This is a genomic window from Deferribacter autotrophicus (assembly GCF_008362905.1).
GTDB lineage: Bacteria > Chrysiogenota > Deferribacteres > Deferribacterales > Deferribacteraceae > Deferribacter > Deferribacter autotrophicus.
This window is the reverse complement of record NZ_VFJB01000006.1, coordinates 173,014-230,684: the sequence shown is the minus strand read 5'-3', so window position 1 is coordinate 230,684 and position 57,671 is coordinate 173,014. Positions and strand designations below refer to the sequence as shown.

Genomic DNA, 57,671 nt, shown 5'->3' with positions numbered 1-57,671 from the left:
CACGAGAATGAGAACAATGTTTTTCCTCTGTTTTTACTACGTAATCTACTAATAATATACATAAAATTACTGCTCTTTCATAAAAAATGGGTGACGCCAGCACCACATGTTGTTATTGTGAGCGTTAGCAAAGAATTTAATTCTTACTTCCATCAGTTCTCCAGTAATGACTTTAATCTTTCTATTTCACTCATTATTTCATACATTTTTTCCTCTTTACATTTAGGACATTCAAAATGTCTTCCGGATATATACCCGTGTATCGGACATACTGAAAATGTCGGAGTTATCGTAAAATAAGGTAACCTGAACTGAGAAGCTATCTTTTTAACAAGCTGTTTCAAAGAATCAGGATCTTCCACAGACTCACCTAAAAAAAGATGAAATACCGTTCCACCGGTATAAAGTGTTTGTAATCTGTCCTGATGTTTTAAAGCTGTAAACATATCCAGTTTATAGTTCACGGGTAATTGTGTGGAATTTGTATAATAAGGTTTCTCCTTACCACTTGTCACAATATCTGGAAAATTGCTTTTATCAATTTTAGCAAGACGATAACTTGTACTTTCAGCTGGTGTTGCTTCTAGATTGTAAAGCATATCATCTTCCATTTGAAATTCCGAAATCTTTTCATTTATAAAATTTAATACCTTAATGGCAAACTCCACCCCTTCTTCATGAACAATATCCACACCAATAAAATTCTGCAAAGATTCATTCATCCCCACAATTCCAATGGTATTAAAATGATTTTTCCAGTACTGACCAAACCTTTCTTTGATTTCTGCAAGATAAAATTTTGCATAGGGGTAAAGCCCCTTTTCAGTTAAATTCTCTAAAGTTTTTCTCTTAATCTTCAAACTTTCTCTAGCTAGCTCAAGCAGCACGCTTAGTCTTTTGAAGTAATCATCCTCATTTGTAGCAAGATACCCAATTCTTGGAAGATTTATGGTCACAACCCCAATGGAGCCTGTTAGCGGGTTTGCACCGAACAATCCACCTCCTCTTTTTCTCAACTCTCTGTTATCAAGTCGAAGCCTACAACACATACTTCTAGCATCATCTGGACTCATATCGCTATTTACAAAATTTGCAAAATAAGGGATACCGTACTTCCCTGTCATTTTCATCAGTTCTGTAATGATTTCGCTATCCCAGTCAAAATCTTTTGTGATATTATAAGTAGGAATTGGAAAGGTAAAAATTCTCCCCTTAGCATCCCCTTCACACATCACCTCGATAAACGCTTTGTTGATCATATCCATCTCTTTTTGAAATTCGGCATATGTCTTATCTTTTAATTCTCCCCCCACTACCACTGCTTCATTCTCATATATTGATGGCACTTTTAAGTCAAAAGTCAGATTGGTAAAAGGGGTTTGAAATCCTACCCTTGTTGGAATATTAAGATTAAATACAAACTCCTGAATACACTGCTTCACGTCTTTGTAACTCAGCTTATCATAATATACAAATGGGGCTAGAAGCGTATCAAAATTTGCAAAGGCCTGGGCACCTGCAGCTTCCCCCTGCAAAGTGTAAAAAAAGTTTACAATTTGCCCAAGAGCACTTCTAAAATGCTTTGGAGGTGCGCTTTCAATCTTCCCTTCCACACCTTTAAATCCTTTCAACAACAAATCTCTCAAATCCCAACCACAGCAATAAACCGAAAGCATTCCTAGATCATGAATATGAAAATCACCATTTTCGTGAGCTACTTTTATCTCTTCCGGATAAATTTTATTGAGCCAATATTTTGCAGTAATTGTAGATGAGATGTAATTATTCAACCCCTGTAATGAATACGTCGTATTACTATTCTCTTTTACTCGCCAATCGGCATTTCCAATATACTCATCTATTAAATCAAAGGCATCATCCATTGCATTTTTTAATTCTCGCATATCCGATCTTTTCTTACGATATAAAATATAAGCTTTTGCCGTTTTGGCATGACCATTTTCAATTAGCACTTTTTCCACGATATCCTGGATTTCTTCCACAGTGGCCACGCCTATATTTCCATATTTTTCCTCCACAATCTTTGAAACTTCGATAGCTAGTCTGTTGGCTATATTTCTATCTTCACCACCAACCGCCTTTGCAGCCTTAAAAATGGCATTTGCAATCCTTTCATAGTCAAAAGGCACAATACGACCGTCACGCTTTACAACTTTTTCTATCACATTAACCTCCAGATTAAATTTTAAGGGGGTAAAAATCAGGACTTAAGAGAAACGAGAGAAAACACTCATCCTACCCTCCGTAGGTTTTTTAGCAGGCCGGTCTCCTGGCTCGCCTTCATCCTACTCGCCCGCCTTCCCATCCGACCACAGCCGGACAGTGGCTTAATGGGCTTTCGTCAGGCTCACAGTTGCGGGGGCAGCGCCGGATTCTCACCGGACTTCCCGTAACCTGCAGTTATATAATAACACAAAATTTGAAATTTTGGAAGTGATATGATTTCTGGTGTCACCTCATTTTTGTAAAAAACCTCATTTATATAAATTTAGGAAAAACATTTTTCTGGTTCAAATGCCCATAAAACTGCCACAGACGGCGGTTTTAGAGGCATTTGCCTCACAGCAAAACTGGATGTTTTGTGAGAATAAAAAAAATGTATTTCCTCAATTTCTTGCAGATTAACTAATTGATAACCCAAAAAATAATTCTCCTGCTCATAAAAAATCAGGATGATTCCAGTTAGTTCATATATTTATTTTTCAGTACTCATTATGTAATAATGAAAATTATGAAGTTGGTATTTTTTAGAAATAGGGGGGATTCCCCCCTTACTTAAATTTTATTTTATATGACTTATAGGAAATTCCGGATATGCCTTTATTCCATGCTCATATAAATCAAGTCCTAGAAATTCTTCTTCTTCTGATACTCTAAATTTGTTTATTTTATCTATCACTTTAAAAAGTATAAAGCTTATTACAAAACCCCATATAAAAGCCACCACAACCCCTATAATTTGAGATAGAAATACCGGCTCCCATGCTCTTTGTTCAAAGTTATAATTAAACAGTCCGGCTGCGATTGTCCCCCAAGCTCCGCAGACGCCATGTACAGATATAGCACCCACAGGATCATCAACCTTGATTTTTTCAAAAAAGAGTACTGAATATACAACAACAACCCCTGAAACAACCCCTATCAAAATGGCAGCAAATGGAGTCACATTGGCACAACCAGCTGTTATCCCAACAAGTCCAGACAAAACACCGTTTAAAGCCATACCTGCATCAAATTTTTTATACCTGTTATACGTAACCACCAGCGCTGTAATGGAGCTAGCTGCAGGTGCTAGTGTTGTATTAAGAGCAATTAATGGTAAAGCGGCATCAGCAGCAGTTTCACTACCCACATTAAAGCCATACCATCCAAACCAAAGGATAAAAACTCCAATAGTAGCAAGTGGTATATTGTGCCCTGGAATAGCTCTGATTTTACCATCTGCTGAATATTTTCCAACTCTTGGTCCTAAAACAATGGCTCCTGCAAGGGCTGCCCAACCACCTATCGAGTGAACTACAGTGGAACCAGCAAAATCTATAAATCCTAATTTCTCAAGCCACCCATTACCATGGAATAGACTACCCCATGCCCAGCTACCAAAAATAGGATAAACTATCGCCGACATAAGAAAACTAAAAATAAGATATGCTTTAAAATTCGCTCTTTCTGCAATTGCTCCAGAAACTATCGTTGCAGCTGTAGCACAAAACATTGCTTGAAACAAAAAGAATGCTAGTGTCCAGTTATCGCCAGGACCCCAGTTTAGCAGGAAAAAACCTTCTGTACCAATCAAGCCACCATAACTTTTACCAAACATTAAAGCAAATCCAACGGCAAAAAATCCTAAAACTCCCATAGAAAAATCCATTAGGTTTTTCATAATAATATTCACAGCATTTTTAGCTCTGGTAAAACCTGTTTCTACCATCGCAAATCCAAGCTGCATAAAGAATACAAGAAATGCAGCAATTAAAGTCCACAACCAGTCAAGATTTGTCTGTACTTGCTTTGCATCTATAGCATCATCTGCACCAAACAAAATGCTATAAGATAGTATAAAAATTATTGAGAAAAATATTCTTTTCATAATTACCTCCTATAAACACCTTTCATTAATCTCACCGGTTCTAATTCTCACACACTTTGAAACATCCATAACAAATATCTTTCCATCACCAATTTTCCCTGTATGAGCTGACTGCATTATCTGTTCAACAACCTGTTCTTCCATATCGTCAGTCACCACCACTTCCACTACTACCTTTGGCACAAACTCCACCTCGTATTCTGCTCCTCTGTAAAGCTCAAAATGCCCCTTCTGTCTCCCAAAACCTTTGACCTCATAAATTGTCATCCCTTTAACACCAAGATTAACAAGTGCTTCTTTAACGTCATCAAGTTTAAATGGCTTAATAACAGCTTTAACAAGTTTCATACGCCACCTCCTTAAAAATCAACAAGCAACACACATGCCAACATTTATGGTTTTTCCAAACCACTTTAATATCAAATAGTTATCAAATTATATTATTAAGATTAGTGATTTATGTTATTATCATATTCAATAACATGTCTATTTTTTAATCTATTGATGGTGCTTTTTTATACATTGCTATAACCATTATTTACAGAAAGCCTGATTGAAAACAGAAATGTTGAAAATGTTATTGGAAAAACTTTTAATTTTTCAAATTGTTATCTTTATCTTTTCGCCAAAAATTTTTTCTAAAACTTCAAAAATAAAGCGTCTATCAAACCCACCGATTATACGATCTCTTTTAAATTCCACTTTTAAATAATCACCAAAATATCTCACTCTTATATCAGGAAACTTCTCTCTTAATTTATCTTCTGCAAGTTCAATCCTTCTCATATCCTCCACTGTGGCATTCTTCATTTTAATTCTCGTAGCAATACATGATTGAGTATGAAATGAGAGTGTATTCAAAACAGAATTTTTAATAACTTCAGAAACATATTCTTTTCCAAGCTCATTTTCCAACAACGGGGATTTAATATTAAACATCTCTATTGCTTTCATTCCAGGTCTATAATCAGCTAAATCATCAGTGTTTGATCCGTCAAAAATAACATCAATCCCGAATTCCTTTTTTATTTTGACCAGTTCTCCCAAGATATTTTTTTTACAATAAAAACATTTATCCCTATCATCTGTAAAAAGCTCATTGGCAAGTTTTGCATAAAAAGGTTTCCATGCCACATTCAGCAGATCGGCTACTTTATAGGCAAAATTTATCTCATAAACAAACATATTAAAATTAACACAAGTTGCCGCTAGAACATTCTCTTTTCCTAAGTAATCTGTAGCCAATTTTAAAACCGCAGAACTATCGGCACCACCACTTAAGGCAACAATAGCAGTTTTAAAATTTTTAAAATATTCCTTTAGCTTATTATTCATTATCAATTACAATACAATAAATTCCGGTTTCTTCGCAAGCCTCTATTTTCTCTTCAAAACCACCGGCCTTTCCACTCTTTTTCGTAATAAGAAGATCTATTTTAAGCTCTTTAATCAGTGCCACATTAAAATCCTTTGAAAACGGTCCCTGCATGGCAATAATTTTATCATAATCAAATCCATATTTTCTCACTTCGTAGATGGAATTTTCAAAAGGTAAAACACGCACATAAGCTTTATCTTTTAAAAATGCAAAATCTTTCATCATTTTACTTCCAATTGTAAATAAAATTCTCCTAAAATCCTTTTCTTTTAAAAAAGTTATCACTTCTTTAATATTACTAAAAAATATAGCTTTTTCATAATCAACATTAATATCATCATCTCTAACATACGACAGATACTCTATATTCAACTTCTTTGACACATTCAAAGCTGTTTCTGTTATCACTTTTGCGTAAGGATGCGTGGTATCAATAATTTTAGTAATTTTATTTTCTTTGATAAACTTTTCTAAACTTGCCTCATCAAATTTTATTAACAATACCTTATCTTTACCATATTTTTTTGAAAACTGCTCATATCCATATTCGGTTGCCACAGTTATAATGAAATTATCACTTTCTAATGAATTTAAAAACCTATGAGTATCAGAAGTCCCACCTAAAATCAGTAATTTATCAAACATGATAGCATACCTTTATCAAAGCGTTGAATGCAGCAGCGGCAATACCGCTACCACCCTTTGTCCCGAAATTTGTAATGCAAGGAATAGGAGATTCTGCAAGCATTTTTTTAGATTCTGCAGCTTTTACAAACCCCACAGGCATACCGACCACAAATACAGCTTTATCATCTCTATCTTTGCTCATCTCAATTACTTTCAACAAAGCGGTAGGAGCATTGCCGATTACAAAAATTATATTCTCAAACCTATCAAAGGCATATTCCATTGAAATCTCAGCCCGAGTTTTATTAAGCTCCTTAGCTCTCCTAATAACTTCGTCATCAGAAATAAAGCAATAAGTTTTCAGTCCGCTAACTCTTAGATACTTTTCCGTAATACCTGATTTTACCATATTCACATCACAAATCACAGAAGGCTTTTTTCCCAGAATATTTTTAAAATCTGTTAACCACTCTTTTGAAAAATATATCAATTTTGCAAACTCAAAGTCTCCAGAAGCATGTATAACTCTTTTTACTACCACTTTCTCTTCTTCACTAAAATTTGAAAGATCCACATTCTGTTCTATAATATCAAAACTCTCCTTCTCAATCATTTCCCCTTTTTTCATCCTTTTCTCCTGTACAAAATAGCTGTGGATAAATATCCAGCATTTTCAGGAACCTCATCAGTTAAAAGATCAAAAACCCTTTCACCATCCAAAGTACATCGCTCCACAAGATAAGCTTTTTCCACCATTTTATTTTCTCGTACAAACTCTATTAAAAATTTCAATCTCTTATGCACCTTCATAACAATCACTGTATCAAAAAGACTCACAACTTTTTCCAGCATCCTGCCATCTCTCTCCATCTCAACAACGCAAAAAGACTCCCCTTTAATCACTATATTCTCATCTATCCTGTTTGCCGCTGCAATAAAAGAAGGAATGCCTGCTATTTTTTCAACTTTAATCTCTTTTTCTTTCAGCTTTTCATAAAGATAATTAAAAGTACTGTAAATGGATAAATCACCGATTGTCACATAACATACTTTTTTGCCCTCATTCAAAAACTGCTCTATCTTTTCAGCCAATTCAGAATATCTTCTATCAAGGAGCTCTTTATCATTATTCATCGGAAAGAAATACATAAAAATCTTTTCATCACTTACGTATTGCTTCACAATCTCCTTTGCAACACTTCTACCCGTTTTATCCGATTGTGGCACCACCACCAAATCGCATGATTTTAAAACATTTACCCCTTTGACACTGATGTATTCGGAATCCCCAGGCCCCAATCCTAGGGCATAAATCCTTCTTTGCATTTGTTACACACCTCACCTTTTCGCCTCATTTCTTTTAAAAACCGGTTGGAATAACCTACTACTTCTCCAATAAGCATTATGGAGGGATAGCTTATTTTGAACCCACCCTTTAAAACATCACCCACTGTGGAAATTAAAATCTTCTCATCGGGATATTCAAGTTTCTCACCTATGGCAACAGGGGTAGTTTCTTTCAATCCGTTTTCAACAAGTTTTTTCAATATAGTCAAAAAGTTTTTTACCCCCATATATACCACAATACTCATGTTTAAATCCACCAACGCCTTCCAGTTGTAAGCCTGCTCAAGCTCCCCCTCTTTTTTATGTCCTGTGATAAAAATCACTCCAGATGAAACATCTCTTGCAGTAAGAGCAGTCTCAATTTTTGCTACCAGATGAGAAACAGTAGTTACTCCAGGAATGATCTCAATAGCAGCCTCACACCCCCTTGCCACATCAATCTCTTCAAGGCTTCTTGAATATATGGACGCATCACCACTTTTTATACGTAAAACGGTTTTATCTTCCATCAGATACTTTTCAATCAAACTATTAATCTGACATTGACTACAGCTCGGTTTATATGGAGTTTTACCCACAAAAATCTTTTTACAATTCAAATCTTGCAGAATCTTCTCATCCACAAGTCTATCATATAAAATAACATCAGCTTCTTTTAGCTTCTCTAACCCCTTTACCGTAATTAAATCTTTGCCTACTCCCGCTCCTACAATTACCAATTTTCTCATTCATTACTCCATCTATAAAAAATTTCGTTTAACTGCAAAATGGCATCTATAGTGTGGCTGTTCCCCCTAGAAAAAAGGAGCTCATCCACTTCCACAAATTTGGATTTCAAACTTTTAAACTCCAACCTTTTTTCAGGTGCCACAGCCTTTTTATTCATAGGTCCAACTTGATATATGTATATATCTGGATTTAAAGCCAACACCTTCTCTAAAGAATACCTCACAAGTTTTCTATTAATTTTTACAAGATTGATACCACCTGCTTTCCTGATCACATCCGAGACAATATTCTTTTCACCTGCCACCATATATGGCACATACATAACTTCATAAACAACCTTCGGTATTTTTCTTAACTTTTTAACCTTCTTCAATTTCACTTTAAGGTCATCAACTAGCCGTACCCCTTTTTGGGGTACATCCATCATCTTTGAAATCTCCAGAATTTTTTCAAAAATCTCTTCCACGGTTCTTGGATCATATCTATAAAATTTTGCATCTACTTTTGATTTGAGCAGCTTTGGAAAATATTTTTCATTGGAATAGACTATCAAATCAGGATTTAATGATGCAATAATCTCAATATTAGGTTTTATATGAGATCCAACTTTCCTCGCTTTTTTAAACTCTTTTATATGTCTCGTAACTCCGACTATACTGTCATCCAATCCGAGTTTTGAAAAGATATCAACAGCAGCCGGAGACAAAATGACAACTCTATCATAGGCAAAACTGTATTTACACAGCCAGAAAATAACCGTTAATATTATTAAAATCGACTTCAAAAATCTCACTCAAGACCTCCCTGGTTACTTCATCCATCTTCAAAGATTTGGCTATTTCACCTTTTTTCAAAAACACCACTCTATCGCAAACGCCCCTCACCTGATTTATGTCATGGACAGAACAAATTACTGTCTTATCCAATTCATCAAGTAATCCCCTGATAGTTTTAATAAACTTGACATCAATCATTGAAAAAGGCTCATCGAGAACAACCACATCACTATCCTGATTAAAAACCCTTGCCAGCATTACTCTTCTCTTTTCCCCACCCGAAAGTTCTCTAAACTTTCTATTTCTCAAATCTTTCAATTCTAGCTTTTCTAACCATTGCTCCGTCAATTCATAATCTTTTTTGCCGTAATTCCCCCCTGTTTTCGGATATCTCCCAAATAAAACCGTCTCAAATACACTAAATCCGAAAATTATCTCTGAAAACTGAGGTAAATAGGAAATCGCTTTTGCAAGCTCCAAACTGGAATAATCTTTAATATTTTTACCGTTTATATCAATTTCACCTTCGTAATTATCATAAATACCTGAAATAAGATTAAAAAATGTACTTTTACCCGCTCCGTTTTCACCAAGTAAAGCCACTTTTTCACCCTTTTTAATCTCCAAGTGCTTAATTTTAAGATAAAATTCACCTTGTACAAAATTCAAATTCTTAACATCAATAACATTCATCTTGATAACACCATTTTTTGCTGTAAAGTTATCACCTCAAACCCCTACAATCACTTCAACTTTTACAGATAACCAATTAACAACCGCAAATAGTAATTCTGAAATAATATCTACACTCATCTAGTACCAAACCCGCTTCAATTTATATTTGAGTAGAAATATGAAAAAAAGTCCGCCAAGAAATGAAGTCACCACCCCCACAGGCAATTCGGCACCTGAAGGAATAATTATCCTGCTAATTGTATCTGCAAAAAGCAGAAAATTTGCTCCAAACAGCGTGGAATACAAAATATTGGTTTTCATATCTCCACCGAAAATACCTCTTACAATATGAGGTACAATTAATCCCACAAAACCTATGATACCGCTAAAACTAACTGCCACTGCAGTCAACATGGCTGCAACTACAAAAAACTTTTTTCTCATCCCTTTCACATTTACCCCAAGGGAATTTGCCGTAAGGTCGTCAAAAGCAAGAATATTCAATTTATAAGCACTTTTATAGCTCAAAAAGAAAAGAACAATCGTAACAAAAGCTAGAATAGTTATTTTAGAATATGTTACACCGTAAAAACCACCCATCAACCAGAAAACCACTGTACCAATAGATTCATCAAAATAGTATTTCAAAAAGCTGATAAATGAAGAACATATGATATTCAACACAATCCCTGCCAGAATAATTGTGGTAAAATGAAAAGATTTGTCACTGCTACCCACCTTAAAAACAATCATTAAACCTACAATAGCAAAAAAAAGAGAAACAAAAGGGATAAAAAAAAAGTTAAATCCTAACGCTATGGCTGTAACTGCACCCAATGCTGCAGCCGATGAAATACCTGTAGTAAATCCGTCGGCAAGAGGATTTCTCAATAATAGTTGCAAGAGGGAACCGCTTTGCGCAAGCATGGCTCCCACCAAAAATGCCATTAAAACTCTCGGCAATCTTATATTTAACATTAAATTAAGATTCATATCATTAAGCTTAACAGCCCCATTTGTAAGAGCAAAAATAACAATTACAACTGTCAAAAACAGAGTAACCAATGTTCTTCTCATTTAAGAATAATTCCACCATCCCTTGCAGCATCTTTAAGATGCTCTACAAAAATTCTTGCAAAGGCATCATTAGAACCAAGCCCTTCAATAACAGGTATCACTTTATACCCTTCTCTCTGCAATATATTTTTCCAGGAATCAGGCTCGTCTCCTGCCATATCATTGCTGGCATGATCACCTGCCACCACCATAAAAGGCTTTAAAACCACCTTCTTTTTACCACTCTGTTTCAATTTTCTAAGAACAATCTCCAGAGAAGGATATCCTTCAACAACCCCAATAAAAGTTTTCACATCAGGATACATCTCATTAAACATCTCTTCTGTTTCAATATATGCACCTGTGGAATAATATTCATTCCCATGCCCCATATACACAAGGGCGGCATCATACTTTCTTGCAAGCTCGATATCCGGTCTCAATGCTTTTACAACCTCTTTAATATCCTCATGATAATCATACTTATCACCATAAGTACCTAAAGCAGGTCTACCCACTACAATTTTATTAAAAGGTTTCCATCTCTCTTTAATTGTTTTAATGGAATTTAACCCTCTTGCATATTCAAGAACATCTGAAAACTCTTCTCCATGGAATATGTGTGTAGGTTGAATAACTATATTTTTATATCCTTCATCAGATAGTTGTCCCAATGTTGCCACAATTCCTTTTACATTTATGATTTCTGCAGGCACTCCCTGCTCTAGCCACTTTTTAGGATTTTTACTTCTTTCTTGCCATTTTTTTCTGATAATATTGGACGTAAAAGTTACTCTCAGTTCGGTATTTGGAAATTCTTCCCTTACAATGTCTAAGATATTGATAATAGACTTAAGTCCTGATGGATAAGTGGTACCAAAACTTGCAATTACAATTGCTGTTTTATCCTCTTTTTTTGCCCCCATACCTGCCATACAAACTCCTGAAAAGAAAATTAATAACATAAAAACCAAAAACTTTCTCATAAAACTACTCCCTTATTAAATTTTTTACTATACTGTTTTCACTTAAAAAGTGAAAATGTGTATAACATGCAAGGGCATTACCCCTGTAAAATCCGTCAAAAGACCTCTCTTCCCCTGTCAGTTTGTGAACTTCAAACACAAAATCCTCTTTACTCTCTTTAATTCTGGAATAATGAAATTCATGCCCAACAAACTCTTCCCCTTGTTCAAAGTAATAGGTATCAATCATTGCTTTTACTTTTACGTAACCAAGGGATTGTCTTTTCTTCGTCATCTCCACAGTAAAATCAAACAGATTACACATTTCATAAAAACCGTCATCCGTAAAAATCCCTTTTGATAAATACATCATCCCACCACACTCAGCTAAAATGGGGACACCACTTTTTGCAAATAAACTAATAGCTTCTTTCACTTCTATACATTTTGCCAACCCTTTAGCAAAAAGTTCGGGATATCCACCACCAATATAGATAAAATCCGGATTGTCAGGGACTTCGTTCTCTAAAGGTGAAAAAAACTTAATTTTAAATCCATTATTTTCCAAATAATCAAGATTGTCATGATAATAAAAATTAAAAGCTTCATCATAAGCAACATAGGCAACTTTCTTTTGCTTGTTATAGGTAAAATCATGAATATTAATTTGTTCTGGAATATAACTAATTTTATCAACTATCTTATCCACATTTACATATTTAATGTATTCTCCCACAAGTTTTTCATAAAAATCTTTCTCCATCTCTATGGCAGTTTTTATACCAAGATGTCTCGATGCTATTTCTATCTCTTTTAGTTTAGGAACAGCACCTAGGACTTCCACACCTGTATGATATTCGACAGCATTTCTAACCATTGACTCATGCCTTGTGGAACCTACTTTGTTTAAAATAACGCCGACCACATTTATATTATCTACCAATGAAACTAGTCCTTTTAATCTTGCAGAGGCGGTATATGAAGTTGACGAAACATCAAGTATAAAAATTACAGGCAAACCTAGTGTTTTAGTTATGTCATATGTACTTCCGTAAAAGCTTTTAAAATCCACACCATCATAAAAACCCATGACCCCTTCAACAACGGCCACGTCATTTTCAAGTAATTTTTTGGTAAAACTGTACTTCAGCTTTTCACGATTCATCAAAACCGTATCAAGATTGTAGGCATAGTTCTTTGAAGCATACTTTAAATGCAACGTATCAATATAATCCGGTCCACATTTAAAAGGGATAACTTTTAATTGTTGATTGGAAAAAAATCTGGATAAAAATATGGAAAAACTACTTTTACCGGAACCGCTTCTATCAGATGATATGACAACTGCTTTTTTATCCATCACACTCTCCAGTCTCATAAATTGAGACCGGAGAGCCGTTAACAGGAAAGTTCAAGCGCTCCGGTCCCAATACCCGGGGACGCTCACACCCGACTATGGCCGGGTGAGGCACAGGTCTTCTGGCTCGCCTTCATCCTACTCGCCCGCCTTCCCACCAGCCCACGGACTGGCAGTGGCATAAAGGGCTTTCGTCCAGCTCACAGCTGCGGGTACAGCGCCGGATTTTCACCGGACTTCCCTTGTGCCTAAAAAAATCATAAAATAAAATGGTGGTTTTTGCAATTATTTTCTTGCAACTTAGAATTATTTTATTTATTTTCAACCCTATGCAAATAGAAGTGATAAATCTTGAAAAAAGTTTTGGAAACACCAAAGCATTAAAAGGTGTTAGCTTCACTGTAAAACATAACTCCATCACAGCCTTACTTGGACCAAATGGAGCAGGTAAGACTACAGCAATAAACATTCTTACAGGATTGTTAAAGCAAGATAGAGGAGAGATATTCTACGATAAAACCCCTTTTACCCCTAAAAATAACAAAATCAAAAAATTGATTGGTGTTGTTCCTCAGCACAACAATGTGGATAGAGACCTCACAGTGGTTGAAAACTGGCTAGTACACTCAATCCTTTATGGGATAAACAAGGAAAAAAGAATAAATAAAATAAACGAAATGCTTCATTTTACCGGGCTTTCTAAACATAAAGATAAAAAGGCAGGAAAGCTTTCAGGAGGGATGAAGCGGAGACTTGTAATTGGAAGAGCGCTCCTGCATGAACCAAAAATTCTGTTTCTTGATGAGCCGACTGTGGGATTAGATCCTGCCACGCGAAGGCATTTGTGGGATTTTATAAAAAGTATTAATATAAAACTAGGTTGCACCATTATTTTAACGACCCACTACATTGAAGAAGCCGAGACTTTATCAAACTATGTATATTTCATTGACAACGGTAAAATAATAAAAGAAGGTGAGCCTGAATCGTTGAAAAACGAAGTTGGAAAATACACCCTTGAAATCTTCAAAGATAACAAAACAGTAGAAGAGTATTTTAACAGTAAAAAAGAAGCTCTTGAAAGATTAAACAGTTTAAACGGCGTCTACTCTGCAAAAATTCGAGAAGTAAACCTTGAAGATGTATACTTAAAGCTAACCGGGAGAAAAATAGAAATATGATAAATGGGGTCATAGGAGTTTACTTAAGAGAACTTTTTATTTTAAAATCCAGATTTTGGAAAGTGATTCTTTCAAGCTCCATATCACCCCTTTTGTTCCTTCTAGCATTCGGTTTTGGTGTAGGCAGAAATTCTCAAATTGATGGTTATAATTATATCACTTTTTTAATACCCGGTCTTATTACAATGAGCTCTATGAACCAAGCTTATGGAATTTCTACAGAAATCAATATTTCAAGATTCTACTTTAAAGTATTTGATGAATATCTGCTTGCTCCAATCCCCAAATGGCAAATTGTTGCAGGTGAAACCTTATATGGCATTACAAAAGGATTAATCCCGACGGTGATAGTAATCATCTATGGGTTTGTAATTGGCGTGAATCTGAATATAAACATTCTGTTTATGATCTCAATTTTACTGCATCTCACTGCATTTTCCCTTTTAGGATTTATCGTAGCTTTAATTGTTAAGAACCATGGTGACCAATTTAGTGTAAATACCTTTGTAATCACTCCAATGATATTTCTCTCAGGTACATTTTACCCTGTGGATAAAATGCCTTTGTTTGTAAAATATATTGCTTATATCTTCCCTCTTACTTATTCCACAAAACTGATTAGAAGCTCACTTTTACAAGGCTCTATCAATATATCTAACTTATTATATATGTTCCTAATTATATTAATATTAATTTATCTATCGAAAAAGATTATTCATCATATTGAAACCGTTTAAAAACCAATTTATTGACATTTTTATAAAAACACCTTTTAATAACGAAGATGAAATTAAAACTTTCTTTATATATTATTTCATTAATTACAGTAACCTTGTTATTATCCACTTATTTTAATTATTATCATTCAAAAATAATTATTGAACAGGAAATAAATAATCAGGCAAAAATCCTAACTTCAGAATCTAAAAAATCGATTAATGCCTTTTTAAAAAACATTAAAGATATTACTTATCAACAATAAACATATCACAAAAACATTTTTTTAAAAAAATATCTAAATCAAACGTAAATGATATTCTTTTATCCAATTTCGAAAGAGGCAAACTTCCTGAAACAACTAAGTTTTGTCCTGCTATGATAAGAACAATGATTCCAATCCCTATAGATAAACAAAAAAAAGGTTACTTAATAATAAATTTTTGGGGATTGAAGCTTGGTGAGTTCATAAGCAAAATTAATCCTAAAAAAGGTTTTGCATTTTTAGTGGAAATTAATTCAAAAGATAGTAAAAGAAACGGAATATTTTTGTTTCATAAAAATAAATATTATGAATTTGCAAACCAATACAACACAAAATATTATTTTCAAAATATTTATGGAGATAAATACTTTAATATTATAAAAGAGAAAAAATCTGGAATCATAAATATTAATGGTAATATTATGGCTTTTGATTTATTTCAATATTTTAAATGTTCTAAAAAAGAATTTATTTGCCATATTATCTTTTTCTATTTTTCTTAGTATTTTAGTTTCAATAATTTTTAGCTCTAGATTTCTAAAACCTATAAAATATATAAAAGACGCTTTAAACATTTACGGCTCTGGTAATTTGGATTTTCATATAGATACCAAAAATATGAGTAATGAATTAACGGAAATTGCTGTTTCTATTCAGAACATGGCTCAGTCACTAAAAGGTTATATTAACGAACTTCAAGATAAACAGAGAAAAATGGAACTTTTAAACAGACTCAGTTCCATTGGATTATTATCTGCAGGAATTAGCCATGAACTTAATTCACCATTAAATTCAATACTGCTACTTTGCGACCTTCTGTTAAAAGATTTTAACAATAATGGTACCATAAATATTGACGATATAAAAACAATTAAAGAGGAAGCAAAAAAATGCGTAGAAATAATAAACAATCTAAAATTATTAGACCCAAAATATACAAGTAGCGATATTAGAGATGTAATTGATCTTAAAGATGTTATTGAAAAAATAGTAACTTATTTGCAGGAAGACTCCAGCAAAATTAACTTTAAGTTGGATTTAGAAAGTTGCAAACTCATAGGAAATCGCACACTAATCCAACAAGCAATACTTAATATTGTATTAAATTCCATTGATGCAATTAAAGATTATGGAGAAATAAAAATTAATTTAAAAAGAGATAATGATATGATAATATTAGAAATAGAAGACAATGGTGAAGGCATAGATGAATCGATATTGGATAAAATATTTGATCCGTTTTACACTACAAAATCTCCTGAAAAAGGAACAGGTCTTGGTCTTTCTTTAGTTTATAAAATAATAAATGACCACAATGGAAAAATAGATATACAATCTAAAAAAAATGTTGGGACAAAATTTATAATAAGGTTTAGACATTATGAAAATAGTTCTGATTGAAGATAACAAAGTATTAAATAGTACCTTGATACGCAGCTTAAACGATCTATTTGATATAAAAGGTTTTTATGACCCTGAAATTGCTTTACGATATATTGAAAATAATTTCGTTGATGTTGTAATCTCAGATATCAAACTTCCAAAAATATCAGGAATGGAACTTTTGAAAAAAATAAAAAAAATATCAAACGATACATTTATTTTATTGATTACAGGGTATGGTACTGTGGAAGAAGCTGTAGAAGCAATAAAATTAGGCGCCTCCGATTATATGCTCAAACCAATTGATACAGAAATTCTTAAAATAAAATTAAAACAAATAGAAGATACAATAAATATTAAGCAAAAAATACACTCACAAACTGATAAAGATAAAATAGTTTTTGTTTCAAAAGTAATGGAAGAAACATTAAATTTTGCCAAAAAAGTCGCATCTTCTGATTCTACTGTTCTAATAAGTGGTGAAACCGGAACTGGAAAAGAGTTGATCACTAGGTATATTCACGAAAATAGTAGGAGAAACAAAAAACCACTGATTTCTATTAATTGTGCAAATTTACAAGAAACCGTATTTGAAAGTGAGCTATTCGGCTATAAAAAGGGAGCTTTTACCGGAGCAGATAAAAATAAAAAAGGTTTAATTGCATTAGCTAACGGTGGCACACTTTTTCTTGATGAAATAGGTGAAGTGCCACTAAGTATACAAGCAAAACTTCTACGTTTTATAGAAAGTAAAGAATTCTTTCCTCTTGGAAGTGAATGTTGTGAAACAAGTGACGTAAGAATAATAGCTGCAACAAACAAAAACCTTGAAAAGCTCATTGCTGAAAATAAATTTCGTCAAGATCTTTTTTATAGAATAAATGTTATAAATATTAAGATCCCACCATTAAGAGAACGCAAAGAGGATATTATACCTTTAGCTTATTATTTTTTAGAAAAATATAAACTTTTAAATAGCAAAATCATTGACTTTACCGATGAAGCAAAAAAATCTTTATTGGCATATGATTATCCTGGTAACGTCCGAGAACTTTCAAATTTGATAGAAAGAGCAATGATTATTGAAACAAGTTCATATATAACGGATTCATCTATAATTATTGAAAAACGTTCTTCAAATAATGACATGAAAGATCTAGATGAAGTAATTAAAGAACATATTTTGAAAGTATTACAATATACTAATTTTGATAAAAAAAAGGCATCTGAGATATTAAAAATAGATAGATCAACACTCTATAGAAAACTAAAAGAATATAAAATAATTTAAACTTATTCTTTGTGTTGCAATTTGCAACACTCATTTTGCAAATTGCAACACAAAATAACAACACCAAAATCCACCTCTTATAACTTGTTGTCATTATTAACTTTCTAAATTTCAAAATAAAAATCAATATGGCATTTTTATTGCTTTAAAAAGATAAATTAATTTGAAAGGAGGTAAATTATTATGAAGAAATCGTTGTTTTTTTTAATTTTATTTATTGTAACTTTTGCCACATTATCATATGGTTACGATCCAGATTCTACCTGTGTTAAATGTCATTCAGACAAGAAATTGTTAGAAAAACTTGGATCTCCCCAAATGTATCTTGATCCGGTAGAAGTTGACAAAGAAGTAAATATGGAAGGTGCCCCAACATGTGTTGATTGCCACCTGGGTAACAATCAAACTATGGATAAAAATGAAGCCCATAAAGGTATGCCAAGACCATTTTATGCTGCAATCGGAAAAAAACACAAATATGAAGCAATAGGAAGAGAAGTAACAAATTATGATCCTATCCAACCAAAAGGTAAAAATAGGACAAAACTATTACTGAGAAAACCAACTAATGAAGCTAAGCAAAAATATGGAATTAAAAAATTAATGCAACTTTTCTATCACGATCACGATCCAAAAACTTTTGCTTATTCACCTAAAATTGCTAAAGAAACTTGTGGAAAATGCCATGAACAGGAATTTACTGACTATAATAAATCTGGAATGGGATTAAATAAATATCAGAGAGCTTTTACAAACTGGAGAAAAAATCCTCCTGGGCCACAAAATTGCGGAGTATGGTGGGGAGACAATTATGAACAGATAAAAAATGAATGTACAAAAGATTTTACCCAATTGATGAATGATGGGAAAAATAGAGGGTGCAATAAATGTCACGCAAGTTGTAATGATTGTCACTATGAAGGTTATAAAAAATCTAAAGCGAGACACATTTTCACTAAGAAAGTAGAAAATCTAAGTTGTTACGGTAGCGGGAAAGGAACAATTTGTCATGCTGGGCCTATGGATCGAAGAAGGGGAGCTGGGTATATGCGTGAAGAATTTGCATTTCCATATGGAGAATTACCTGCTGATGTTCATTCTAAGAATAATATAAACTGTACAGACTGTCATAAGATGAAAAATCATAGCTATGGGCATTTGGCTTCAATTGATGCTAAAGAATCATGTTCAAAATGCCACGCTGAAATTGTTGAGGCAGTAAAAACAAGTAATAACCATAAAAATGTTGACTGTTCATCCTGTCATATTCAAGAAGTAGGTGCTTATCAGTTTACTTTCTGGGGCCCCGGTATTTCAGAAGGTCAGTTCAATTACTTTGCAAAACATAAACAGTACTATGGCGTAAGAAGTATACCAACCTTAGTTAAGCATCCGGCTACTGGAAAATGGATTCCTGTCAAACCATACCCTATGGCTGTTATGAACATTAAAGGTAATGTAGAAAAAACTGGACTCATGGTCAGAGAAATCAAAAAAACTATTGTTAAAGGTAAAACAGAAATTGGTGAACCTAAAGAATTTGTAATAGAAAGAAAACCTGATGAAGTTAATGATATGTATATAATAACAGGAATTTTTAAGGGATTAAAAAACAACGATAATATGCTTGCTTGGATTCAAATGGATAAAATGTCACATGCAATAGGTAAAGGGAGAAATTGCAACAGTTGTCATTCAAGCCATGAACAAATTGCAACAAGTTGGTTTGCCTACACTGTAAAAACAGATGTAAAAAAACCTTTCTATGGCTCTTATGTTATCAAAGCTGGTAAAAATGGGATAGAGTTTGGCGATTTTAAATATAGTGAGATTATTCCTGTAAAAGGTAGACATATAGATGATTTTGCACCTTTTGTTTATGTGAAAAATGCTTGGGATGTAAAAGGAATAGATTTTTCAATACCTTTTGATGAGCAAAAATATGAAAATACTCTCAATGAATATAATCTACTATATGCAAAAATTCACACATTAAAAATGAAATTCAAGAAAGATAAAACTAAAGTCTCTGAATTAGAGAAAATTAGAAAAATTCTTCCTCACAATATTGAAACGGCAAAAAAATTATTAGAATCATTCAAATAAAAAGCGGGGAAATTCCCCGCTTTTTTATTTTCCTTGAAGCATTGCTTCAATATCTGAATCTACATCACCTATTGGTTTGATATCAAAGTTTTCCACAAGTACCTTAGCTACATTTGGTGAAAGGAACGCAGGAAGAACTGGCCCAAGCCTGATACCTTTTACACCAAGAGCAAGAAGTGCAAGAAGCACAGCCACAGCCTTCTGCTCATACCATGCAATATCGTAAGAAATTGGTAAATCATTTATATCATCAAGTCCAAAAGCTTCTTTCAACTTCAATGCAATATAAGCCAAAGAATAACTATCATTACACTGACCAGCATCAAGAATTCTTGGAATACCATCAATATCACCAAGATCCAGCATATTATATCTGTATTTAGCACAACCAGCTGTCAAGATTACAGTATCTTGAGGCAATTTTTTAGCAACTTCAGTGTAATACTCACGCTTTTTAAGTCTACCGTCACAACCTGCCATAACTATAAATCTCTTAATCTTACCAGATTTAACTGCTTCAATTACTTTATCAGCAACTTGCATTACCTGTTCATGAGCAAAACCAATTGTTATATATTTACCTTCTTTCGGCTTCAATCCGCCAAGAGCTTTTGCCTTTTCAATTACAGGTGTAAAATCTTTAGGTTTTCCATCTGTTCTGTTTGGGATGTGTGGCACACCTGGCCAGCCCACAAGCCCTGTTGTGAAAAGTCTGTCAAAATAAGAATCCTTTGGTGGAACAATACAGTTTGTTGTGAAAAGAATTGCACCGTTAAATTCAGGAAACTCATGAATCTGATTAAACCAGGCTGTACCAAAGTTTCCTTTAAGATGTTTATACTTTTTAAACTCAGGATAAGCATGGGCTGGAAGCATTTCACCATGAGTATAAACATTTACGCCTGTACCCTCTGTTTGCTTGAGCAACTCTTCAAGGTCAAGCAAATCGTGACCACTTACAAGGATAGCTGGACCTTCTTCAAGTCCTGTATACACTTTTGTAACTTCAGGGTTGCCGTATCTTGAAGTATTTGCTTTATCAAGCAACTCCATCGTCTTAACTGCTACATCACCTGCTTTCAAAACAAGATTGATAAGTTCATCAGCAGAGATATCTTTTCTCAACGTTTCAGCAAGAGCAAAATCTACGAACTCAAAAATCTCTTCACTTTTGTGATTCAACACATAAGCATGATCAGCATAAGCTGCAATACCTTTCAAACCATAAATGAGAAGTTCATTCAAAGATCTGATATCTTCATTCTCCTCTGAGAGTATCCCAACTGCAGCCGCTTTAGCAAGCATATCCTCTTTACCATTTACTTTGAATGTAGCTGCATCTGGCAAATTACCCTCAGGTTTAATCTGATCAATCAATTCATTTCTGATTTCTATTGATTGATTGACATAATCAACAAATCTCTGAGGATCAAAGTTAACATTAGTAATTGTAGCAAAAAGCGCTTCAAGTACAAACAGATCAGCTTTCTCATTTTTAATACCTTTTTTTCTTCCCTCATTGAGAAGATAACCTAACCCTTTTGCAGAATAAATTAAAAGATCCTGTAAACTTGCTACTTCATCATCCTTCCCACAAACACCTCTTACAGTACAACCTTGATTTTTCAAAGCCTCACTACACTGATAACAAAACATACGTTTTACCTCCTTATTTAGTTTTGATGATTTTATATATAGATAATTATAACATAATATAATTGATTTGAGTCAAAAAAAGATAAATTTTCTCCGGATTAAATATAAAAAAAAGCCGGGGAAACCCCGGCTTTTGCTGTATTAATTTATATTAAAAACTATATTATGTTCTTGTTTAAGTTTATTCAACAAATCATCCAGCATCTTCTTTCTTTTGATTGTTAACAAATTTGCATAAGCGCTGTTTTTATTACTTATGCCATTAGATTTCATAAATTTTTCCAATTCTTTATCATCGATTTTTATCTGTTTGTTAATCTTTTCATCTATAAGATGTAATAAGTAAAGTGTATCAGTATCAAGTTCTGGATGAGATTGCTTTAATTTCTTTAAATCTTCCTCTTTATAAATTTCTTTTGCATATTTTAATAACACATACCTATTGATATAATATTCTGCTAACTTTCTTTTACCGGAATCAGACTTCAAATAATTCTTATATTTTTCCCCTGCAACTTCATCTACATATTTTTTCAAAACATCATCAGTAATCTTAAAGTCATCAATTTTTGCCACTACCTGAGCAAATAAATTAACACTAAAAATTAAAAGAGCTAAACAAATATAAAAAAATTTTTTTCTCATTTTCACACCTTTAATCAGTTAATCATAAAAATAGGGAGAGCATCAGCTCTCCCCTAAATCTCTTATTTTACATCAGTTATTGCTGGTGAAGGTAAACCTATTTTGATTGTTTTGTAAAGAGCAGAATTTTTATCTTTCAAATTAAGCTCTTTAGCCTTTCTCTTTTTGTAATCTTCGAATATTTTATGCTTACCGAATTTCTTACCAAGATATTTATCTCTGTTGTTGTACCTTTCAAGCCATCTTTCCCACTCTGCTTTAGTCAAGAATCCTTTCTTGTATGCTTGCTCAACATTAGCCTTCACCATTTCCCAATAATTTGGAATAAGTTTGTAAAGCGCAGGAACAGAATACTGCTCTTCTGTGTAAAGTCCGTATAATCCACCAGGGAAGTCATAGAGTTTGTATGGATAGAATTTAGTTGGGCTATCACTTTCATAAATTTTCTTAGCCTCTTCTACACCATGCTCAGCACCCCAAGCAATCATCTCTTGTAAGTTGTGCTGCAACTCCCAGATACCATGCCACTGAACATAGTCAGCACCTTGCATACCAGCACCCATTCTAAATCTTCTACCTTCATGATGCCATGAATTGTACATAATTTCAGATGCTGTTGTATACCAGCTAGCATTTATTACAGTATTAGAGAATTTTTTCACATCACCATTAGATGTTTTAGCCTTAAGAGGCTTAATTAAACCTTTTTTCTCGTAAAGTTTTGTCCAGTAAACAAAAGCTCTTCTGATTTCGTTGTACTGAAGGTTTACAAGGTCATATACAAGGAAGTAATCTTCCACGAAGTTTGGAGCGTGACATGCTTTACATGCAGTTTTCATTCTTTCCTGCTTATCTTTCCAGCTACCAAGTTCTTCTTCAAACCAGATTGTTCTGTAACTCCATGGTGCTTGAGATTCCCAGGACAATCTTTCACTTACGTTGTGAGTACTGTTCAATCCGTTAATAGCATCCATATGACATGTTGTACATACAGGGAAATCTAATGGAGTATCACCTGTTTTCTTGGTGTTATAATCCAAATTCAACTTACCTTGAGCCATTCTTGTAGTAAAAATGTTACCATGCTTAGACTCAATATAAATCTCGATTTGTGGATGGTCAGGACCTAAGTGACACTCACCACAAGTATATGGATTGTGAGCTTGAGCTAAATCGAAGGTATGTTTAGAGTGACATACATCACACTCGCCCACACTACCATCTGGCCAAAATGCTGATACGTTGTGACACTGTTCACAACCTTGTTTTGTACCAACAATTGGCTCGAAAACAGCTCTGTCAGCTGGAGCATAAAGCCAGAAAGGATAAGCGTGCTTACTCTTGGTATTCTGCTCAACTTCTTCTTCGTGACACTTAGCACAATCTTTTGGAGTTGGATGAGTCGCTACAAATTGACCATAGTGTTTGATTGCATCAAAGTCGCCCTGCTCAGCTTCGTGACAATCAAGACAGCCAACACCGTTCTTTGCGTGTGCACTTTCTGCCCATTGATCATGAACTTTTGTGGCAATATTCATATCTTGGTGACAAGTAATACACTTTGCACTTTCAGCATCCACGCTAATTCCTTTGATATCAAGGGCAAAGGCACTACTTACAAATAAAAGAAACAAACAAAAAAGAACTAACTTACGCATAAACACCTCCTGAAAATATTCTAATCAAAATATATCTTTCACCATCTAAAAAAAATGTAAAAGTTCTCATTTCGTTGTAAAAACATTAAATTTTTTCTTTACATTTTTTACAATAGCTTTACCACTTTTTACTCTTTTTTACTTCATTTAGAGCATACTACAAATAACGTTAATTTGGAGGTGCCCATGAAAACAAAAGTGTTTATTTTGACCTTTTTACTTATTACCATTTTACTAGTATTTAATGTTTATTCAGACCAACACCCGGAAGATATGGCAGATTCCACCTGTTTGAGCTGCCACACCGATGTAACACCGGATGTGGTTAAGCAGTGGAATCAAAGTGCTCACGGGCTTGTTGGAGTAGAATGTGGTGTATGCCACGGAGATGAAAAGAACTTCAAAGCCAAACCTGCAGACGAAACATGTATCGGCTGTCACTCCATTCAAGTTGAAAATAACCTCGCCAAAGACAAATCCTGCTCAAGCTGCCACATAGCTCACAGTTTTACAGTTCATAAAGTTCATCAGTACAAATAGGAGGGAAACTATGTCATTAAGTAGAAGGGATTTTATTAAACTATCCATAGCATCAGCCACAGCTGCTTCTATAGGTCTTTCATTACCTAAAAAAGTAGAATCAAAAGAAATTGTTGATAAATGGGTTAAAGGTACATGCCGTTTTTGTGGAACTGGTTGCGGAGTTTATGTTGGTGTTAAAGATGGAAAAGTTGTTGCCATTAAAGGAAATCCTGAAGCTAAAACAAATTTCGGTTTCCTTTGTGTGAAAGGTTTTCTTGCTTACAAATGTATGTATCACCCAGACAGGCTTAAATATCCAATGATTAGGCAAAAAGACGGAAAATTTAAAAGAGTTTCCTGGGATGAAGCTCTTGACTATGTAGCTAAGAAATTTAAATATTTCCACAAAAAATATGGAAAAGATTCTGTAGCTTACTACGGTTCTGGTCAGTGTACCACAGAAGAAAGTTACACCTTCAACAAGCTTTGGAAAGGTGGATTTAGAAGTAACATGGTAGAAGGTAACCCAAGGCTCTGTATGGCAAGTGCAGTGGGTGGATATATCACAACCTTTGGTTCTGATGAACCTGTAGGTAGTTACGCTGATATTGAAAATGCTAAATGTATATTCCTTGTTGGATCAAATACCAGTGAATGTCACCCTATTATTTTCAGACGTATAATGAGACATAAACTTAGAAATCCTGATGTAAAAATCATCGTTTGTGAACCAAGGAAAACCAATACTGCAAAAATTGCAGACCTTTGGCTACCAGTGGATCCTGGGACAGACCTCGCAGTATTCCACTCAATGGCTAGAGAAATTATTAAAAACAACTGGCATGATAAAAAATTCATTGATGCACATACACGTATTACAGATGGTAAAAATGTTTACTCATTCGACAAATATGTTGAGTTTGTTGAACAGTTTAAACCTGAAGTTGTTGAAAAACTTACAAGATGTCCTGCTGAAAATATCAGAAAAGCTGCTAAGTGGTTTGCCACAAGTGGTGCCACAATGACTCTCTGGACAATGGGACTTAACCAAAGAACAAGGGGTGTTTGGGCAAACAACCTGATTCATAACTTACACCTCATTACAGGTAACATCTGTAAGCCTGGAGCTGATTCATTCTCCCTTACTGGTCAACCAAACGCTTGTGGTGGTGTTAGAGAAACTGGTTCTCTTTGTCACCTATTACCAGGAACAAAACCTGTTAAAGATAAAAAATGGCGTACTCACGTGGAAAAAGTTTGGGGACTTAAACCAGGCACCATTGATCCAAAACCTGGATTTCATACAATGAAAATGTTCGATTCCCTTGGTGGAGAAAATGATCCAAATAAACCTATAAAAGCAATGCTAACATCCACTACAAACCCAGCTCAATCGTTACCAAACCTTAATAGATACATAAAAGGTATGAAAGACGCTTTTCTGGTTGTACTCGATATTTTCCCAACTAAAACAACACAGCTTGCAGATGTAGTTCTTCCTGCTGCGTTCCTTTATGAAAAAGGTGGTGTTTACGGATGTAGTGAAAGAAGAAGCCAGCTCACAGAAAAAGCAGTTAATCCTCCTGGAGAAGCAAAACCTGATATCTGGATAGCAGCACAAATCGCAAAAAGAATGGGATTTGAAAAACTTATCCCATGGAATATGGATGATTCAATGAAAGCAAATGAAATGGCATGGACTGATTACATCACAGTTACAAAAGATAGTGACCACTCTCTATGGGGTGCAACCTACGATAGGCTCAAAAAAGAAAAAGCTGGTATTCAATGGCCATGTCCATATCCAGGACATCCTGGTACTTATAAAAGATATGTTCGCGGTATGGACCCAATGTTTGAACATGAAGAATTCAAGAGATTCTTTGGTAAAAAGATACCTGATGATGCCAAAATCTACTTCTATATGGATAAAAAAGGTGAAGGTAGAGCAAATATCTGGCTAAGACCTTATAAAGGACCAGCTGAGGTGCCTGATGCAGAATATCCATTCTATCTCACAACAGGTAGAGTTATTGCTCATTGGCACACCGGTACAATGACAATGAGAATACCTGAGATAGCAAGAAGTTATCCTTACGCTTACATTGAAATACACCCTGATGATGCTAGAAAATACAACATTTTTGAAGGTGACTTAGTTGAAGTAATTAGCAGAAGAGGAAAAGCAATATTACCTGCTAGAATCACTAAGAACTCATTGCCAGGCGTGCTTTTTGTACCTTGGTTCGATCAGGAAATCAGCAGAATGATTAACTTTGTATGTAACGATGCCGTTGACCCTGGATCAAAAGAACCAGAGTTTAAAATTGCTGCAGTTAAAATTAGAAAATACTCTGGCTCTATACAGATGAAGGAGAAAGTAATAATCTCTGATATTAATTCTAGTTATTATTAAATAAAATTGGGCTCCAAATGGAGCCCTTTTCCATTTTGGGAGGAATTAAATATGCTATATTGTGGATGTATAATTTTTGTAAAAGATAAACAAATTAAAGAAGTAGAAAAGTTTATTTTACAATATAAAGAAATAACCGTATTCACAAAATCAGATGATGACCAACTTATAGTAGTAACCATTGAAGCTGAAACTGATAAACAGATAGAAAAGCTTATAAATGAATTAAAACAGCATGAATATATAATTGATGTTTCACCACATTATCTACATTTTGAAGAAGAAGTAGAAAGAATTTTGAAAACAGGGGAAAAACCTGATTTATCAGGTTTTTCAAAAAGTGAAAGAAGAAAAACGACCAATGAAAATTGATGATTTAAAAAATTTCCTAAACCGTAATCCATTTAAAGGTTTTTTTAAAAAAAATAGAATGCGCCCTCCAGGTGCGCAAGAAGAATCCAAATTTATGGAATTATGTATTAGATGTGCACGTTGTATAGAAGTGTGCCCATATGATTCCATTAAAAGAGCTGATGTTTTTGAAAGATTACAAATAGGTACCCCGTACATTTTCGCCGAAGAAAAAGGGTGTTATCTTTGTATGAAATGCCCTACAGTTTGTCCGACTGGTGCTTTGGATAACAATATAACAAAACCTGAACAGGTAGAAATAGGGATTGCTATAATTAATCAGGAAACCTGTTTGAATTTCAAATATTTCATTGATGAAGAAAAAGGTGTAAGTGAAGATGCCCTTTTATGTAGTATCTGTTATGATGTATGCCCACTCAGAGATACTGCCATTGTAATGGAACATTTTATTTTACCAGTAATCACTGATTCTTGTACTGGTTGTGGCGTTTGTACGGAAAAATGCCCTACAACCCCAAAATCAGTAAATATCATCCCAAAAGGGATGGAAGAAAAAGAATTGGCTGGATTCTATTATAGAAAACTAAAGATCCAAGCTCAAAAGAGATCTAAAACAATAAAAGATACAATGGCAGAAAAAACGGAAATAGAGGTCAAAAAAAAAGAAAGTATATCCTCTTTCGGTGAAAAACCTACCTTTGAATCTAATTTTGATGTTCAAGAAACAATTGATGAATGGGAAGAACAAGAATGAAAAATAAAATTACAAAATATAGACGATTAACCCAAACGTTTGTCTTTATCTTAATGTTTTTAATCCCCATGTTGAATATTATTGGAATCAACTTTATAAAGGGGACTTTTTATTCTTTAGATGTGGGAGATATCGCTATCGCTGACCCTTTGGCCATCTTCCAAGCTTTTCTTGTCTCTAAGCATTTTGTACTCACCATGTTTGTCTCTATCATAATACCTGTACTTCTAATGTTTATTTTAGGCAGAATTTGGTGTAGCTGGATGTGTCCTTACCATTTTTTAGTTGAACTTTTAAATTCCATAAGAATAAAATTAAGAATAAAAAAGAAAAATAAATTAAAAACTTATAACAAAACCAATAAAGTTAATATTTTTAGATTTAGTTTTCTAATAAGCGGACTTTTCATAACAGGGGTCGTTGGAATCCCTTTATTAAATCTTATATCAGCGCCTGGTATTATCTCATCCCAAGCCCTCGTTTTAATAAAATTTCATTATTTCACCTTTGAAATAGTCTTTATTCTCATTTTGTTAATTATTGAAATTTTGTTAGGAAACTTTTTCTGGTGTAGATACTTTTGCCCTACCGGGACTTTTTTATCTATTTTTCGTACCAAAAAAGGGCTTCATATAGTAAAAACAAAAGAAAGCTGTAGCAATTGTTTAAGATGTATAAAAAGCTGTCCTATGGGTATCAATCCTATGACTGATGGAAATAATTATCTTTGTCATAATTGCGGTAAATGTGTAGATGTGTGTCCGGATAATAAAAAAGAAGATACATTAAAATTTAGATTTTTTTAAATTTAATCTTGATAAGTAATATTTGATTTTCTAAAATACCTGTATGAAGAAAAAAATTTTGATTATTGATGATGATCTTGAAATTCTTGAAATTTTAAAGCTTTTTCTTGAAATGGAAGATTTTAAAGTAGTCACTGCTCAAAATGGAATTACTGGCTTTAATCTTCTCCAAAACAACTGCTACGATTTGATTCTATTAGACTTAGGCTTACCTGACATTGACGGCGAACATCTATGTAAAAAAATTAGAGAAAAATATGATACCCCCATCATTGTTTTAACAGCAAAAGAAACTGTTTCTAACAAAGTCCTTTGTTTTGAATACGGTTGTGATGATTACATTACCAAACCATTTGAAAAAATTGAATTATTAGCCAGAATAAAAGCGGTACTAAGAAGAGCGAAAAACACAAATATAAATGATAAGATAATTTCATACCCCCCATTTGAAATAAATCTGGAAGAAGGGTTATGTTTTAAAGATGGGAAACATATCGAATTGACCAAAAAAGAGCTGGAAATTTTAAGTTTCCTTGTAAAAAATGCAGGGAAAAATATAAAGAGAGATGAAATAATAAAAGAAATTTGGGGAGATGATTCCCTATATCGCTGGTCAAGAACCCTTGACGTTCATATTCAGCATTTGAGACAAAAAATAGAAAAAAATCCTAAAAAGCCATATTTTATAAAAACTGTACCTGGAGTTGGTTATAAATTTGAGTGCTAAGATATACATAAAATGAAAATAACTGCTAAAATCATCATTTCACTTAATATTGCCATTTTACTTATTTTAGCCCCTTTTTATTTAATTTTATGGCACAATCAGAAACAGCTAATCATGAAACAAGCAAAAATTCAGGCAAAAACTCTGTTTAACATGATACTTATTACCAGGCAATGGGTTGCAGAAAATAGGGATAAAATTAAACCTGTTCCTGCAGTGGCAACAAAAGAACTTTCACAATACGCTAAAAGAATGTCCAATTTCAGATTTCACATTACCAGTGACAGATTGGTTAATCCACAAAACAAACCTGATGAATTTGAAAAATATGCACTAAAACTTTTTAAAGAAGGGAAGAAAGAAGTTGAAAGGATTGAATTTGATAAAGAATACGGTAAGGTTTATCGTTATATGGCTCCACTTTATATTAATCAATCTTGCATACAATGCCATCATTATCAAGGATATAAAGTAGGTGAATTACGAGGAGGAATCTCTGTTTTTATCCCGTTAAAAGATATAATTCTCAATCTACGACAGCAACTTATCCTTTTTATTATTTCAGGAATAACAATGTATCTTTTTCTCAATTTCATCTTGATTGTACTGTTAAAAAGAAGTGTTCTAAATCCTTTAAAATCTCTTGAACAAGCCACAAGAGAAGTAGAAAAACGTAACTTTAATATTTTTGTTGATTTAAAAACCAAGGATGAATTTGAAGATTTGGCTAAAGCTTTTAATATGATGATAAAAGAGCTGAAAAGCCATGAAAATGAGTTAAAATATAAAATAAATCAGGCGGTAGGTAAATACGCCATAGCCCTAGAAGAACTTAAAAAAACTAACGAAAACCTTAAAAAAATGAATCAATTCAAATCGGATATTATTGATTCATTAGCCCACGAAGTAAGAACTCCTCTTACAAAACTAATCTCCTGCACAGATATTATCCAAAATAGTCAGAACAGTGCACAAATAGAAAGATGTCTAGAAATAATTCTCAGAAACTCTAGGATTTTAAAAGACCTTTTTGACAAAATTATCCTTTTGAACAAATTAGAATACGCAACTTACGACTTTATGGATGATGAAGTAGATGTAGAAAATCTTATTGAATACGTATTATCAAAATTTAAAATGGAAATAGAAAATAAACAGTTAAAAATTATTAAAAACATAGATGTTAAAACCTTTTACTCAGATCCTACTCTAATGGAATTTCTTTTATCCAATCTCATTTCTAATGCTATTAAATATAATAAAGAAAATGGGTCAATAGAGATATCAACAAAGTTTGAAGATGACTATTTAATTCTCTCAGTAAAAGATACTGGTATAGGTATTCCTGAAGGCGAAACTGAGAATATTTTCAAAAGGTTTTACCGCATATCAGATATTAAAAGACAATATCCTGGCTCTGGTCTTGGATTAAGTATAGTCAAAAGAATCGTAGATAACCTAAACGGTGAAATAATTGTCAAATCTGAAAAAAATAAATATACACTCTTCATAATCAAACTGCCTATAAAATAATTTCCATATCTCCCCTAATACCTATATAACCCATACAACCCTTATTACCTTTAATACCCTTAAAAACATCAGTCAATTAACCTTCTCGTAAAAGAAAATACTGATTGACATATTGTTTTATTTGCAATAAAACATGGTTATTAAAAACTTAAACAATTATTCAGGGGTTATCGATGGAATTTAAATTTTTCAAATATGAAAAAGATAGTGCAATACTAAAAGTTTTTTTCAACAACGATGAAAATATGAATGCTCTCACATGGGATTTTTTCAAAGAATTGCCAGAAATTGTGAATATGGCAGAAAATGACTCTTCAATTGCTGCTGTTGTCTTTTACTCTTTAGGAAAACACTTTTCCATTGGACTTGATATCTTTAATTTTGCTACAAATTTTCCAGATTTAATGAATACTGACATTAAATCAAAACGAGAAAAACTATACAACTTAATCAAAGAAATGCAGATTGGCATGAATTTAATGGAAAATGGAAAGAATATATATATAGCTGCAGTAAATGGATACTGTATAGGGGGTGCCCTTGATTTTATTGCAGCCTGTGATCTGAGATTTGCTTCTAAGGATGCTATTTTTTCACTTCGTGAAACAAAGCTAGGGATTATTGCTGATTTAGGAAGTCTTCAGAGACTTCCCTATATCATTGGCTTTGGAAATACAAAATATCTTGCCTATACTGGTATGGATATAGATGCTACAAAAGCAAAAGATATACAGCTGTTAAATGAAGTATTTGATTCCAAAGAAGAACTGCTTAAGAAAGTTTTTAATATAGCAAAAACAATTGCAGATAATCCCAAAGATGCAGTTTCAGGCTCCAAAAAATTCATAAACAATCTTAATAAACATATAATCGAAAGAGAGCTTGACGCAATTGCAACTCACAATTCGTCATTTTTAGATTTTCTTGACGTAAACAATAACTTACAAAAAATGTTGAAGAACAGGGGGTAAAGATGGAAAGATTTAAAATAGAAAAAAAAGAGACTGTTGCATATATAATTATGGACAATGGTGAAAATAAACAAGACTTAGAATTTGCATCTCAGTTTTTACAGGCATTGGAAGAGGTTGAAAAAGATGTAAATGTAAAAGCTTTAATAATAACCTCAAGTGATGAAAAAAACTGGTCTCAAGGGGTTCATGTGGAATGGATACAAAAAGAATTTTTTTCTAAAAATTACAATTCTGTGAAACAATTTTTATATACGATGAATGATGTATTCAAAAAAATAATTTTCTATCCAATCCCCACCATCGCCGAAATTACAGGTCATGCTTTTGGAAACGGTGCACTCCTTTCATGTTGCTGTGATTTTAGATTTATGAGAAATGATAGAGGATTTTTCTGTTTTCCAGAAGTAGATGTAAAAATTCCTTTTCTACCTTCTATGATTGCTTTTGCTAAAAAAGCCATTCCATACCAAAAATTTCAAGAGATAGTTTTTACAGGAAATAGATACACTGCAAAAGAGCTTGAAGAAATGGGTGTTATTCATAAAGCTACTGATAACTTGGAGCAGTTAAAGGGTTTAACTTTTGAATTTGCAAAATCTTTTAATAAAGCAAGAGGTATTTACGCCGAATTAAAAAGAAGAATGTTTGTGGATATAGAAATGGCCTTTGAAAAGGATAAAGAAGTTATAGAGCCTTTACATATTTTTGTCCCATAAACGAAATAACACAATATAAAAAAAGTAAGGAAATAGAGAAATAGGGAGATAGGAAAGAGGGAAAAAGTGAAAATATGGTATGTTCAAGGTTCAAAGTTCAATGTTCAAGGTTTAAAATAGGCTGAGGTTAAGGTTGAGAAGAATAGGAAAATGATGAATGATGAATTTTGAATCTTGAACTTTTTCTACTTACTCGCCTTACTCTCACCTTCACATTTATATAGCTATTTTATTAATAATTCAAAATTACCTTTATAAATATATTCACGCCTATCAATGCGATAAGCTGGATTAATGAAACTATCATCATGTTCTAAACTGTATTCATACTCAAAATTTACGTATTTCACATCCGAGGGGATATTTAAGACTAACTTCTTAATATTCGAAGACTTAAGCCTGTTTATATAAAAATATTTATCAGAAATGTTCCTAACTCTAACCCTTAATTTTAAGTTACTCATCACATAGTTTCTGTTATTTTTTAATACAATCTCCACAGATTTTGTCTCGCCAACTCTTTTTACATTGTAATAAATTATAAAGTCAGCATTTTTTTGAGAATAATTATAATTTCTAGTCAAATTTTTATTACTTTTAAAATTAAAACTGACAGTGCAGCCAAATAATGCAATTAATGAGAGTATTAAAACTACTTTTTTCATTTTAAAGCAAATAACTCCTTTTCACTTTCATAGATATCTTCAAAAATATTTTCTATTTCCAGCTCTGTTTCTTCATCTATATTTAATAACTTTTCAATTTCCTCTATTTTATCTTCATCAAAAAAGCTTACAACATTTATCCCTTTCCTGCTAATTATATTATCAGCATAATCTATAAACATGCAGTAATCTTTATGTGCAGATTCTGTATAATTATGATGATGTAGTATGGAATCTGAATAAATATCTGGCAGATTCCATATTTCAGCCAACTTTGCACCTACTTCAGAATGGGTAAGACCAAAAAGCTCTTTCTCTTTTTCATACAATGATTCATTGCTACCATAAATTTCACTTATCATTATCTCATAATTATCAATATATTGGTTCATTATAATTACCCCAATATCATGCAACATCCCTATCAGAAAAGTCTCTTCACTCACTTTATTATTCGTTTTTAACGATATAATCCTGGCATAAATGGCTACAGCCACAGAATGCTCCCACACCTTGTGAATAAGTAAACTTGCTTTAAAGTTTTCAAATAAAGCTTTTGTGGATAATGCTACTACTAAATTTTTTATATTATTAGCACCTAAAAAACTAAGGGCTTGAGTTAAATTTTTAATTTCATTCCGTGGAGAATAAAGAGCAGAATTTGCAAGGCGCAAAATAGAAGCTGTAATATTCATATCTTTTGATATTACCGATACTAACTCTGCAAAAGAAAAATCCGGTTTATTTAAAATATCCAAAACTTTTTTTGCAGTTTGTGGCATTGTTGGCAAATCTTCAATTGTCTCTAACTTTTCCAACAACTCTCTACTCATTATCTTTATTTACCTTTTTCTTCTTCTCCTCTTCAGTTTCTTCAAATTCTTTAGATTCTTCCTCACTAATTTGAGATTCTTCTATTTGGCCTTTTTCCTCTTCAACTCTCTCTTCTATCTCAGTTTCATACTCTATATCTTCTTCTAAATCTTCAACCTCTTCTTTCTTCACCTCATACTTTTTAGCTTTTATCTCTTCTACTAACTCATTAAGCTCATCAATTTTCGCATCAATCTCTTTAATGGTTTCATACTCACCCATTAATTCCTCTTCGACCAATTCCCCTTCATCCAATAGTGCTACTACTTTTTTCCCTAATAGTTTTAATCTCTCATCCTTTTTTTTAGTCAAAGATGCAATTTCTATCCTGATCTTACTAATCCTAGTTAATTTCGATACTTCTAATTTACCTTTTTCAAATGTTTCCTTTAACCACTCAAATGTTTTATCATTCTTCATCATATCCTCCTAATTTCCTAAGAACTTTATTTTAAATAAATATAACGCTGCTAACATCCCTATATTTAAAATAAATGAAATAAAAAACAAAATTTTCCAAAAAGTAGAATTCTGACCACCAGAGATTTTTGGTAAATCTTTAAAAAATACATTGAACAAAGAATCTTTAATTCTTATCCACGGGCTTGACTCATAAGCCACATAATCCATTGAGAGAAACTTACTGTTTAAAATACCATCCTTAACATCATTAAAAGATAGTTTCTCAAGCAACAAACCATTTAATAGCTTCACATCAAAAACATTTGGTTTCTTGTTATATTTGTATTCAGCACCACAAGACTTACATACAGTTGTACCTTTCTCTTTAAAATCAATAAAAGTATTACAAGATTTACAAATAGCGCGCATTATATCCCCCTATTATTAGGACCACCTTTTAAAAAGATCCGTGTCAATATTCATTATATCAAAAATTTTACCGATAATAAAGAGAATTAAATCTTCTATGGTTTCAGGATTATGATAAAAGGCAGGCGAAGCAGGAATAGTAATTGCCCCATTTCTTGATAGTTTCAATAAATTTTCAAGATGAATACTGTTTAACGGAGCTTCTCTAAAAACCACAATTAACCGTCTTCTTTCTTTTAAAGCGACATCAGCACACCTTTCTACTAAATTTGAACTAATCCCCCCAGCAATTCTTCCAACACATCCCATAGAAGCAGGAATAACAATATAATCACTCACTTTAAACGAACCACTAGAAACAGGCGCAGCCATATTTTTATAGTCATGTAAAACCACCTTTTCTGTTTCAACATCATAATGCTTTAAAAAATCATTTATAGTAGTAATACCATTATTTTCATATATAATGTTCTTTAATCCGTCATCTGTAATAGTTAGGTGTATTTCAATATCATCCATTTTTGAAAGATGCTTTAAAAAATATCCTGCATAAATGCTGCCACTTGCTCCAGTTACTCCAACGAATACTCTCCTCATCAAATCACCACTATATCTAAAAATGTAAAAACAAAAATCGTAAGACTAATGTATGCATTGAGATTAAAAAATGCCATATTAAGTTTTGAAAGGTCATGAGGTTTTATCAATTTATGTTCATAAATCATAAATATACCACAAATAACCACACCAAACAGATACACTAAGCCTAAATCAAAAAGATATTTTGCCCATAAAAAAAGAATAAAAGCAATAATATGGAAAAATCTTGCAAGATAAATTGTTTTTTCAACCCCTAAAAATCTCGGTATTGAAAAAAGATTATGTTCTCTATCAAACTCTATATCCTGAATGGCATAAATAAGGTCAAAACCAGCCACCCAGAACATTACCCCTACCCCTAACCAAATTATTCTGTAATCAATATTACCAGTGATTGCTACCCATGCTCCCATGGGAGCAAGACCAAGGGCAACCCCAAGAACAATATGGCATAAAAAAGTAAAACGCTTTGTATAAGAATAAAGTATAAAAATAACTATCGGTATAGGGGAAAGCTTAAAACACAATGGGTTCAATTTATATGTTGCAATTTCATAGATTAAAAAGGCAATGATAATATAAAGAATCGCTTCCCATTTTTTTATTTTACCAGCTGGTATTTCTCTATTTGCAGTTCGTGGATTTTTTGCATCTATTTCTGCATCGGCCACCCTGTTGAAACCCATTGCCCCAGTTCTTGCTCCAAACATTGCCACAGCTATCCAAAATATCTTGTCCAAAGATGGTAAACCCTTTGCAGCAATTATTGCTCCAGTAAAAGCAAATGGCAGGGCAAAAATGGTATGCTCTATTTTTATCATCCTAAAAAAAGCCAATACCTTATCCAATTCACTCCTCCAATATACTTATAATAGCTTCAGCAAAGTCATCAGAATCATTTAAACTACTGGTTCTAACTATATTTATACCTTTTTCTTTTGCATTTTTTATATACTGCTCATCAAGTTCAATCAAAGTTTCAATATGGTCTGATACAAAAGAGATTGGCACAACAATCACATTATCAATTCCTTTCTCAGAAAGTTTCTCAATCACATCTTTTGTTTCTGGTCCTAACCATTTTATTGGGCCAGTCCTGCTTTGAAATGCAAGCTCATACCCTTTAATTTCTAAATTTTTTAAAATTATATCTATCTGTTCATGAATTTGTCTGGCATATACATCCCCTTTTTTCAGGGTATATTCAGGCAAAGAGTGGGCAGAAAAAAGAATATAACAATCTCTTAAATCCTTTTTAAGCTCATTTGCAGCATATTTGATTCTTTTTTCAATACACTTATTATATTTTTCATTCTTATACCAGTAGGGAATTATTTTAAAATTTCCAGTTGGCGGTATAACATTTATTGCAGAATAAAAACGTTTGAAACAGGCTCCACTTGTTGTATAAGAATATTGAGGATACATTGTCATTACAAAAATTTTTTCAAACTTTTCGTTTTGTAAAGTTTTTACTGTTTCCTCAATAAAAGGTTTATAATAGCACATCCCCACTTCGGTACAGAGTTCTCGTTGATAATGTGTCTCATATTTTTCTTTAACTTTTTGAAGTAAATTTTGCAGATGTTTTATCTGGGGGGAACTCCCCCCCATTTTGATATAATCAGGCATCACTTTTTTACTTCTTCTTTTTGCGATTATTTTCGCAACAAAATTTTGCAGTTTACCAATTTTAAAATCTATTATATCCTTATCAGAAAAAAGATTATAAAGAAACTCCTCAATACCTTCTAAAGAATCAGGCCCTCCCATGTACATCACATAAAGTAAATCCATCAAATCTCACCTTTAATCACATCCACTAGGAATTTTACATTTTCCACAGGGGTACCTGGTAAAATACCATGCCCGAGGTTGAAAATATGCCCCTTAATTTTACGCCCCTCATTAATAATTTTCAAAGCATACTCCTTGATAACATCCTTATTTGCAAAAAGAACAGTTGGATCCATATTCCCCTGTAACACAAATTTATCCTCAGTAAGCATGGAAAAATCTTCAAGGGTTATTGTCCAATCCACTCCAAGAGCATCACAGTTTAACTTTCTAAGAGATTTATAAAATGTAGCTCCATTTTTAGCAAAATATATTGTTTTTGCTCCCTTCAAATTTTTCAAAATATAATCCACATAAGGGAATATGTATTTTTCATAATCATAAGGAGACACAACACCAGCCCATGTATCAAACATCTGTACAATCTTGCATCCATTATCTACCTGAGCCTGAAGATATTTTAATGTACTAACTGATAATTTTTCCATTAAAACTTCAAAACCTTTCTCGTCATTTCTCATAAAACTTTTGACATTTTCAAAATTTTTAGAACCACCACCTTCAACCATGTAACAGGCAAGAGTAAAAGGTGCGCCAGAAAAACCTATTAATGGAACATTCAGTCTTTCCACTAATAACTTAACTGTTTCAATTACAAAAGGCAGATCCTTTTCTGGCTCTACAACTCTCAAGTTTTCAGCATCTTCCTTTGTCCTGATTGGATTTGAGATTACAGGCGCAGGATTGAAATCAAGGTTAACCCCCATAGGCTCAATTGGGACTAGAATATCAGAAAAAAGAATAGCCGCATCCATTCCAAAAGCTCTAATAGGCTGCAAAGTAACTTCACAGGCAAGCTCAGGAGTCTTGCAGAGCTCAAGGAAAGTTACCTTGCTTCGTACTTCTCTGTACTCTGCCATATACCTACCTGCCTGCCTCATCAACCATACCGGAGGTCTCTCCAGCTTTTCACCATTTAATGCTCTTAAAATCAAATCGTTAAACATTCTCCCTCCTAAACATAAAAATTATTTTTAAATTACCAAAATATTTTAAATATCGCAATAAAATAAATAACTGGAGTCACCCCATTTTTTGCAAAACATTGTTTTAATGAGTTTATGGAGAAACATTTTTCGTAGTTTTCATTTATGAAAATTAAATTTATAAAAATAATAATTTCTATTTTTATCCTATTTTCGGGGGGTTTTAAAGGGGGGTTACCCCCTAAATTAGTTTTCTGAAAAGAAAACTAATTTCCTAAAACATTTATTTACGGTCTTATCCTCTTTTTGGGGGATTTAAAGGGGGTTTACCCCCTTTAAGTCCCGTTATGGATGGCGGTTTTAGAGGGACAACCTCGGAAAAAAACAGGATGTTTTTTGAGAATGAGCAAGAAAATAGCAGACACATTTTCTCTCAATAAAACATATATTTCGTTTTAATACCAATTAATTACAAATTTGAAAACTTAAAAAAAGGGGTGACCCCATAATAAATAACCGACACCACCATAAAATTTACAAAATAACGTTTTAGAAATACAGATAGAAAACACTTTAACACTGTAACACGTGATGCGTAATAACGTAATGCGGTTTGTGGTTTACGACTTAAGAAAACGTTAGAACATGCAAACGTTCAACGTTGAACTTTGAACCCGTGTAATAAAAACATATGAACATAATATAGCCTTCGCTGTCTTGATATTATCAGACTCACTTGAGTTAGTTGATAGCTCTATTACACGGGTTGAACCTTGAACTATTTCTACTATTTTCCTCAAAAAGACAGTTAGCGCCGATAAGCGCTAACTATTTTGGTTCGTAACCTGCTTCTTCGATTGCCTCTTTCAGTTGTTCAATAGTCACTTTTTCATCATCATATTCTACTTCTACATTCTTAGCCTCAAGACTAACAATTGCATTTAACACACCATCAAGGGATTTCAGTTCTTTTTCCACAGCCATCTTACAATGATGACAACTCATTCCTTCAACACCGATTACAATTTTTGCCATACTTTCCTCCTTGTAAATTTAATGATGAATCTCTTCACCTTCAAGCTCTAAACTAAAACTTAAACTCCCATTTTTTCAAACGCAAAGCATTAGTTACTACAGAAACTGAACTAAAGGCCATTGCAGCTCCAGCAATTATAGGACTTAAAAAACCCGCAGCAGCCACTGGAATACCAATAATATTGTAAATCAATGCCCAAAATAAATTCTGCTTGATATTTCTCATGGTAGCCCTGCTCAGCATCAGCGCAGCCACAATTTTTCTCAAGTCATCAGCCACAAGAGTGATATCAGCGGCCTCTATTGCCACATCAGTGCCAGTACCCATGGCAATACCTACATCTGCTGTGGCAAGTGCAGGAGCATCATTTATCCCATCCCCTACCATTGCAACAATCTTACCAGCACTTTTAATCTCATTTACTTTATCCGCTTTCTCATTAGGAAGAACCTCGGCAAACACATTCTCAATTTTAAGTTTCTTTGCTATTGCCTTTGCAGTAATCTTATTATCCCCAGTAAGCATATAAACGGAAATACCTATTTTATGAAGCTTTTCAATTGTCTCCCTTGCATACTCCTTTACACTATCTGCTACAGATACAATTCCCAGAAGCTTCTCATTTTCAGCTACGTAAAAAGTGGTTTTCCCTTCACTGTCAAGTTCTTCTTTTACACTTTTAAGCACAGAACAATCCACACCTGTAACCTGCATTAATTTCTCATTACCTATCACTATTTTTTTGCCATCAATCTCTGCAGCAACACCCAAACCACTGAGCACTTCAAAATGGGTAGTATTTTTAAACTGTACATTACTACTCTCAGCTTTCCTAACGATTGCCTGAGCAAGGGGGTGCTCACTCATTTTCTCTGCAGAAGCTGCCATCATAAGAAGGTATTCTTCATCCACCCCTTCAGCGCACACAATGTCTGTCACCTCAAACTCGCCCTTTGTAAGTGTCCCTGTTTTATCAAAAACAATAGCGTTTACCTTGTGAGCTGTTTCAAGATACTCACCACCTTTAAACAGGATACCCAATTGAGCCCCTTTACCCGTGCCCACCATAATGGATGTAGGGGTAGCAAGTCCAAGTGCACATGGACATGCAATAACCATCACAGCAGTAAAATTAATAAGTGCTCTCGTAAAATTCCCTGCATCTAACCAAAAATACCACAAAAGAAATGTAATAATAGCTATACCAATAACAGTTGGTACAAAATATGCTGAAACAACGTCTGCGAATCTCTGAATAGGAGCCTTCGAAGACTGTGCCTCTTCAACAATTTTTATTATCTGCGACAAAAATGTATCCTTACCAGTTTTAGTCACTTTAACTTTCAAATAACCATTCTTGTTGATCGTAGCACCAATTACCTCATCCCCAACCTTCTTCTCTACAGGCACACTTTCACCGGTCATCATAGATTCATCCACAAAGGATGCACCTTCAACCACTTCACCATCAAGAGGTATCTTTTCACCCGGTTTAACAATCACTATTTCCCCAACCCTTACGTCATCCACAGAGACCTCAATCTCCTTACCATCTCTCACTACCCTTGCACTGGCAGGTTTCAACTCCATCAGCTTTTTAATAGCTTCAGAAGTACGCCCCTTTGCCACAGCTTCAAGATATTTCCCAAAAAGAATCAATGTTATCAAAATAGCAGAAGTTTCAAAATAGAGATCACCACCTCTAAATACATTGACGAAACTGAAAATATAAGCTGCACTCGTACCCAGTGCAACAAGCACATCCATATTTGCTGATTTATCCTTGAGACTTAGATATGCACCTTTATAAAACTGCATCCCTGGATAAAATTGCACAACTGATGCAAGCAATAACTGCAAATAAGGATTAATCAAAAATGATAGACTTTCTATTTTCAAAAAATGAACAAACATTCCAATAAGAAGAGGGAAAGAAAAAAGTGCTGAAATAATGAGCATTTTTCTTTTTGAGATAATCTCTTTTTCTTTGGAAAATGATTCTAAAGAATCTTTTCTTATCTTTGCATCATAGCCAATCCCTCTAATGACATCAATTATCTGAGATTCATCTACAATTGTGCTTATAAATTTTACTTTACCTTTCTCTGTAGCAAGGTTGATTACCGCATCAACAATTCCCTCTGTCTTTTTAAGCTTCTTCTCAATTCTGTTTGCACATGCTGCGCATGTCATACCAATTATATCAAGCTCTACTTCTGACGTCGGCACACTGTAACCTGTATCCTCAATGACTTTAATAACGTCAGCTATATTTAATTTCTGGGGGTCAAATTCCACTTTTGCCCTTTCCATGCTCAAATTAACATTTGCAGAAATAACTCCTTCAGTTTTGCTTAATTTTCTTTCAATTCTACTTGCACATGCTGCACATGTCATACCTGAAACAGGTAAAGTAACCTCTTTCATCGCCATCTCCTACTTATACCCTGTAATAGTATATATATTAGTCCCTTGTTCATAAAAATCAATATTTTTTACTTACTGCTTGACAAATTAGCCTGATACTTCTATTTTATATTTGAACAATTGAACAAATATGAGGATAAATAAAATGAAACAAATAATCAGCGAAAAAGATATTGAAGCACTTTCAGGGCTTTTTAAAGTCCTCGGTGACCCAACAAGAATCAAAATTTTGAGTGTTTTAAAGGATAATGAACTCTGTGTTAATGAAATCACAGAAAAATTAAATCTTTCAGTATCTGCCATATCACACCAGCTTAATACCCTTAAAACTGCAAAACTTATTAAAAGTCGCAGAGAAGGGAAAAATATATATTACTCATTAGATGATGAGCACGTTGATATTCTTTTCAAAAATGCTTTAGAACATATCAGACATGGGTAGGAAAAACATGAAAAAATATTTTTTAAAAGGGCTCGACTGTCCAGCATGTGCAATAAAAATTGAAAATGGTTTAAAGACTGCTCTTTCAGATGAAACAATATCAATAAATTTTACCTATAAAACAGTAACTCTTAAAAGCGAACAATATAAGGATGCAAAACATATTATAAAAAAATTAGACCCCGATGTGGAGTTGATTGATTTATCAAAAAAAGAAGTAGATATTGACGATTCTGTTAACACTAAATTCGAGTTCACAAAAATTCTAATTGCTTTAATGCTATTTACAATCTCTCTTTTTTACAAATCAAAACTATCAGCTTATCCTCTCTTTGAATATACAGCCTTTCTAACCCCCTACTTCATTATAGGTTATCCTGTAATACTCAAAGCAGCTAAAAATATTAAAAACAAACAGATTTTTGATGAAAACTTTCTAATTTTGATAGCTACAATCGGTGCCATTGCCATTAAAGAATTACCGGAAGCTGTAGCAGTAATGCTCTTTTACAACGTAGGGGAATATCTTCAAAATTTAGCAGTCGGTAGATCAAGAAAATCTATTAAGAACCTGCTCAATCTAAAACCTGAAACTGTAAATATTATTAAAAACGATACTTATATTACAGTGACCCCAGAAGAAGTTAAAATAGGAGATATAATACTTGTAAAACCAGGAGAAAAAATACCTTTAGATGGAGTGGTTGTAGAAGGAAGCAGTTTCGTGAACACTTCTGCACTTACAGGAGAATTTGTTCCAAAAAGAGTAAAGGCAGGGGAAGACATCTTATCAGGAATGATAAATGAAAGCGGTCTTTTGAAAATAAAAGTCACAAAAGAATACAAGGATTCCACAATAGCAAAGATATTAGAACTTGTGGAAGAAGCTTCCAGCAGGAAGTCAAAAACTGAACAGTTCATCACAAAATTTGCAAGATACTACACACCATTTGTAGTTTTTACTGCACTTTTCATAGCTTTTATTCCCCCAATAATACTTCCAAATCAAACCTATGCAAACTGGATTTACCGCGCACTGATACTCCTTGTCATTTCATGTCCATGCGCTCTTGTGATTTCTATCCCGCTCTCCTATTTCTCAGGAATTGGGAAATCTGCTAAAAATGGTATTCTTGTAAAAGGGAGCAACTACCTAGAAGCACTTACTGATACTGAAGTGGTAGCATTTGATAAAACTGGAACACTTACAAAAGGGGTATTTAAAATAAACAGAATTGTCACAAAAAATGGAGCATCAGAAGATGAAATTTTAAAGTATGCTGCTTATGCAGAAATAAATTCGAATCACCCGGTAGCAGAAGTAATTGTTAAATCATTTGGACAGCCGATAGATAAATCAAAGATTGAATCATTTGAAGAAATAAAAGGTTATGGATTGAAAGCTGTCGTAAACGGAAAAACAATTCTGGTGGGAAATGATGGATTGATGCATATGAAAGGTATACCTCATGATGATTGCGACGTAGAGCATTCTGTAGTTTACGTGGCTGTGGATGGTAAATTTTTAGGATACATCCTCATCGATGATGAGATAAAAGAGGAATCTCTACAGGTTGTAAACAAACTTAAACAGGTAGGAGTAAATAAAGTCATAATGCTCACTGGAGACAATTTTAACGCTGCGAAAAAAATTGCTGACAAACTGAATATAGATGAATTTTATGCAGGTCTGCTACCTCAAGATAAAGTGGATAAATTAAAAGAGATAAAAGACAAACTGTCTGAAAAACAACGAGTGGTTTTTGCAGGGGATGGTATCAATGATGCTCCCGTTATAGCCTTAAGCGATATCGGTATCGCAATGGGTGGAGTGGGCTCAGATGCAGCTATTGAGGCTGCTGATATTGTAATTATGGATGATAACCCTTTAGCTATTCCAAAAGCTATTAAAATAGCAAAACATACAAAAAAAATTGCAAAGGAAAACATTATATTTTCTCTTAGTGTAAAAGGAATTTTCATCATCCTTGGAATATTTGGTGTTGCCACAATGTGGGAAGCAGTCTTTGCTGATGTGGGTGTAGCACTCCTTGCAATACTGAATTCATTAAGAATTTTTACTTACAAAACTTAATTGTATGTGCAAAATTAATTGCAGAATATGGAGATTTAGTTTTATTACAAATATTCTAACAGATTGTTGAGACTAAATGGTTTAGAAATCACAGGCACTGACACTTTTCCTTCTTTGAACTCCTCTGTCGCATAACCAGTCATTAAAACAATGGGTAAACTAACACCTTCTTTCTTCAAGATATCAACCAATTCAATTCCGCTCATTTCAGGCATCATAATATCTGAAATCACCAGACCTATATCATCTTTGTTTGCCAAAATAAAATCCTTTGCTTTCAATGGATTATCAAAAACCGTCACTTTTCTACAAAGTCCTGACAACATAGTCCCTACAGAATGCGCTAAGTCTTTATTGTCATCTATCACCACCACATGTTTGTCTTTTAACAATTTAATTTTTTCGTTTGCATTTATTAAATCTTGATTTTCTTTAGATTTCATCTCAAATAACGGTAAATAAATTGTGAATTTTGTATATTCTCCTTTCTTAGTATCCACAAGAATATAACCATTATTTCTTTTAATAAAGCCATAAATGGAAGCAAGGCCAAGTCCTGTCCCTTTTCCTCTTGGTTTGGTAGTAAAAAATGGCTCAAATATTTTATCCACAATACTTTCATCGATACCAGTTCCATTATCTTCAATAATTATTTCAGCATATTTACCTTTGTTTATAGTAAAAATTCCATATGGTTTATCTTCATGAAAAACTTTTTTATCTATTGTTATTTTAATATATTTGTTATCCCTCTCAACCTGCTCAAGTGCATAAACAGAATTATTTATCATATTCATAAACATCTGATCTAAATGTACAGGATCAACTTTCACAATTACCTCTTTCGTTTTCCTTTCCAAAATCAGTTCAATATCTTCTCTCACAAGCCTTCTGTATATATCCACTGAGTCTACAAGATATTTAGACACGTTGATTAAAACCGGCTGGTGAGAATCTTGCCTGCTAAAAGCAAGAAGCTGAGATATAAGGACAGATGCCTTATCCACAGTTTCAATCATCTTATTAAAAATTTTTTTATCACTTTCATTAGTCACTTTCATTTTATAAACCTGCAAATATGAAGAAATTACTGTTAAAATATTATTAAAATCGTGAGCTATCCCACCAGCAAGCTGTCCAAGTGTCTCAAATTTTTGTTGAGCTATCATTTTGTCTTTAATCTTTTTATGCTCAGTAATATCAATGCCAAACTTTACATAAACATCCTTGCCTTTATAATTTGTTTTTGAAATTATGGCACTTTCAGTATAGATTGAGCCATCCATTTTAACGTTTTCAATTTCACCACTCCAGAATCCATTTTCTTCCAGTTTTTGCTTAATTTCATCAAAAAATTCCTTATTAAAAAATATACATTTTTTATCCAAATATTCATTTTTTTCATACCCTGTAAACGATAAAAAGTAATTATTTGCATATATTATTTTCCCATCAGTATCCATCACTGAAATAAATACAGGAGAATTTTCAATCAAATAACCATAAAATTTCAATTCCTCCTCATTTTCCAACTTATCTGTTATATCTCTTAAAATTGTAAAAATTCTATCTTCATTATCCATGCGAAAATATATTGCCGAACTTTCAAATATTAACTTCTTACCATCCTTTTTCTTAAATACTGTAATCAAATTGGACAATTTACCTGATTCCTTAATATTAACCATGAATTTATTTCTTTCTGCTTTATCAAAATATAATTCACTTACATTCATTTTTTTTATTTCATCTTCTGTAAAACCAAAGGTATTTTCCACATTGCCAAAAACATCGATAATATCACCTTCGAAATTTGTTATTATAATAATATCATATGTATGTTCCAAAACCATTTTATAAAGCATTAAAATTTTCTTATGCTTTTTTTGGAAATAATTATATATAGAAAAACCTGCAGCTAATATAATTAAGACCAATATGATGAAATATACTAAATTTTTATCCAAATGAATTTTATCATCAGGAGCATTCAAAACTAAGCTATCTTTTGGAAGCTTTTTTAAATCAATATTAAAATTTTTCAGTAAATTATAATCAAAAACCCACCTACTCAATTTATCAGTTGAAACTAACGGCAATTTTTTTATACTTTTTCCTTCAAGAAGTTCTAAAACATACTTTGCAACTATCCTCCCTTTTTCGCTACAACTTAATACCTTTCCACCTATTACACTCCCTGTCTCCATAGCCTCATTATAAAACGTATATAAAGGTATCTTTAAATTATTAAATAGAAACTTATTTATGCCTTCTACAAAACGTATCTCACTATGATTATTTAATGCACTCATAACTATCAGAGCAGTATCCTTCTTCCCTTTAAATCTTTCAACTATTCCATCTAAACTCAAACCATCCAATAATTCTATATCAACATTCTCAAATTTATTTCCTTTAATAAATTCAGTTATTTCAGCTTCTAAAAAATCACGTAAAAGTTCAAAATAAGAATCACCTAAAAATACTATCTTCTTTATATTTGGCTGTAAATTTATTATCTCTTTAACCAAACCGGGATAATCATATTTTTCATAAATCCCTGTGGTAAGATTATCTAAGACTATTCTATCTTTAAGATTTATTACATTAACAAACACTATAGGAACATTATAAAATAAACTATCTCTTAAAGAATATACAAAACTAAGTGCATCATTTCCTATAGTCACAATAACATCTGGAATATTCATTGAATATTTCACAAAAAAACTTCTGTTCATTGTATCAAAATAATGAAAATCATTATTTATTCTTGTACTATCAATAAACTCTGTTACTATCCTTATTCCTTTTCCTGGGCCAGTAAGTGTCTTTTCTATTGTATCATAGATATGATGAGACATTTCATATTCTTCATCATGCGAGTGAACGATTAAAACAACATGGTCATAAGAAGCATAAGCAATAGAAATTATTAATATCAAATATGTTAAAATGAAAAAAAATATCCTTTTCATAATCATAGTCTTTACCTATAAGCAACTATAATCTAGATTTTTTATTAATAAAATACAATATAAATTCTTTACAAATATTCCAGAAAAAAATTGTTGACAAAAACAAAAGTTAGATATATCTAACTTTTTGGTATGGAGGTAACAATGCACAAGAAAGAATACAAAGTGTTGCTTGTGGGCAACCCAAATGTGGGTAAAAGTGCCCTTTTTTACAATATCACAAAAAAATATGCCTCCGTATCAAACTATCCAGGAACTACAGTCTCAATATTCAAAGGTAAAACAAAAATAGGTACCCACCATGAAATTGAGATCATAGATACACCCGGATTTTACAATTTTTTGACTATTACAGAAGAAGAAAAAGTAACAAAAGAAATTATATTTAAAAAAGAATATGATTGTATCCTCCATGTGGTAGATGCAAAAAATATTGTTAGAATGCTCCCTTTAACTTTTCAGCTGATGGAAGCAGGTATCCCTACCATACTTGTTTTAAACATGTATGATGAACTTGAATGCAAAGGGATGGAAATCAATATTTCCCATCTCGAACACGACCTCGGAATACCTGTAGTAAAAACTACCGCCATAAAAAACAAAGGCACAGAAAACCTCATATCAAGACTTGTAAGTATCTTAGAAGGTAGATATAACTTTCAACCTGTAAATATAAATTATGGTAACAACATTGAAGTTTATATCAAAAAAATTACTTCACTTTTGAAAAACGAATATCCTATTTCAAAAAGAGCTATCGCTTTACTACTACTGCAAAAAGATAAAGATACTATAGAATTAATAAAAAGTGAGAACAATTACCCTGAAATAATTAAAATTATCAATTCCCTTCCTGAAGATTTGAACATAGAAATATCATCAAAAAGATTGAGTTTTTCGCAAGAATTATGCAGCGAACATTTTTATTCAAATGGTAAATCAAAAGGATTTACCATAAAACAGTTTCTGGATAAAATTACATTACACCCAGTGGCTGGGTTTATTGCTGTTTTACTAATACTATATTTTGGTTTTTACAAATTTGTAGGACAGTTTGGAGCAGGTACCCTTGTAGATTTTATTGAAACAAAAATATTTGAAGAAAGTATCAACCCATACATCAATAATCTGTTTCACAAACTCTTAGGTTCCACCATATTTTTTAATCTATTCGCTGGCGATTACGGTATAATTACACTTGGACTAAGATATGCTATTGCCATCGTGTTACCTGTGGTTTCTACTTTCTTTTTTATGTTTTCTCTGCTGGAGGATTCAGGATACCTTGTTAGACTATCCATTATCCTTGATAAATCACTCAAGAAAATTGGTTTGAGCGGACGTTCTGTAATCCCTTTAATCCTTGGGCTTGGCTGTGGCACTATGGCAACTGTTGTTACTAGAACTCTTGAAACAAAAAGGGAAAGACTCCTTGTTACTTTTCTACTTGCACTAACCATCCCTTGTTCTGCACAGCTTGGCGTAATTTTAGGCTTATTTGAGCAAAGCTTCTCAGCTTTATTAATATGGTTTTTCACAATCTTGATAGTATTCTTATTAAGCGGCTTCATACTAAACAGATACACAAAAGGGAAAGGGGCAAGCTTTTTTATGGAGGTACCGCCTCTTAGAATGCCTAGTTTGAAAAATGTCTTTTTGAAAACATATTCAAGGCTAAAATGGTATGCCCTAGAGGTTATCCCTCTCTTTATTTTTGCATCTATCCTAATCTGGATTGGAAAAATAACAAAACTTTTTGACCTTTTCTCTCTTATTCTCTCCTACCCCGCAAAACTAGCGGGACTTCCTGAAAAAATGGGGGAAATCTTTCTTTATGGCTTTTTCAGAAGGGATTTTGGTGCTGCCGGACTATATGACATTCAAAATATCCTTTCTATCCGTCATTTACTTGTAGCAAGTGTCATACTTACTCTTTTTGTTCCATGTATTGCCCAGCTTTCTGTCATGATAAAAGAAAGAGGATTTAAGACCTCAATGATAATTTTTGGTACTGTCATCCCTTTTGCTTTTTTTGTGGGAATCATCCTCAATGCAATCCTTGTAATGGTGGGTTACTGATATGAGGCTAAACGATGCAAAAGTAAATAAAGAGTACATTGTAGTTGAAATTGACAAAAACGATAAAGATGCCTTAAAAAAAATATGTTCATTGGGAATTTTACCTGGACTAAATATGAAAGTTATTCAAAAAAAACCAATGATAATATTTGAAGTTTTCCATTCACGTTTCGCCATTGATAAGGAGCTAGCAGACAAAATTATTATCAAAGAGCTTAGTTAAAGCTGGAGTTTTACATATTTATAAATAATTATATTTGAATATATAAATATTTGATAAACAAGCATTTTTCCTCATCAAACATCGTTTCATTTCTAACAAAAATCTACTTTTTAAAAAATTTTTATTAATTTTGTTTTCTCAAAAACTCCCATCTAACATGTATTATTTAACCTTATCACCAAAAATAAAAATGTTTGTTAGACACAACCATTTAAACAATTATTGCAATGTAATTGCAATTAAAGTTATATTAAGATTGTAGGAATTTAAAAACAAAAATTTTTGATTTTGGAGGTTGATTATGCCCTGTATAAGCAGAAGAAATTTTTTGAAGCTAGGAGTAGCTTCAACCTTGTCTGCAAATCTACTATCTATTCAAAAATCTTATGCCGAAGTTTCTTCCGTTGATTTTGGAATGGAAAAGAAAGTACCCGTTTTGTGCAGAATGTGTGCACAATTTTGTCCAATGCTAGCAGTTATACGCGATGGGAGGGTAATAAGAGTAGAGTCAAACAAACACACACCACATCCAGGAATATGTGCTCGTGGTAGAGCAGCAATGGGAGCATTATATAATCCTGACAGAATTAAATATCCATTAATCAGGGTAGGAAAAAGGGGAGAGGGCAAATTTAGAAGAGCTACATGGGATGAAGCTCTAAACATGATCGCTGATAAATTAAAAGAACTTAAAAATAAAGGTGAAGAGCATCTTGTAGCTTTTCTTCCACGATTTAATAGTGCTCCAGAAATGGATAAACAGTTTTTCAAAATTTATGGAACCCCAAATATTGTAGGTTATGGAGATACCTGTTTTGGTAATTCTCTTGTAGTTAGTTTTGGAGCAATTTTTGGAGGTAAAGAGGATAAAGGTGTACCTGGTGGCGGAACTGGAGCTCTCACACCTGATTATGAAAATGCAAAATACGGATTGCTCATAAATAGAAACCCTGGCGGCGGACTTGTAACATTCCCATGGGGTATAATGTTTGGTCGTGGAAAGAGAAACGGATTGAAAATTACTGTAGTTGATCCTAGGAAACCATCTGAAGCAGGAGAAAGTCTCACTGATTGGCTACCTATCAGACCTGGAACAGACCTTGCTTTCCTTTTAGCCTTAACTAACATTATTTTAACCACTGACGGCTACAACAAGGAGTTTTTAAATAAATATACCAATGCTGCAATGCTAATTGATGATGAAGGAAAACCTGTATACACAGAAAAAACTGATGATAAACATTTTGATTATCTAGTATTTGATGAAGCTGATAAATCCTTCAAATTATCACATCTTGCTCAAAAACCTGCATTGATAGGAACATTTGAGTATAACGGTAAAAAAGTAAAAACAGCACTTACAGCATTAAGAGAATCCTCAAATCAATATACTCCAGAATGGGCTGAAAAAATCACATCAATCCCAGCAAGTAAAATTAAACAAGTAGCTGAAAATCTGATTAAGAATTCCCCACAAGTATTCATCGAAAGAGGATACAGATCAACCAGATATGAAAACTCAATGGAAGAGAAACGTGTAATTTTGATATTAAACGTTCTTTTAGGAAACATTGGAACAAAAGGTGGAATGATTTTGCAAAGAAAAGTCAAGACAGCCCACTTTTTAAAAACACCAAAACCTCAAAAAAAACCTATCAGTCTCTACTACAGAAAATTTGATAATTTCTCATTTATTAACACAGCAAATTACAGAAGATTATTTATCAAGTCACTTTTAGAAGAAAAACCCTACAAATGCAAAATGGCAGTTTTTTGGGGACAAAACATAATAGGTGGTTCAACAGGTGGAGAAGAAATAATTAAAGCTTTAGAAAAACTTGAAATGATTGTAGCTGTATCCCCATTTTTCAACGAAACAGTTCTTTATGCTGATGTGGTTATTCCCGATGCAATGTTTTTAGAAAGAGATGAAGCAATAAGAACAAAATTCAAAACACCATATCCGGTCATAGCAATCCATAAAAAAGCTGTAGAACCACTTTTTGAAGCAAAAAATGGTTACTGGATTGTTCTCGAACTCGCAAAAAGAGTATTTGATAGTGAAACCTATAATAAATACTTTAAAGAATTCGAAGAGAAAGGTATTCAAGCCATCTGGGATAAACAGCTTTCACATATCAAAGGGTTTACTGATGAAGAAAAAGCTGAATTCTCAATACCTGCCCTTTTTGAAAAAGGGGTTTGGACAGGTCATATAAAATACGGCGTAAAAGCTAAAACAAAATCGAAAAAAATAGAAATATACAGCACTTTCTTCCTTAATAACTATCTGAAAATGAAACCTAAAAACGAAAAATTGGCTTCAATACTTGATCCAAAATTTAAATATATTGAACCATACTGGAGAACATCTAAAAATTATCTTGGCAATGATGAGTTCGTACCAATAACAGCATTCAATCCTTTGAGTTCATTTACCGGTGCACAAACTAAAAACAACCCAATTTTAAAGGTTTTGGGTGAAATGATTGATTGGGATGCAGTGTATATTAACAAAGCAAAAGGTGAAAAATTGGGGTTAAAAGATGGAGACATGGTGGAAATTTTCAATATAGAAAAACCTCATTTACCAACGTTGGCTAAGGTAAAACTAGTGGAGTATGTTCATCCTGATGCTCTCTTTGCATATTACGGAGTTGGCGCTGGTTTTTATAATAAACTCAATAAATTTCTAACTTATGCTCCACAATACGGTTTGAACCCAAACCATATTGGCAATTTCAACTTTTCACCACTTGATGGTGGTCAACTTTCTCAAGATTTCATTGTAAAAATAAGGAGGGCAAAATGAGCAAAAATTTAATTTGTTACGACTCCATATCCTGCATTAGGTGTTATGCATGCATGATAAATTGTGCAGTGGAAAATAGAGCCAGACAATTTAGAGATAAAAACAAAAGATATGAACTTGCTGTAAACGAAACAAATGAAAGCTACTACTATCTTACTCCAGAAATACACGAATATGGAAAATACCCAAAAACTCAAAAAATAACTAAATTTAATCACTGCAACCATTGTGAAAATGCACCATGTATGCAAATATGCCCAGCTAATGCTATTGAAAAACGAAAAAATGGTGCTGTAGTAATACATGATGAAATCTGCGTAGGATGTAGATCCTGTATGGATGCATGCCCCTTTAATGTTCCCAAATATGATATTAAAAGAAATAAAACTTTCAAATGTATATTCTGCTACGACCGTGTAGAAAATGGGTTAAAACAGGCTTGTGTTGAAGCCTGCCCAACAGGTGCTATGTTTTCAGGAACTTTTGAAGAGGTAAGAAAAGAAGTTTTAAAAAGGATTGAAAAGTACGAATCTACCTATAATGAGCCTTTTGTGGCTTATGGGCTGGAGGAAATAAATAATTATGTGGGAAGTCTAGGATGGGTTACTATTGTTCCTAAAAAAGAGCTTGAAGCATACAAATTACCAGAAACCCCATACAAAAATGGTGTTGCATTAAGAAATATTGCCAAAAAAAGTGCTCCTGTATTAATTGGTGCTGCTATTGCTGCTACAGCAGGCCATTTCCTTTACTGGCTTGCTAATAGGAAAAAAGTTGTAGAGCAATCTTCAAAAGAGGAGGAGTAAAATGTTAAAAAAAGCTGATACAAAAATAGAAGTATTTAACCAAATTATTATTTGGTATCATAAACATATAATACATTTTATGTTCTTCTTCATAATTACAGGTTTACCTATTCTATCCGACAAATTTAAATTTCTCGCATATATTTTTGGTATCCCAGTAAGCTGGCTTGGTGAGATAAATACATCTGCAGAAATTTTGAGTGTAGGTATTCAGGTAGCAAGAATTTTTCACAGGGTTACAGCATTATTTTTCATCCTTGCTTCAATTCCATTTGTAATTGTAATGTTAAAGGATATCAAATCATGGCAAATCTGGCCAGAAAAATGGGGTATAAAAGCTATTTTTGGTGGTATAAACGATCTTTATAAAACTTATATAAAGTTTGAGCATCCTGAAATTGGCAAATATAACATGGGGCAAAAACTTTTTGCATGGTTTATAATTATTGCAATGATTATGATGACAATTTCCGGATGGATACTCGCTTTTAGAGATTCCTATAGCGAAAATCTGTGGCAGTGGGCACGAGGAATACATGCTATCTTCTTCGTATTAATCACTTTCTTTTTAATAATTCATATATATATAGGAACCCATCCAATAAATAGATGCGGTCTTAAAGCAATATTCCGTACAGGTGAAGTTGATTTAGAACATATAAAAGAAAAACATTCTCGCTGGTATAAAAAGCTTACAAATTCATAAGAAGGAGGTAAATCCTCCTTCTTTTTCTTTTCAAAACCATAATTCTTAATTTTTTTACTTTTAAAATCTATTCCCAATAGATAACTTGAGGATATCGCACAGCAATGTTCTCAAATAGTTATTGATATTGCACAAGCAATATTATCTAGTTGCATTATGTAAAAAGAAGCTCTTTTGTCGAAAAATACTCCAATTTTTCGATATTTTTTGAAAGAACTTTCAAAATTTTTTATGGGATTCGTAGATAATTTAGCTTCTTATTTTATATCACAACTGACTAATATCTTTCCATGAATATAATAAATAATTTTTGTATTTAAAAGTCTCACCACCATATACTATAATATCTTTTGTCAAATAATCATAGCTTGGAAATTTAGAAAAATTTTTGAAAAAGCTTTCCGAAAAAGTTTGAGAAAGTTTTATTTCCATCAAATCCAGCTCAATTCCATTGTCAATAACAACATCAATTTCAATACCTTTATGATCCCTGTAGAAGAAAAGATTATCCTGCTCTACTTTATTAAATCTATTTTTAAGCAACTCTGCAACCACAAAACTTTCGAAAATTGCTCCTTTAAGAGGATGAATTTCGAGATGTTCTACTCTTCTAATCCCCAATAAATAGCACAGCAAACCGGTATCCAAAAAATAAACCTTGGGAGTTTTCACCAGTCTTTTTTTAATGTTTCGAAAAAAAGGATATGATATTTTTATTATATAACTAGCTTCTAACACACTAACCCATGATTTAATTGTATTATGACTAACTCCACATGCCTCTGCAATACTGCTTAAATTCAACAATTGACCGCTTCTTGCGGCAATAAGCTTTAAAAACATTTCAAACTTTAATAAATCTTTTACATTTACAAGTTTTCTCACATCACGTTCTAAATAAGTTGATACATAAAAAGAAGCCATGTCTGTGGGATTAATTTTCTTATCAAAAATTCTCGGGAAGAAACCCGTAAACAATACTTCATCTAATTCTTTATTATCCAGATTAGAATAAGCCTCGTCCAAGGAAAATGGTAAAAGTTTTACAATTGCAACTCTGCCTGCAAGAGATTGACTTATATGCTCCAGCATCTCAAACTGCTGACTTCCTGTCAAAATATACATCCCTGAGATATTTTTCTCATCAACAATGGTCTGAATATATGAAAAAAGACCAGGGACATACTGAATTTCATCTATTACAGCACCATCAGGAAATCTATTTAAAAATCCTTTTGGATCTTCTTCAGCAAATTTTCTTTCGTCCAAATCTTCCAAAGAAACATATCGTTTATCCGGAAAAAGCATCTTACAGAGAGTAGTTTTACCCGATTGTCTCGGACCTGTAATTGTTATCACAGGAAACAGTTTTGACAATTCTAAAACTCTATCACTAACTTTTCTTCTTATCATACAAGAATGATAACAATTTTAGTGAAAATTGTCAATTCAACTTACAATTTTCACCATTAAAGATAGCTTTTCTCTCAAACACTCAAAATTGAAGTTAAAATTCTAATACCTACCAATATGTAGCACAACTCCCTCATAGATTTATTTTACAATCTGCGAAACTTCTTAGTTCATCCTGAAAAAGATTTTTCAGGATGAACTAAATAATAAGATGTAAATTTATAATTTTTTTTAAAATTCTACAGATACTCTCTATTAGAATAATAAGCGGATCAAACGAGGTTGAAGAAAACTCATACAAATTAACTGCTGAAGTCTCGGAAGAAATCGACAAAAAACTAAGCCTTTTACCAAGAAAAAACAATAAATATTTTGTTTATTATTAAGTTATATTTTCTATTTCTTTCACCAGTAATTCTGCCAGTATAGGCAACTTTTCTTCTAAACTATTTGATAAAGTTGTACCAGCTTCTATATTCTCAGGAATCACACCAAATAGTTTTACAACTTTCGGTAATCTTTCCCTCATTTCACTTAAAAGTAATACCTCCTGTAATCCAATCTGATGTGGAGACATTTTTGTGGGAATCCTATCAAGAATGATATCATCTTTGTCATATATCCTTATTTCTCCCGGCTTTCCATCAACATCAACAACATCCACTATAAAAAGATAATCAGCTTCTTCAATAACATGCATTGCCATTATTCCAAGAGTGCCTGCATCAAAAAGTTTAACATTATCAGGAAAAGTATAATTATTCTCCAAATACCTTACAAAATGAACGCCAAACCCTTCATCTGATAATAAAACATTTCCTGCACCAAAAATAACAATATTGTCCAACAAAGACCTCCTTTATATGTATAAAGAGGGGAAAATTCCCCTCTAAAGAACTTTTACTCTAACAATTTCATTACCTTCTGGATCTATAGTATGCACCGCACATGCAATGCAAGGATCAAATGAATGTACAGTCCTTAATACTTCTAAAGGTTTTTCAGGCTCAAGTACAGGATTACCTACAAGAGATGCTTCATATGGTCCCATCGCTCCTTTTTCATCACGAGGAGAAGCATTCCATGTGGAAGGAACAACAGCCTGATAATTCTTGATTTTCTTATCCTTGATAACAATCCAGTGAGAAAGTGTTCCACGAGGTGCTTCGTGAAAACCTACACCTTTAAACTCGCCCTCAGGAATGTCAGTATGGTTAGCATACTCAGTATCTCCTTTTGCAATGTTTTCTACCAACATATCTAAAAATTTTAATGAGAGATGTGCCATTATCCTTGCTCTTATTCCTCTGGCAACAAGTCTTCCCATAGTTGACTGCAAATCATAAATTTCCACACCAATTCTCTTTAAACTTTCATCAATAAAACGTTTTGCCTCAGTATTATCAGAAGCATGAATGGCAAACAGCTGAGCCACTGGTCCTACCTGCATAGGTCTCCCATCAAAGCGAGGAGCCTTTGACCATGAATACTTTCCATCAGCTTGAAAATCTGTGTAATATGGTTTTGTTTCACCTTCCCAAGGATGAAGTCCATCTTTACCTTCATACCATGAATGTGCAATTGACTCTGTTATGGAGTTTATCAAATATTGTTCACTATGATTTTTAAGCATTTTGTAAGGCTTTATATTTCCATTGAAAAACACTCCACCAGCAAGCTCAAACTTCTCATTTTTCGTATCAAGAGGAAACTCAGGTACAGCCAAATAATTATCAACCCCTTTTCCATAACCAAACCAGTCTTTGTAATAATTTGCCAATATCACCAAATCAGGAAAATAAACTTTCTCAACAAACTCGGCTGTTTCTTTCATTAATTCTTTTAAATAACTCAACCTCTCCATATTGATAGTAGCCAGATTATCCACATTAACCGCTGTCGCAACTCCACCAACACACAAGTTTTGTATATGAGGATTCTTACCACCAAGAATAGCAACTGCCTGCGCAGCTTTTCTCTGATAATCCAAAGCCTTTAAATAATGAGTAACAAGTATAAGATTGAGTTCAGGAGACAATCTCATAGCTGGATGTCCCCAGTAACCTGAAGCAAAGATACCAAGTCTGCCACTATTTACGAAACCTTTTAATTTATCTCTGACAGCTTCAAATTCTTTTACACTGTTGCCTGGCCAGTCT

At 33.1% G+C, this 57,671-nt stretch carries 53 protein-coding genes and 2 riboswitches (1 of these 55 running past the window's edge); of the genes, 23 read left to right on the top strand and 30 right to left on the bottom strand.

Translation table 11 applies throughout. From position 1 onward, the window contains the following. Positions 1-152: 152 nt before the first annotated feature. The 13 genes from FHQ18_RS08850 to FHQ18_RS08790 all read right to left on the bottom strand — a co-directional run bounded on the left by FHQ18_RS08850 (position 153) and on the right by FHQ18_RS08790 (position 13,024). Complete coding sequence (locus FHQ18_RS08850) at positions 153-2,186, bottom strand: ribonucleoside triphosphate reductase (RefSeq protein ID WP_149266811.1); 2,034 nt, start codon at positions 2,184-2,186, stop codon at positions 153-155. A 77-nt stretch (positions 2,187-2,263) separates the two neighbouring features. Continuing rightward, positions 2,264-2,434: riboswitch (cobalamin riboswitch) on the bottom strand. A 369-nt stretch (positions 2,435-2,803) separates the two neighbouring features. Further along, on the bottom strand, positions 2,804-4,111 hold the full coding sequence (locus FHQ18_RS08845) for an ammonium transporter (protein ID WP_149266810.1): 1,308 nt from the start codon (positions 4,109-4,111) through the stop codon (positions 2,804-2,806). A gap of 9 nt (positions 4,112-4,120) precedes the next feature. Beyond that, positions 4,121-4,459, bottom strand: a complete 339-nt coding sequence (locus FHQ18_RS08840; RefSeq protein WP_149266809.1) for a P-II family nitrogen regulator — start codon at positions 4,457-4,459, stop codon at positions 4,121-4,123. Between the two features lie 252 nt (positions 4,460-4,711). Next, complete coding sequence (gene larE, locus FHQ18_RS08835) at positions 4,712-5,446, bottom strand: ATP-dependent sacrificial sulfur transferase LarE (RefSeq protein ID WP_149266808.1); 735 nt, start codon at positions 5,444-5,446, stop codon at positions 4,712-4,714. Beyond that, positions 5,439-6,134, bottom strand: coding sequence for a precorrin-6A reductase (gene cobK / locus FHQ18_RS08830; RefSeq protein WP_149266807.1), 696 nt, complete (start codon positions 6,132-6,134; stop codon positions 5,439-5,441). Before cobK ends, larE begins: the two co-directional genes overlap by 8 nt. Then, positions 6,127-6,744: a precorrin-8X methylmutase gene (locus FHQ18_RS08825; protein ID WP_149266806.1), complete on the bottom strand. Its 618-nt coding sequence runs from the start codon at positions 6,742-6,744 to the stop codon at positions 6,127-6,129. The genes cobK and FHQ18_RS08825 overlap by 8 nt, the downstream gene beginning before the upstream one ends. Beyond that, a complete protein-coding gene (gene cobI, locus FHQ18_RS08820; protein WP_149266805.1) occupies positions 6,741-7,442 on the bottom strand; it encodes a precorrin-2 C(20)-methyltransferase in 702 nt (233 codons plus the stop codon). Before cobI ends, FHQ18_RS08825 begins: the two co-directional genes overlap by 4 nt. After that, on the bottom strand, positions 7,418-8,191 hold the full coding sequence (cobA, locus tag FHQ18_RS08815) for a uroporphyrinogen-III C-methyltransferase (protein WP_149266804.1): 774 nt from the start codon (positions 8,189-8,191) through the stop codon (positions 7,418-7,420). Before cobA ends, cobI begins: the two co-directional genes overlap by 25 nt. After that, positions 8,188-8,985, bottom strand: coding sequence for an ABC transporter substrate-binding protein (locus FHQ18_RS08810; RefSeq protein ID WP_149266803.1), 798 nt, complete (start codon positions 8,983-8,985; stop codon positions 8,188-8,190). The genes cobA and FHQ18_RS08810 overlap by 4 nt, the downstream gene beginning before the upstream one ends. Beyond that, positions 8,930-9,661, bottom strand: coding sequence for an ABC transporter ATP-binding protein (locus FHQ18_RS08805; protein ID WP_149266802.1), 732 nt, complete (start codon positions 9,659-9,661; stop codon positions 8,930-8,932). Before FHQ18_RS08805 ends, FHQ18_RS08810 begins: the two co-directional genes overlap by 56 nt. A 120-nt stretch (positions 9,662-9,781) precedes the next feature. After that, positions 9,782-10,720 (bottom strand): FecCD family ABC transporter permease, encoded by a 939-nt coding sequence (locus tag FHQ18_RS08800; protein ID WP_149266801.1) that lies wholly within the window; start codon positions 10,718-10,720, stop codon positions 9,782-9,784. Further along, positions 10,717-11,685: a sirohydrochlorin cobaltochelatase gene (locus FHQ18_RS08795; RefSeq protein ID WP_149266800.1), complete on the bottom strand. Its 969-nt coding sequence runs from the start codon at positions 11,683-11,685 to the stop codon at positions 10,717-10,719. The genes FHQ18_RS08800 and FHQ18_RS08795 overlap by 4 nt, the downstream gene beginning before the upstream one ends. 4 nt (positions 11,686-11,689) lie before the next feature. Further along, positions 11,690-13,024 carry a cobyrinic acid a,c-diamide synthase CobB gene (locus FHQ18_RS08790; protein WP_149266799.1) on the bottom strand — a complete coding sequence of 445 codons (1,335 nt, stop codon included), beginning with the start codon at positions 13,022-13,024 and terminating at the stop codon, positions 11,690-11,692. A gap of 92 nt (positions 13,025-13,116) precedes the next feature. Beyond that, a riboswitch (cobalamin riboswitch) is annotated at positions 13,117-13,286 on the bottom strand. A 64-nt stretch (positions 13,287-13,350) separates the two neighbouring features. On the opposite strand from FHQ18_RS08790, the gene FHQ18_RS08785 reads away from it, so the two are divergent. From FHQ18_RS08785 to FHQ18_RS08755, 7 genes are all read left to right on the top strand, one after another. Further along, the gene (locus FHQ18_RS08785; protein WP_149266798.1) at positions 13,351-14,202 is read left to right on the top strand and encodes an ABC transporter ATP-binding protein; all 852 of its coding nucleotides are present in this window, start codon (positions 13,351-13,353) and stop codon (positions 14,200-14,202) included. Beyond that, positions 14,199-14,939 (top strand): ABC transporter permease, encoded by a 741-nt coding sequence (locus tag FHQ18_RS08780; protein ID WP_149266797.1) that lies wholly within the window; start codon positions 14,199-14,201, stop codon positions 14,937-14,939. Before FHQ18_RS08785 ends, FHQ18_RS08780 begins: the two co-directional genes overlap by 4 nt. Positions 14,940-14,986: 47 nt before the next feature. Further along, positions 14,987-15,184: a hypothetical protein gene (locus FHQ18_RS08775; RefSeq protein WP_149266796.1), complete on the top strand. Its 198-nt coding sequence runs from the start codon at positions 14,987-14,989 to the stop codon at positions 15,182-15,184. Next, entirely contained in the window at positions 15,181-15,687 is a 507-nt protein-coding gene (locus FHQ18_RS08770) for a hypothetical protein (protein ID WP_425457901.1), read from the top strand. Before FHQ18_RS08775 ends, FHQ18_RS08770 begins: the two co-directional genes overlap by 4 nt. Further along, complete coding sequence (locus FHQ18_RS08765; protein WP_149266794.1) at positions 15,596-16,585, top strand: sensor histidine kinase; 990 nt, start codon at positions 15,596-15,598, stop codon at positions 16,583-16,585. The genes FHQ18_RS08770 and FHQ18_RS08765 overlap by 92 nt, the downstream gene beginning before the upstream one ends. Continuing rightward, entirely contained in the window at positions 16,566-17,858 is a 1,293-nt protein-coding gene (locus tag FHQ18_RS08760; protein WP_149266793.1) for a sigma-54-dependent transcriptional regulator, read from the top strand. The genes FHQ18_RS08765 and FHQ18_RS08760 overlap by 20 nt, the downstream gene beginning before the upstream one ends. 183 nt (positions 17,859-18,041) lie before the next feature. Next, positions 18,042-19,964 (top strand): cytochrome c3 family protein, encoded by a 1,923-nt coding sequence (locus FHQ18_RS08755; RefSeq protein WP_149266792.1) that lies wholly within the window; start codon positions 18,042-18,044, stop codon positions 19,962-19,964. Between the two features lie 24 nt (positions 19,965-19,988). On the opposite strand, the gene hcp is transcribed toward FHQ18_RS08755, so the two are convergent. From hcp to FHQ18_RS08740, 3 genes are all read right to left on the bottom strand, one after another. Then, a complete protein-coding gene (gene hcp, locus FHQ18_RS08750) occupies positions 19,989-21,620 on the bottom strand; it encodes a hydroxylamine reductase (protein WP_149266791.1) in 1,632 nt (543 codons plus the stop codon). Positions 21,621-21,761: 141 nt separating this feature from the next. Continuing rightward, on the bottom strand, positions 21,762-22,265 hold the full coding sequence (locus FHQ18_RS08745; protein ID WP_149266790.1) for a hypothetical protein: 504 nt from the start codon (positions 22,263-22,265) through the stop codon (positions 21,762-21,764). A 62-nt stretch (positions 22,266-22,327) separates the two neighbouring features. Next, on the bottom strand, positions 22,328-23,923 hold the full coding sequence (locus FHQ18_RS08740; RefSeq protein WP_149266789.1) for a multiheme c-type cytochrome: 1,596 nt from the start codon (positions 23,921-23,923) through the stop codon (positions 22,328-22,330). A 186-nt stretch (positions 23,924-24,109) separates the two neighbouring features. Here FHQ18_RS08740 and FHQ18_RS08735 point away from each other — a divergent pair, with 186 nt between their 5' ends. From FHQ18_RS08735 to FHQ18_RS08695, 9 genes are all read left to right on the top strand, one after another. Next, positions 24,110-24,463 (top strand): cytochrome c3 family protein, encoded by a 354-nt coding sequence (locus FHQ18_RS08735; protein WP_149266788.1) that lies wholly within the window; start codon positions 24,110-24,112, stop codon positions 24,461-24,463. Between the two features lie 10 nt (positions 24,464-24,473). Further along, positions 24,474-26,861 carry a molybdopterin oxidoreductase family protein gene (locus FHQ18_RS08730; protein WP_149266787.1) on the top strand — a complete coding sequence of 796 codons (2,388 nt, stop codon included), beginning with the start codon at positions 24,474-24,476 and terminating at the stop codon, positions 26,859-26,861. Positions 26,862-26,912: 51 nt separating this feature from the next. Continuing rightward, complete coding sequence (locus FHQ18_RS08725; RefSeq protein ID WP_149266786.1) at positions 26,913-27,233, top strand: chaperone NapD; 321 nt, start codon at positions 26,913-26,915, stop codon at positions 27,231-27,233. After that, on the top strand, positions 27,223-27,987 hold the full coding sequence (locus tag FHQ18_RS08720; protein ID WP_149266856.1) for a 4Fe-4S dicluster domain-containing protein: 765 nt from the start codon (positions 27,223-27,225) through the stop codon (positions 27,985-27,987). Before FHQ18_RS08725 ends, FHQ18_RS08720 begins: the two co-directional genes overlap by 11 nt. Continuing rightward, complete coding sequence (locus FHQ18_RS08715; protein ID WP_149266785.1) at positions 27,984-28,793, top strand: 4Fe-4S binding protein; 810 nt, start codon at positions 27,984-27,986, stop codon at positions 28,791-28,793. Before FHQ18_RS08720 ends, FHQ18_RS08715 begins: the two co-directional genes overlap by 4 nt. 43 nt (positions 28,794-28,836) lie before the next feature. Beyond that, positions 28,837-29,520: a response regulator transcription factor gene (locus tag FHQ18_RS08710; RefSeq protein WP_149266784.1), complete on the top strand. Its 684-nt coding sequence runs from the start codon at positions 28,837-28,839 to the stop codon at positions 29,518-29,520. Positions 29,521-29,532: 12 nt separating this feature from the next. Further along, positions 29,533-31,053: a sensor histidine kinase gene (locus tag FHQ18_RS08705; protein WP_149266783.1), complete on the top strand. Its 1,521-nt coding sequence runs from the start codon at positions 29,533-29,535 to the stop codon at positions 31,051-31,053. Between the two features lie 173 nt (positions 31,054-31,226). Continuing rightward, the gene (locus FHQ18_RS08700) at positions 31,227-32,024 is read left to right on the top strand and encodes an enoyl-CoA hydratase-related protein (protein ID WP_149266782.1); all 798 of its coding nucleotides are present in this window, start codon (positions 31,227-31,229) and stop codon (positions 32,022-32,024) included. A 2-nt stretch (positions 32,025-32,026) separates the two neighbouring features. Then, positions 32,027-32,743 carry an enoyl-CoA hydratase/isomerase family protein gene (locus FHQ18_RS08695; protein WP_149266781.1) on the top strand — a complete coding sequence of 239 codons (717 nt, stop codon included), beginning with the start codon at positions 32,027-32,029 and terminating at the stop codon, positions 32,741-32,743. 224 nt (positions 32,744-32,967) lie between these two features. Here the strand turns inward: FHQ18_RS08695 and FHQ18_RS08690 are convergent, their stop codons facing one another. The 10 genes from FHQ18_RS08690 to FHQ18_RS08645 all read right to left on the bottom strand — a co-directional run bounded on the left by FHQ18_RS08690 (position 32,968) and on the right by FHQ18_RS08645 (position 41,958). Continuing rightward, positions 32,968-33,408 (bottom strand): hypothetical protein, encoded by a 441-nt coding sequence (locus FHQ18_RS08690; RefSeq protein WP_149266780.1) that lies wholly within the window; start codon positions 33,406-33,408, stop codon positions 32,968-32,970. Beyond that, positions 33,405-34,241: an HDOD domain-containing protein gene (locus FHQ18_RS08685; protein WP_149266779.1), complete on the bottom strand. Its 837-nt coding sequence runs from the start codon at positions 34,239-34,241 to the stop codon at positions 33,405-33,407. Before FHQ18_RS08685 ends, FHQ18_RS08690 begins: the two co-directional genes overlap by 4 nt. Further along, a complete protein-coding gene (locus tag FHQ18_RS08680) occupies positions 34,234-34,701 on the bottom strand; it encodes a hypothetical protein (RefSeq protein ID WP_149266778.1) in 468 nt (155 codons plus the stop codon). The genes FHQ18_RS08685 and FHQ18_RS08680 overlap by 8 nt, the downstream gene beginning before the upstream one ends. Before the next feature lie 9 nt (positions 34,702-34,710). Continuing rightward, a complete protein-coding gene (locus FHQ18_RS08675) occupies positions 34,711-35,112 on the bottom strand; it encodes a hypothetical protein (RefSeq protein WP_149266777.1) in 402 nt (133 codons plus the stop codon). A gap of 15 nt (positions 35,113-35,127) precedes the next feature. Next, the gene (locus FHQ18_RS08670; protein ID WP_149266776.1) at positions 35,128-35,709 is read right to left on the bottom strand and encodes a UbiX family flavin prenyltransferase; all 582 of its coding nucleotides are present in this window, start codon (positions 35,707-35,709) and stop codon (positions 35,128-35,130) included. After that, positions 35,709-36,560, bottom strand: a complete 852-nt coding sequence (locus FHQ18_RS08665) for a UbiA-like polyprenyltransferase (RefSeq protein WP_149266775.1) — start codon at positions 36,558-36,560, stop codon at positions 35,709-35,711. The genes FHQ18_RS08670 and FHQ18_RS08665 overlap by 1 nt, the downstream gene beginning before the upstream one ends. Position 36,561: 1 nt before the next feature. Beyond that, positions 36,562-37,509 (bottom strand): ferrochelatase, encoded by a 948-nt coding sequence (gene hemH / locus FHQ18_RS08660; protein WP_149266774.1) that lies wholly within the window; start codon positions 37,507-37,509, stop codon positions 36,562-36,564. Continuing rightward, complete coding sequence (gene hemE, locus FHQ18_RS08655) at positions 37,509-38,516, bottom strand: uroporphyrinogen decarboxylase (protein WP_149266773.1); 1,008 nt, start codon at positions 38,514-38,516, stop codon at positions 37,509-37,511. Before hemE ends, hemH begins: the two co-directional genes overlap by 1 nt. Positions 38,517-39,323: 807 nt before the next feature. Continuing rightward, the gene (copZ, locus tag FHQ18_RS08650; RefSeq protein ID WP_149266772.1) at positions 39,324-39,530 is read right to left on the bottom strand and encodes a copper chaperone CopZ; all 207 of its coding nucleotides are present in this window, start codon (positions 39,528-39,530) and stop codon (positions 39,324-39,326) included. 52 nt (positions 39,531-39,582) lie between these two features. Continuing rightward, the gene (locus FHQ18_RS08645; protein ID WP_188020379.1) at positions 39,583-41,958 is read right to left on the bottom strand and encodes a heavy metal translocating P-type ATPase; all 2,376 of its coding nucleotides are present in this window, start codon (positions 41,956-41,958) and stop codon (positions 39,583-39,585) included. A 145-nt stretch (positions 41,959-42,103) separates the two neighbouring features. Between FHQ18_RS08645 and FHQ18_RS08640 the strand changes: the two genes are divergently transcribed. Next, positions 42,104-42,400 carry an ArsR/SmtB family transcription factor gene (locus tag FHQ18_RS08640; protein ID WP_246798716.1) on the top strand — a complete coding sequence of 99 codons (297 nt, stop codon included), beginning with the start codon at positions 42,104-42,106 and terminating at the stop codon, positions 42,398-42,400. Positions 42,401-42,407: 7 nt separating this feature from the next. Next, positions 42,408-44,495 (top strand): heavy metal translocating P-type ATPase, encoded by a 2,088-nt coding sequence (locus tag FHQ18_RS08635; protein ID WP_149266769.1) that lies wholly within the window; start codon positions 42,408-42,410, stop codon positions 44,493-44,495. A gap of 44 nt (positions 44,496-44,539) precedes the next feature. Here the strand turns inward: FHQ18_RS08635 and FHQ18_RS08630 are convergent, their stop codons facing one another. After that, the gene (locus FHQ18_RS08630) at positions 44,540-47,473 is read right to left on the bottom strand and encodes a PAS domain S-box protein (protein ID WP_188020378.1); all 2,934 of its coding nucleotides are present in this window, start codon (positions 47,471-47,473) and stop codon (positions 44,540-44,542) included. Positions 47,474-47,617: 144 nt separating this feature from the next. Between FHQ18_RS08630 and feoB the strand changes: the two genes are divergently transcribed. From feoB to FHQ18_RS08605, 5 genes are all read left to right on the top strand, one after another. Then, positions 47,618-49,552: a ferrous iron transport protein B gene (gene feoB / locus FHQ18_RS08625; protein WP_149266767.1), complete on the top strand. Its 1,935-nt coding sequence runs from the start codon at positions 47,618-47,620 to the stop codon at positions 49,550-49,552. Position 49,553: 1 nt separating this feature from the next. Next, a complete protein-coding gene (locus tag FHQ18_RS08620; RefSeq protein WP_149266766.1) occupies positions 49,554-49,775 on the top strand; it encodes a FeoA family protein in 222 nt (73 codons plus the stop codon). A 301-nt stretch (positions 49,776-50,076) separates the two neighbouring features. After that, a complete protein-coding gene (locus tag FHQ18_RS08615; protein WP_149266765.1) occupies positions 50,077-52,587 on the top strand; it encodes a molybdopterin-containing oxidoreductase family protein in 2,511 nt (836 codons plus the stop codon). Then, complete coding sequence (locus tag FHQ18_RS08610) at positions 52,584-53,393, top strand: 4Fe-4S dicluster domain-containing protein (RefSeq protein ID WP_149266764.1); 810 nt, start codon at positions 52,584-52,586, stop codon at positions 53,391-53,393. Before FHQ18_RS08615 ends, FHQ18_RS08610 begins: the two co-directional genes overlap by 4 nt. A 1-nt stretch (position 53,394) precedes the next feature. Further along, a complete protein-coding gene (locus FHQ18_RS08605; RefSeq protein ID WP_149266763.1) occupies positions 53,395-54,099 on the top strand; it encodes a cytochrome b/b6 domain-containing protein in 705 nt (234 codons plus the stop codon). A gap of 267 nt (positions 54,100-54,366) precedes the next feature. Here the strand turns inward: FHQ18_RS08605 and FHQ18_RS08600 are convergent, their stop codons facing one another. The 3 genes from FHQ18_RS08600 to FHQ18_RS08590 form a co-directional block, all read right to left on the bottom strand. Further along, positions 54,367-55,512: an ATP-binding protein gene (locus FHQ18_RS08600; RefSeq protein WP_149266762.1), complete on the bottom strand. Its 1,146-nt coding sequence runs from the start codon at positions 55,510-55,512 to the stop codon at positions 54,367-54,369. A 382-nt stretch (positions 55,513-55,894) separates the two neighbouring features. Then, positions 55,895-56,359, bottom strand: a complete 465-nt coding sequence (locus FHQ18_RS08595; RefSeq protein WP_149266761.1) for a HyaD/HybD family hydrogenase maturation endopeptidase — start codon at positions 56,357-56,359, stop codon at positions 55,895-55,897. A gap of 42 nt (positions 56,360-56,401) precedes the next feature. Next, positions 56,402-57,671: the 3' portion of a nickel-dependent hydrogenase large subunit gene (locus FHQ18_RS08590; RefSeq protein ID WP_149266760.1), read on the bottom strand. It continues 413 nt past the right edge of the window; the window shows 1,270 of its 1,683 coding nt (coding positions 414-1,683); its start codon lies beyond the right edge, outside the window; it ends in the stop codon at positions 56,402-56,404.

Excerpts from the sequence above, each read along its gene's own strand:
- FHQ18_RS08845 (WP_149266810.1), bottom strand. The coding sequence starts at position 4,111 with ATGAAAAGAATATTTTTCTCAATAATTTTTATACTATCTTATAGCATT.
- FHQ18_RS08840 (WP_149266809.1), bottom strand. The coding sequence starts at position 4,459 with ATGAAACTTGTTAAAGCTGTTATTAAGCCATTTAAACTTGATGACGTT.
- larE (WP_149266808.1), bottom strand. The coding sequence starts at position 5,446 with ATGAATAATAAGCTAAAGGAATATTTTAAAAATTTTAAAACTGCTATT.
- cobK (WP_149266807.1), bottom strand. The coding sequence starts at position 6,134 with ATGTTTGATAAATTACTGATTTTAGGTGGGACTTCTGATACTCATAGG.
- FHQ18_RS08825 (WP_149266806.1), bottom strand. The coding sequence starts at position 6,744 with ATGAAAAAAGGGGAAATGATTGAGAAGGAGAGTTTTGATATTATAGAA.
- cobI (WP_149266805.1), bottom strand. The coding sequence starts at position 7,442 with ATGCAAAGAAGGATTTATGCCCTAGGATTGGGGCCTGGGGATTCCGAA.
- cobA (WP_149266804.1), bottom strand. The coding sequence starts at position 8,191 with ATGAGAAAATTGGTAATTGTAGGAGCGGGAGTAGGCAAAGATTTAATT.
- FHQ18_RS08805 (WP_149266802.1), bottom strand. The coding sequence starts at position 9,661 with ATGAATGTTATTGATGTTAAGAATTTGAATTTTGTACAAGGTGAATTT.
- FHQ18_RS08800 (WP_149266801.1), bottom strand. The coding sequence starts at position 10,720 with ATGAGAAGAACATTGGTTACTCTGTTTTTGACAGTTGTAATTGTTATT.
- FHQ18_RS08795 (WP_149266800.1), bottom strand. The coding sequence starts at position 11,685 with ATGAGAAAGTTTTTGGTTTTTATGTTATTAATTTTCTTTTCAGGAGTT.
- FHQ18_RS08790 (WP_149266799.1), bottom strand. The coding sequence starts at position 13,024 with ATGGATAAAAAAGCAGTTGTCATATCATCTGATAGAAGCGGTTCCGGT.
- FHQ18_RS08785 (WP_149266798.1), top strand. The coding sequence starts at position 13,351 with ATGCAAATAGAAGTGATAAATCTTGAAAAAAGTTTTGGAAACACCAAA.
- FHQ18_RS08780 (WP_149266797.1), top strand. The coding sequence starts at position 14,199 with ATGATAAATGGGGTCATAGGAGTTTACTTAAGAGAACTTTTTATTTTA.
- FHQ18_RS08775 (WP_149266796.1), top strand. The coding sequence starts at position 14,987 with ATGAAATTAAAACTTTCTTTATATATTATTTCATTAATTACAGTAACC.
- FHQ18_RS08765 (WP_149266794.1), top strand. The coding sequence starts at position 15,596 with ATGGTAATATTATGGCTTTTGATTTATTTCAATATTTTAAATGTTCTA.
- FHQ18_RS08760 (WP_149266793.1), top strand. The coding sequence starts at position 16,566 with ATGAAAATAGTTCTGATTGAAGATAACAAAGTATTAAATAGTACCTTG.
- FHQ18_RS08755 (WP_149266792.1), top strand. The coding sequence starts at position 18,042 with ATGAAGAAATCGTTGTTTTTTTTAATTTTATTTATTGTAACTTTTGCC.
- hcp (WP_149266791.1), bottom strand. The coding sequence starts at position 21,620 with ATGTTTTGTTATCAGTGTAGTGAGGCTTTGAAAAATCAAGGTTGTACT.
- FHQ18_RS08745 (WP_149266790.1), bottom strand. The coding sequence starts at position 22,265 with ATGAGAAAAAAATTTTTTTATATTTGTTTAGCTCTTTTAATTTTTAGT.
- FHQ18_RS08740 (WP_149266789.1), bottom strand. The coding sequence starts at position 23,923 with ATGCGTAAGTTAGTTCTTTTTTGTTTGTTTCTTTTATTTGTAAGTAGT.
- FHQ18_RS08735 (WP_149266788.1), top strand. The coding sequence starts at position 24,110 with ATGAAAACAAAAGTGTTTATTTTGACCTTTTTACTTATTACCATTTTA.
- FHQ18_RS08730 (WP_149266787.1), top strand. The coding sequence starts at position 24,474 with ATGTCATTAAGTAGAAGGGATTTTATTAAACTATCCATAGCATCAGCC.
- FHQ18_RS08725 (WP_149266786.1), top strand. The coding sequence starts at position 26,913 with ATGCTATATTGTGGATGTATAATTTTTGTAAAAGATAAACAAATTAAA.
- FHQ18_RS08720 (WP_149266856.1), top strand. The coding sequence starts at position 27,223 with ATGAAAATTGATGATTTAAAAAATTTCCTAAACCGTAATCCATTTAAA.
- FHQ18_RS08715 (WP_149266785.1), top strand. The coding sequence starts at position 27,984 with ATGAAAAATAAAATTACAAAATATAGACGATTAACCCAAACGTTTGTC.
- FHQ18_RS08710 (WP_149266784.1), top strand. The coding sequence starts at position 28,837 with ATGAAGAAAAAAATTTTGATTATTGATGATGATCTTGAAATTCTTGAA.
- FHQ18_RS08705 (WP_149266783.1), top strand. The coding sequence starts at position 29,533 with ATGAAAATAACTGCTAAAATCATCATTTCACTTAATATTGCCATTTTA.
- FHQ18_RS08700 (WP_149266782.1), top strand. The coding sequence starts at position 31,227 with ATGGAATTTAAATTTTTCAAATATGAAAAAGATAGTGCAATACTAAAA.
- FHQ18_RS08695 (WP_149266781.1), top strand. The coding sequence starts at position 32,027 with ATGGAAAGATTTAAAATAGAAAAAAAAGAGACTGTTGCATATATAATT.
- FHQ18_RS08690 (WP_149266780.1), bottom strand. The coding sequence starts at position 33,408 with ATGAAAAAAGTAGTTTTAATACTCTCATTAATTGCATTATTTGGCTGC.
- FHQ18_RS08685 (WP_149266779.1), bottom strand. The coding sequence starts at position 34,241 with ATGAGTAGAGAGTTGTTGGAAAAGTTAGAGACAATTGAAGATTTGCCA.
- FHQ18_RS08680 (WP_149266778.1), bottom strand. The coding sequence starts at position 34,701 with ATGAAGAATGATAAAACATTTGAGTGGTTAAAGGAAACATTTGAAAAA.
- FHQ18_RS08675 (WP_149266777.1), bottom strand. The coding sequence starts at position 35,112 with ATGCGCGCTATTTGTAAATCTTGTAATACTTTTATTGATTTTAAAGAG.
- FHQ18_RS08670 (WP_149266776.1), bottom strand. The coding sequence starts at position 35,709 with ATGAGGAGAGTATTCGTTGGAGTAACTGGAGCAAGTGGCAGCATTTAT.
- hemH (WP_149266774.1), bottom strand. The coding sequence starts at position 37,509 with ATGGATTTACTTTATGTGATGTACATGGGAGGGCCTGATTCTTTAGAA.
- hemE (WP_149266773.1), bottom strand. The coding sequence starts at position 38,516 with ATGTTTAACGATTTGATTTTAAGAGCATTAAATGGTGAAAAGCTGGAG.
- copZ (WP_149266772.1), bottom strand. The coding sequence starts at position 39,530 with ATGGCAAAAATTGTAATCGGTGTTGAAGGAATGAGTTGTCATCATTGT.
- FHQ18_RS08645 (WP_188020379.1), bottom strand. The coding sequence starts at position 41,958 with ATGAAAGAGGTTACTTTACCTGTTTCAGGTATGACATGTGCAGCATGT.
- FHQ18_RS08640 (WP_246798716.1), top strand. The coding sequence starts at position 42,104 with ATGAAACAAATAATCAGCGAAAAAGATATTGAAGCACTTTCAGGGCTT.
- FHQ18_RS08635 (WP_149266769.1), top strand. The coding sequence starts at position 42,408 with ATGAAAAAATATTTTTTAAAAGGGCTCGACTGTCCAGCATGTGCAATA.
- FHQ18_RS08630 (WP_188020378.1), bottom strand. The coding sequence starts at position 47,473 with ATGAAAAGGATATTTTTTTTCATTTTAACATATTTGATATTAATAATT.
- feoB (WP_149266767.1), top strand. The coding sequence starts at position 47,618 with ATGCACAAGAAAGAATACAAAGTGTTGCTTGTGGGCAACCCAAATGTG.
- FHQ18_RS08620 (WP_149266766.1), top strand. The coding sequence starts at position 49,554 with ATGAGGCTAAACGATGCAAAAGTAAATAAAGAGTACATTGTAGTTGAA.
- FHQ18_RS08615 (WP_149266765.1), top strand. The coding sequence starts at position 50,077 with ATGCCCTGTATAAGCAGAAGAAATTTTTTGAAGCTAGGAGTAGCTTCA.
- FHQ18_RS08610 (WP_149266764.1), top strand. The coding sequence starts at position 52,584 with ATGAGCAAAAATTTAATTTGTTACGACTCCATATCCTGCATTAGGTGT.
- FHQ18_RS08605 (WP_149266763.1), top strand. The coding sequence starts at position 53,395 with ATGTTAAAAAAAGCTGATACAAAAATAGAAGTATTTAACCAAATTATT.
- FHQ18_RS08600 (WP_149266762.1), bottom strand. The coding sequence starts at position 55,512 with ATGATAAGAAGAAAAGTTAGTGATAGAGTTTTAGAATTGTCAAAACTG.